The organism is Salipiger bermudensis HTCC2601 (assembly GCF_000153725.1).
Taxonomy (GTDB): Bacteria; Pseudomonadota; Alphaproteobacteria; order Rhodobacterales; family Rhodobacteraceae; genus Salipiger; species Salipiger bermudensis.
In genome coordinates, this window is the sequence record NZ_DS022276.1 from 2943984 (window position 1) to 3001654 (window position 57671).

Below are 57671 nucleotides of genomic sequence, written 5' to 3' on the forward strand. Positions count from 1 at the left end.
CGCGCCGAGGCACAATTCTGTCTGGGAAGATGCCAATGAGTGACCTGCGCAAGATCATCATCGACGGGAAAGAGCTGGAGGTCGATCCGGCCATGACGCTGATCCAGGCCTGTGAGCAGGCCGGGATCGAGATCCCGCGCTTCTGCTACCACGAGCGCCTGTCGATCGCTGGCAACTGCCGCATGTGCCTTGTCGAGGTGGTGGGCGGCCCGCCCAAGCCCGCGGCCTCCTGCGCCATGCAGGTGCGTGACCTGCGCCCCGGGCCCGAGGGCCAGCCGCCGGTGGTCAAGACCAACTCGCCGATGGTCAAGAAGGCGCGCGAGGGGGTGATGGAGTTCCTGCTCATCAACCACCCGCTCGATTGCCCGATCTGCGACCAGGGCGGCGAATGCGACCTGCAGGACCAGGCGATGGCCTATGGCGTCGACTTCTCGCGCTTCCGCGAGCCCAAGCGCGCCGTCGACGATCTCGATCTCGGCCCGCTGGTCGAGACCCACATGACCCGCTGCATCTCCTGCACCCGCTGCGTGCGCTTCACCACCGAGGTGGCGGGCATCGCGCAGATGGGCCAGACCGGCCGCGGCGAGGATGCGGAGATCACCAGCTACCTGAACCAGACGCTGGATTCGAACCTGCAAGGCAACATCATCGACTTGTGCCCGGTGGGCGCGCTGGTCTCCAAGCCCTACGCCTTTACCGCCCGCCCGTGGGAGCTGACCAAGACCGAGAGCATCGACGTGATGGATGCGCTCGGCTCCAACATCCGGGTCGACACCAAGGGCCGCGAAGTGATGCGCTTCCTGCCGCGCAACCATGACGGCGTGAACGAGGAGTGGATTTCGGACAAAACCCGCTTCGTCTGGGACGGCCTGCGCCGCCAGCGCCTCGACAAGCCCTATATCCGCGACAACGGCAAGCTGCGCCCGGCCACCTGGCCCGAGGCGCTGACCAAGGTCGCCGAGACGCTGAAGGGCGCCAAGAAGCCGGTCGGCCTGGTGGGCGATCTCGCCTCCGTCGAGTCGGCGTTCTCGCTCAAGACCCTGATCGAGGGGCAGGGCGGTTCGGTCGAGTGCCGCACCGATGGCGCCAAGCTGCCCGCCGGCAACCGCTCGGCCTATGTCGGCAACGCGCTGATCGAGGACCTCGATGTCGCAAGCGAGGTCATCCTCGTGGGCGCGAACCCGGCGCAGGAAGCGCCCGTGCTCAACGCGCGCATCCGCAAGGCCTGGCTGCACGGCGCCACCGTGAAGCTGATCGGCGAAGCGGTGGATCTGACCTATGATTACGAGCATCTCGGTGCCGATCGCGCCGCTCTCTCCGCCGCCGAGGCGGGCGAGGGTGCTGTGGTCATCGTCGGGCAGGGCGCGCTGCAGGAGGCCGATGGCGCCGCGGTGCTTTCCACCGCGATGAAGCTGGCCGAGGCCGCCTCTGCCAAGTTCATGGTGCTGCACACCGCCGCCGCCCGCGTCGGCGCGCTCGACGTGAACGCGGTGACCGAGGGCGGCATGGATGCCGCCATCGACGGGGCCGACGTGATCTGGAACCTCGGCGCCGACGAGCTCGAGATCGCCGAGGGGCCCTTTGTGATCTATCAGGGCAGCCACGGCGACCGTGGCGCGCACCGCGCCGACGTGATCCTGCCGGGCGCCGCCTACACGGAAGAGAACGGGCTCTTCGTCAACACCGAGGGCCGTCCACAGCTTGCCATGCGCGCCTGCTTCCCGCCGGGCGAAGCCAAGGAGAATTGGGCCATCCTGCGCGCCCTCTCGGCCGAGCTTGGCGCGACGCTGCCGTGGGACAGCCTGCCGCAGCTGCGCCAGAAGCTGGTCGCCGAGGTGCCGCACCTGGCGCAGATCGACGAGGTTCCGGGCAACACCTGGGCCAGCACCGAGCCGGGCTCGCTGGGCAAAGCGTCGTTCCGCTACGCGATCAAGGATTTCTACCTGAGCAACCCGATCGCGCGGTCGAGCGTGCTGATGGCCGAGCTGTCGGCCAACGCCAAGGCCCGCCGCGACCAGCCGCTCGCCGCCGAATGACCATGCGGGCGCGCCTCTCCCTCTCCTGCCTCGCGCTGACGGCGCTGGCCTCCTGCGCCGAGACGGCACAGGAGCCCGATGCGCCGTTCGTGCCGGTCTACGAGGGGGTGGAGACTCGGCTGCTCGACGGCGATCTGGTGAATTTCTTCGTGCAGATGCGCGGCGCCCGCGATGCGGCGGATGTCGAGGATTACGCCCGTTGCGCCGCGGCGCAGTACGCGCTGATCCGCGGCTACGGATTCGCGCGGCATCTGCGCACGAATGTCGCGCAAGAGGGTGGCCTCTGGCGCGGAGATGCTGTTTACACGATCTCGGCGGCGTTGCCCGCAGGGCTGAAGACGATCGACGCGGAAGTCGTCGCGTCAGCCTGCGCCGAGAACGAAATACCGATGGTGTGAGGGACACTTGATGGCAGACTTCTTCTCAACCCCACTCGGAACCTTCGTGATCATCCTGGCCCAGTGCCTGGCCGTGCTCGGCTTCGTGATGATCTCGCTGCTGTTCCTGGTCTACGGTGACCGCAAGATCTGGGCCGCTGTCCAGATGCGGCGCGGGCCGAACGTCGTGGGCACCTTCGGCATCCTGCAATCGGTGGCCGACGCGCTGAAATACGTGCTCAAGGAGGTGGTGATCCCCGCCGGTTCCGACAAGGCGGTGTTCATCCTCGCGCCGATGATCTCGTTCGTCATGTCGATGATCGCCTGGGCGGTGATCCCGTTCTCGGACGGCTGGGTGCTCTCGGACATCAACGTGGCCATCCTCTACGTCTTCGCGATCTCCTCGCTCGAGGTCTACGGCGTGATCATGGGCGGCTGGGCGTCGAACTCGAAATACCCGTTCCTCGGCTCGCTGCGCTCTGCCGCGCAGATGATCTCTTACGAGGTGTCGATCGGCCTGATCATCATCGGCGTGATCATCTCGACCGGCTCGATGAACTTCGGCAACATCGTGCAGGCGCAGGACACCGGCTGGGGCTTCTTCGGCTGGTACTGGCTGCCGCATTTCCCGATGGTCTTCCTGTTCTTCATCTCGGCGCTGGCCGAGACCAACCGCCCGCCCTTCGACCTGCCGGAAGCGGAATCCGAGCTCGTCGCCGGGTACCAGGTGGAATACTCGGCCACGCCGTTCCTGCTCTTCATGGCCGGCGAATACATCGCCATCTTCCTGATGTGCGCGCTGACCTCGCTGCTGTTCTTCGGCGGCTGGCTGTCGCCGATCCCGGGGCTGCCCGACGGCGCGCTGTGGATGGTCGGCAAGATGGCCTTCTTCTTCTTCATCTTCGCGATGGTGAAGGCGATCACGCCCCGCTATCGCTACGACCAGCTCATGCGTCTTGGCTGGAAGGTGTTCCTTCCGTTCAGCCTCGTGTGGGTGGTCTTCGTGTCCTTTGCCGCCAAGTTCGGCTGGTTCTGGGGCATCTTCGCCCGCTGGACCACGGGAGGTTAAGCTAGCTCATGACTCAGATCGATTACGGCCGCGCGGCCAAGTATTTCCTGCTCACCGACTTCATCAAGGGCTTCGCCCTCGGGCTGAAATACTTCTTCGCGCCCAAGCCCACGCTCAACTACCCGCACGAGAAGGGCCCGCTGTCGCCGCGCTTCCGCGGCGAGCACGCGCTGCGCCGCTATCCCAACGGCGAAGAGCGCTGCATCGCCTGCAAGCTGTGCGAGGCGATCTGCCCGGCCCAGGCCATCACCATCGATGCCGAGCCGCGCGATGACGGCAGCCGCCGCACCACGCGCTACGACATCGACATGACCAAGTGCATCTATTGCGGCTTCTGCCAGGAGGCCTGCCCGGTCGACGCCATCGTCGAGGGGCCGAACTTCGAGTTTGCCACCGACACCCGTGAAGAGCTGTTCTACGACAAGCAGAAGCTGCTCGAGAACGGCGAGCGCTGGGAAGCCGAGATCGCCCGCAACCTCGAACTGGACGCGCCCTACCGCTGAGCCGAGAGAGATCGCCATGACCGCCACCCGCACCGCCCTTTCCGCAAGCCGCTGCCGCCTCGCGCGGCGGTGTGGCGGTGCGCTTGACCAAGGATTGACGGCATGACCGAAAAGACCCCGTTCGAGCTGATGATGCAGCAGGCGCAGGAGATGGCGAAGGCCTTCAACCCCGCGCTCGAGAGCTTCTCGCCGCGCGAGTACGAAAAGCTCTGGCCGACCATGCCCAAGGATTTCATGGAGTTCTGGTTCGGCCGCGGCATGTCGAAGGAGGGTCTCGACAGCAAGACCCGGCTTCTGCTGACGCTGGCGGGGTTGACGATGCAGGGCGCGCAGGCCGATACGCCGGTCAGGATGACCGTGCGCCACCTGATCGAGGCCGGCGCCACCAAGGACGAGATCGCCGAGACCATCGCCCACATGTCGATGTTCGCCGGCATACCCGCCATGACCCGCGCCATGGAGCTTGCGCGCGAGGTGATGGAAGACAACAAGGATGACGAAGAATGACCGTGTTCGCCTTCTACCTGTTCGCGCTCTGCACCATCGTCGGCGGGCTGTTCACCGTGATCAGCCGAAACCCGGTGCACTCGGTGCTCTGGCTGATCCTGGCCTTCCTCAGCTCGGCCGGGCTGTTCGTACTGCTGGGGGCGGAGTTCGTGGCGATGCTGCTGATCATCGTCTACGTGGGCGCGGTGGCGGTGCTGTTCCTCTTCGTGGTGATGATGCTCGATGTCGATTTCGCCGAGCTTCGGGCCGGGATGGCGAAATACATGCCGCTGGCGCTGCTGATCGGCGTCATCCTCCTGATGCAGCTCGGCATGGCCTTCGGCGTGTGGGAGGTCTCCGAGATCGCCGCCTCGCAGCTCTCGGCCCCGACGCCGCTGGCCACCGAGACCCAGAACACCGCGGCGCTCGGCCTGCTGCTTTATGACCGTTATTTCCTGCTGTTCCAGCTCGCCGGCCTGATCCTGCTGGTGGCGATGATCGGGGCCATCGTGCTGACCCTGCGCCACCGCCAGGACGTCAAGCGCCAGAACGTGCTGGCGCAGATGTACCGCGATCCGAAGAAGGCGATGGAACTTCGGGATGTGAAACCGGGGCAGGGGCTCTAAGGCCGCCGCCCGGCTCGCCCGCCCGGGCGAGCGACCAGAACGGGGCCCGCGGGCCCGACGCAAGACAAATGCTCCGCAACAGGGGCGGAAGAGGGACAGCGATGAGCGTAGCCAGTTGGATAGCCATCTTTTTCGCGGGAATCTTCGTTCCCGTCGTCCTCGGGGTGCGCCAGTCGCGGCGCCGGAACGGAGAGCGCACATGATCGGAGTCGAGCATTACCTCACAGTGGCGGCGGTGCTGTTCGTCACCGGCATCTTCGGGATCTTCCTGAACCGGAAGAACGTCATCATCCTGCTGATGAGCATCGAGCTCATCCTGCTCTCGGTGAACATCAACTTCGTGGCCTTCTCGGCGCATCTCGGCGATCTCGCGGGGCAGGTCTTCACGCTCTTCGTGCTCACCGTGGCCGCAGCCGAGGCGGCGATCGGCCTTGCGATCCTCGTCTGCTTCTTCCGCAACCGCGGCTCGATCGCCGTGGAAGACGTCAACGTGATGAAAGGCTAAAGCGAGATGGAGACGATCATCCTCTTCGCGCCGCTCGTGGGCGCCATCATCGGTGGCTTCGGCTGGAAGATCATCGGCGAGACCGCCGCGATGTGGACCACCACCGGCCTGCTGTTCCTGGCCTGCCTGTTGTCGTGGATCGTGTTCCTGACGCTGGGCGAGGCGCACACGGTATCGCTGTTCCGCTTCATCGAGAGCGGCACGCTCTCGACCGAGTGGGCGATCCGCGTCGACCGGCTGACCGCGATCATGCTGATCGTGGTGACCACGGTTTCGGCGCTCGTGCACCTCTACAGCTTCGGCTACATGGCTCATGACCCTCAGTTCGAGCACACGCCCTACAAGGCGCGCTTCTTCGCCTATCTCTCGCTCTTTACCTTCGCGATGCTGTCGCTGGTGACCGCCGACAACCTCGTGCAGATGTTCTTCGGCTGGGAGGGCGTGGGCCTGGCGTCGTACCTGCTGATTGGCTTCTACTACAAGAAGCCCTCGGCCAACGCCGCCGCGATGAAGGCCTTCGTGGTCAACCGGGTCGGCGATTTCGGCTTTGCGCTCGGGATCTTCGGGCTGTTCTACCTGACCGACAGCATCCAGTTCGACATCATCTTCAACGAAGTGCCGAACATCGCCGAGACCCAGCTCCACTTCCTGTGGCGCGAGTGGAACGCGGCCAACCTGATCGCCTTCCTGCTGTTCATCGGCGCGATGGGCAAGTCGGCGCAACTGCTTCTCCACACCTGGCTGCCCGACGCGATGGAAGGCCCGACGCCGGTCTCGGCGCTGATCCACGCCGCCACCATGGTGACCGCGGGCGTGTTCCTCGTCTGCCGCATGTCGCCGCTGATGGAGTTCGCGCCGGAGGCCACCGCCTTCATCACCTTCCTCGGCGCGACCACGGCGTTCTTCGCCGCCACCGTCGGCCTCGTGCAGAACGACATCAAGCGCGTCATCGCCTACTCGACCTGTTCGCAGCTCGGCTACATGTTCGTGGCCGCCGGCGTCGGCGTCTACTCGGTGGCGATGTTCCACCTGCTGACCCACGCCTTCTTCAAGGCGATGCTGTTCCTCGGGGCGGGCTCGGTGATCCACGCCATGCATCACGAGCAGGACATGCGCAATTACGGCGCGCTCAAGAACAAGATCCCGATGACCTTCTGGGCGATGATGATCGGCACGCTGGCGATCACCGGCGTCGGCATCCCGCTCACCGGCTGGTTCGGCTTCGCGGGCTTCGTCTCCAAGGACGCGATCATCGAGAGCGCCTGGGCCGGCACCGCAGGGGGCTATGCCTTCTGGATGCTGGTCATCGCGGCGCTGTTCACCAGCTTCTACAGCTGGCGCCTGATCTTCCTGACCTTCTTCGGCAAGGCGCGGGGCGACAAGCACACCCACGAGCACGCACATGAAAGCCCCAAGGTGATGCTGATCCCGCTGGGCGTTCTCGCCATCGGCGCGGTGTTCTCGGGCATGGTGTTCTACAAGTCCTTCTTTGGCGACCATGACAAGGTGCTGAGCTTCTTCGGAATGCCCGCGCATCACGCCGAGGCCTCCGAAGGCGGCCATGGCAGCGAGACTGGCACCGAGACCGCGGAAGCCGGCCACGGCGAGGAGGCTGCGCCCGCAGCCGAAGAGGCCCCCGCGGAAGAGACCGCAGCCGCCGACGCGGCGCATGGCGAGGAGGGCGACACTGCCCACGCCGCCACCGGGCTCGACTACGGCGCGATCTACATGGCGCCGGACAACACGGTGATGGACGACGCGCACCACGCGCCGGTCTGGGTGAAGCTCTCGCCCTTCATCGCCATGGTGCTGGGCTTCGTGGTGGCCTACTGGTTCTACATCGTGAACCCGACGCTGCCGCGCAAACTCGCCGAGAACCAGCGTCCGCTGTACCTGTTCCTGCTGAACAAGTGGTATTTCGACGAGGCCTATGACTTCCTCTTCGTCCGCCCCGCCAAGGCGGTGGGCCTGTTCTTCTGGAAGCGCGGTGACGGCAACGTCATCGATGGCACCATCAACGGCGTCGCGATGGGGATCATCCCCTTCCTGACCAAGCTCGCGGGACGCGCGCAGTCCGGCTACATCTTCACCTACGCCTTCGCCATGGTGATCGGGATCGCGATCCTGGTGACCTGGATGTCGATCCTCGGAGGGGCCCACTAATGGATAACCTGCTGTCCATCGTCACCTTCCTGCCCGCGCTGGCGGCGCTGATCCTGGCGCTGTTCCTGCGCGGCGGGGATGCTGCCGCCGACCGCAACGCCAAGTGGCTGGCGATGATCGCCACCTCGGCGACCTTCGTGATCTCGCTGTTCATCCTGTTCCAGTTCGATGCCTCGAACACCGGCTTCCAGATGGTGGAAGAGGGGACTTGGATCATGGGGATGAACTACAAGATGGGCGTGGACGGTATCTCGGTGCTGTTCGTCATGCTCACCACCTTCATGATGCCGCTGACCATCCTCGCGAGCTGGGACGTCAAGCTGCGGGTGAAGGAATACATGATCGCCTTCCTGCTGCTCGAGACGCTGATGCTCGGCGTGTTCATGGCGCTCGACCTGGTGCTGTTCTACCTGTTCTTCGAGGCAGGCCTGATCCCGATGTTCCTGATCATCGGCATCTGGGGCGGCAAGAACCGCATCTATGCCAGCTTCAAGTTCTTCCTCTACACCTTCCTCGGCTCGGTCCTGATGCTGGTGGCGATGGTGGCGATGTATGCCGATGCCGGCACCACCGACATCCCGACGCTGCTGGCGCACGAGTTCGCCTTCGCCGATTTCGAGGTGCTGGGTATCCACATCGTCGGTGGCCTGCAGACCATGCTTTGGCTCGCCTTCTTCGCCAGCTTCGCGGTGAAGATGCCGATGTGGCCGGTGCACACCTGGCTGCCGGATGCGCACGTGCAGGCGCCCACCGCGGGCTCGGTCGTGCTGGCGGCGATCCTGCTGAAGATGGGCGGCTACGGCTTCCTGCGCTTCTCTCTGCCGATGTTCCCGGTGGGCTCCGAGGTCATGGCACCGCTGGTGTTCTGGATGTCGGCCATCGCCATCGTCTACACCTCGCTCGTCGCGCTGGTGCAGGAGGACATGAAGAAGCTCATCGCCTATTCGTCGGTCGCTCACATGGGCTACGTGACCATGGGCATCTTTGCCGCCAACCAGCAGGGCATCGACGGTGCCATCTTCCAGATGATCAGCCACGGCTTCATCTCGGGCGCGCTGTTCCTCTGCGTTGGCGTCATCTACGACCGGATGCACACCCGCGAGATCGACGCCTATGGCGGCCTGGTGAACCGGATGCCGGCCTACGCGCTGATCTTCATGCTCTTCACCATGGCCAATGTCGGCCTGCCGGGCACCTCTGGCTTCATCGGCGAATTCCTGACGCTGATGGGCATCTTCCAGGTCAACACCTGGGTCGCCGCCGTGGCCGCCTCGGGGGTGATCTTCTCGGCGGCCTACGCGCTCTGGCTCTACCGCCGCGTGGTGCTGGGAGACCTGATCAAGGAGAGCCTGCGCACCATCCAGGACATGACCTCGCGCGAGAAGTGGATCTTCGCGCCTCTGGTGGTCATGACGCTCTGGCTCGGGGTCTACCCGGCGGCGGCGCTGGACATCATCGGGCCCTCGGTCGAGGCGCTCGTGGGCAATTATGACACGGCCGTCGCGGCCGCCGATCTTGGCGGACCGACCGTGGCCGAAGCGAACCACTAAGGGGGCGGGGCATGATCTCGGCTGATCTCAACATCATCCTCCCGGAGATCGTTCTGGCGGTCTTTGCCATGCTGGCACTGATCGGCGCGGTCTATACCGGCAAGGACAAGCTCGCCCCGGTGCTGGTCTGGGCCAGCGCTGCGGTGATGCTGGTCATGGCGCTCTGGATCGGCACCACCGGCGGGCAGGACCAGACGGCGTTCTGGGGCATGTTCACCGACGATGCCTTCTCGCGCTTCGCCAAGGTGGCGATCCTGCTCTCGGCGGCGGTCGTGCTGCTGATGTCCGAAGGCTACATGTCGCGCCACGGGCTCCTGCGCTTCGAGTACCCGGTGCTGGTGCTGCTCTCGGTCGTGGGCATGATGGTCATGGTTTCGGCCGGTGACCTGATGACGCTCTACATGGGGCTCGAGCTGCAATCTCTGGCGCTCTACGTCGTGGCCTCGCTGCGCCGCGACAGCGAGCGTTCGACCGAGGCCGGCCTGAAATACTTCGTGCTCGGCGCGCTGAGCTCGGGCCTGCTGCTCTACGGCGCCTCGCTGGTTTACGGCTTCGCCGGCACCACGCTGTTCTCCGGCGTCATCGCGGCGGCCACCGAGGGGCACATGTCGATCGGCCTTCTGATCGGCCTGGTGCTGATGATCTCGGGCCTGGCGTTCAAGGTCTCGGCAGTGCCGTTCCACATGTGGACGCCTGACGTCTACGAAGGCTCGCCGACCCCGGTCACCGCGTTCTTTGCCACCGCGCCGAAGGTTGCCGCGATGGGTCTCTTCGCACGGCTGCTCTTCGACGCCTTCGGCGGCGCCATCGCCGACTGGAGCCAGGTCGTGGCGCTGCTGTCGCTGCTGTCGATGTTCCTCGGCGCCATCGCCGCCATCGGCCAGCGCAACATCAAGCGCCTGATGGCCTATTCCTCGATCACCCATATGGGCTTTGCCCTGATGGGACTGGCCGCGGGCACCGAGTTCGGCGTGCAGGCGATGCTGGTCTACATGGCAATCTACGTCACGATGAATGTCGGCACCTTCGCCTTCATCCTGTCGCTGAGCCGCGAGGGCCAGCCGGTGACCGATATCGGCGCGCTGGGGATGTATTCCAAGCGCGAACCGGGCAAGGCGCTGGCGATGCTTGTGCTGCTGTTCTCCCTCGCGGGCGTGCCGCCGCTGGTGGGCTTCTTCGGCAAGCTCTACGTGCTGCAGGCGGCCTATGGCGGCGGGCTGGCATGGCTGGCGGTGGCCGGTGTGATCGCCTCGGTGATCAGCGCCTTCTACTACCTGCGCATCGTCTACTTCATGTATTTCGGTGAAGAGCGCGAGGACGCGCTGGATACCGGCGGGTCCCCGGTGCTCTGGGGTTTCCTGATGGTCTCGGCCTTCCTGATGGTGGCGGGGGTTGTGAACCTCTTCGGCGTCGAGGGCGCCGCGGCCGCGGCGGCGGCGACGCTTGTCAACTGAGCCGCACCGCCAGATGCCTGCAAACGGTGACGCGCCTCTGGCGCGTCGCTTTTTTCGTGCCGCCTGCGGCGGGTTTGCCTCCGGCGGGGATATTTTGAGCCAGAAGAAACACAACGGGGCGCGGGCGTGAGCTGGCCCGCGGGATATGGCCGCCGGGTGCTGGCGGAGATCGACAGCACCAATGCCGAAGCCGCGCGGTTGGCGGGGACGCTGGCGGGGCCCGAATGGATCTGCGCCCTGCGCCAGACCGCCGGGCGCGGGCGGCGCGGGCGGGCCTGGGCCAACCCCGAGGGCAATTTCGCCGCCACGCTGGTGACCATGCCGCGAGAGGCGCCGCAGCTCGTGGCGCTGCGCAGCTTCGTGGCCTCTCTGGCGCTGTTCGATGCCTTCTCCGCGGCCACCGGCCGGGTCGACGGGCTGGCGCTGAAATGGCCCAACGACGTGCTGCTCAATGGCGGCAAGGTGGCGGGCATCCTGCTCGAGAGCCTCGGCCAGCGCCGCGGCGTGGCGCATCTGGCGATCGGCATCGGGGTCAACCTCGTGGCCGCACCCGGCGCCGACGAGGTCGAGCCCGGTGCGCTGCGTCCGGTGTCGCTCTTGTCGGAGACCGGGGTGCACGTGGAGCCCGAGGCGTTTCTCGAGCTGCTGGCCAGCGCCTATGCCGAGCACGAGGCCCGGTTCGTGACCTATGGCTTCGCGCCGCTGCGCGAGGCCTGGCTGGCGCGCGCCGCGCGGCTGGGCGAGGTGATCACGGCGCGCACCGGCACGGCCGAGATCACAGGCACCTTCGAGACCGTGGACGCCGGCGGAAATCTGGTGTTGAAGAGCAGCGCCGGGCGGCAGGCGATCGCCGCGGCGGACGTGTTTTTCTGAGGGAGGAGGCACTGATGCTTCTCGCCATCGACTGCGGCAACACCAACACGGTCTTCTCGATCTGGGACGGCGAGCGCTTCCTCGCCACCTGGCGGACCTCGACCGAGCATCAGCGCACCGCCGACCAGTATTATGTCTGGCTCTCGACCCTGATGGAGTTCCAGGGCATCGAGGCCGACATCACCGACATGATCATCTCGTCGACCGTGCCGCGGGTGGTGTTCAACCTGCGCGTCCTGGCCGACCGTTATTTCAACACGCGGCCCTACGTGGTCGGCAAGCCCGATTGCCGGCTGCCGGTGGATGTGCGCGTCGATGCGGGCACCGCGGTGGGGCCGGACCGTCTTGTAAACACGGTGGCGGGTTACGATCTATATGGCGGCGACCTGATCGTGGTGGACTTCGGCACCGCCACCACCTTCGACGTGGTGGCAGGCGACGGGGCTTACGTCGGCGGCGTGATCGCGCCGGGCGTGAACCTCAGCCTCGAGGCGCTGCACCAGGCCGCCGCCGCGTTGCCGCATGTGGACATCACCAAGCCGCAGCGCGTGGTGGGCACAAACACCGTGGCCTGCATGCAATCGGGCGTGTTCTGGGGCTATGTCGGCCTCGTCCGTGAAATTTGCGACCGCATCAAGGCCGAACGTGATCGGCCGATGAGGGTCATCTCAACAGGCGGGCTGGCGCCTCTTTTCCAGCAATCCGAGGACCTGTTCGACGAGTGGGTGGATGAACTCACCATGCATGGTCTGACCGTCATACACAGCTACAACAAGAGGCAGGAAACTGCATGAGTAACGAGCGTATCATCTACCTCCCGCTGGGGGGCGCCGGCGAGATCGGCATGAACTGCTATGTCTACGGATATGGCGAACCGGGCAAGGAGCGTCTGATCGTCGTCGATCTGGGCGTCGCCTTCCCCGACATGGACAGCAGCCCCGGCGTCGACATCATCTTCGCCGACATCGCCTGGCTGGAGCAGAACCGCGACCGCATCGAGGCGGTGTTCATCACCCACGCCCACGAGGACCATATCGGCGCCGTGGGCCATTGCTTCGAGCGGCTCGGCGTCCGGATCCACGCCCGCGCCTTCACCGCCAACCTGGCGCGCCAGAAGCTGGCCGAGTACGGCTATTCCGAGGACACGGTGCAGACCTGCTCGAAATGGCCCGAGACCGTCGAGGCGGGGCCGTTCAAGGTCGGCTTCCTGCCGATCTCGCACTCGATCCCGGAAAGCTCGGCGCTGGTCATCGACACGCCCGGCGGGCGGCTGATCCACTCGGGCGACTTCAAGCTCGACCCGACCCCGATCGTGGGCGAAGCTTTCGATCCCGAGCTCTTCGCCGAGGTCTCGGCGGGCGGCGTCAAGGCGCTGATCTGCGACTCGACCAACGTGTTCTCGCCCAACCCGGGCCGCTCGGAGGTCGAGGTCGGGCCGAATATCGAGGAACTGGTCGCCGGCGCGCCCAACATGGTGGTCGCCACCACCTTCGCCTCCAACGTGGCGCGGGTTAAGACGCTGGCCGAGGCGGGCTCCAAGGCGGGCCGCTCGATCTGCCTTCTGGGCCGCGCCATGCGGCGGATGATCGAGGCCGCCATCGAGACCGGCGTGCTGACCGATTTCCCGCCGGTGATCGGGCCCGAGGACGCGGTGCAGATCCCGCGCGAGAACGTCATGCTGATCGTCACCGGCAGCCAGGGCGAGCGCCGCGCCGCCAGCGCGCAGCTGTCGCGCGGCAAGTACAACGGCATCGAGCTGAAGGAGGGCGATATGTTCCTGTTCTCCTCCAAGACCATCCCGGGCAACGAGAAGGACGTGATCCGGATCATGAACAACCTGTCGGAGAAGGGCGTCGACGTGGTCGATGACAGCGCCGGCAAGTATCACGTCTCGGGCCATGCCAATGGGCCCGATCTCGAGCGGCTGCACGAGATCGTGTCGCCGCAGCTGGTGATCCCGATGCATGGCGAACACCGTCACCTGCGCGAGCACGTCAAGCTTGCCAAGGCCAAGGGCCGTGCCGGCGTGCTGGCGGTCAACGGCATGATGATGGACCTGAGCGGCAACGAGCCCACCGTGGCCGAGTGGATCGACGCGGGCCGCACCTATCTCGACGGCTCGGTGCAGATCGGTGCGCTTGACGGCATCGTGCGCGACCGCATCCGCATGGCGCTGAACGGCCATGTCATCGTGACGGTGATCCTCGACGAGGATGACGAGCCGCTGGGCGAGCCGTGGTGCGAGCTGAAGGGCCTGCCCGAGACCGGGCGATCCAACGCCTCGCTGGTCGAGGTGCTGGAAGAGGACCTGAGCCAGTTCCTTGGCCGTGCCGGCGAGAAGACCCTCACCGATGACGACAAGATCGAGGAGGGCATGCGCCGCATCGTGCGCAACACCGCCCAGAACGAGATCGGCAAGAAGCCGGAAGTCACCATCGTGGTCAGCCGCCTCTCCTGAGGCGGCCGACACCGTTGACGCGGTCGCTGCCTTGCGCCATGCCATCCGTCATGACGGATCATGACGCAGAGGCGGTGCTCGGCCGCATTCCCGGACGCCTGAAAGAGGCGCGGCAGGCCCGTGGCCTGTCGCTCGACGCGGTGGCGAAACTGTCGGGCGTGAGCCGCTCGATGGTCAGCCAGATCGAGCGCGGCGAAAGCAACCCGACGGTGGCGACGCTGTGGAACCTCACCCGCGCGTTGCAGGTGGATTTCGCCGGGCTGCTGGAGCTCGGCCAGCCCGAGCGCGGCATCGAGGTGATCCGCGCCGCACAGGCGCCGACGATCACCGGCCACGGGCAGGGCTGCCACATCACCATCCTCTCGGAGCCCGAGAAGGTGGGCATCTACGAGATCTACGACATCCGCTTCGATCCCGGCGGTGCGCTCGAGAGCGGGCCGCACGGGCAGGGCGCACGCGAGCATCTGACGGTGCTCGAGGGCGGTCTCAGCGTGGTTTCGGGCGAGGCGCAGGAGACACTCGCGCCGGGCGACACGGCGCGCTACGCTGCCGATGTCGCACATGCGATCCGCGCCGGCGAGCAGGGCGCCCGCTGCTTCCTGATCGTGGAGACGCCATGAGGGTGTGGTGTGTGACGTCATAGCGGATTTGAATCCGCGATAACGTATCTTTTATATTGACCTAAAATCCGTAATGTCGGAAAAGGGGCGCAATCCAACGGAAGGAGTGCCCTCATGTCCGATGCTTTTCTCAGCCACATGCGCGACACGCTCGCGGGGATCGAGGCCGAAGGCCTGATGAAGACCGAGCGGCTGATCACCTCGCCGCAGGGCACCCGCGTCGGCGTCGATGGGCGCGAGCTGATCAATCTCTGCGCCAACAACTACCTCGGGCTCGCCGATCACCCGGCGCTGGTCGAGGCGGCGACGGAAGCGATGCGCGATCACGGCTATGGGATGGCCTCGGTGCGCTTCATCTGCGGCACTCAGGATCTGCACCGCGAGCTCGAGCAGCGGCTGGCAGCCTTCCTCGGCACGCAGGACAGCATCCTCTTCGCCGCCTGCTTCGATGCCAACGGCGCGCTCTTCGAGCCGCTTCTGGGGCCGGAGGACGCGGTGATCTCGGATGCGCTGAACCACGCCTCGATCATCGACGGCATCCGGCTCTGCAAGGCCAAGCGCTACCGCTACGCCAATTCCGACATGGCGGATCTCGAGGCGCAGCTGAAGGCGGCGCGGGCGGATGGCGCGCGCCATATCATGATCGCCACCGACGGGGTGTTCTCGATGGATGGCTACCTTGCCAAGCTGCCCGAGATCCGTGCACTGGCCGATCAATACGACGCGCTGCTGATGGTCGACGATTGCCATGCGACCGGCTTCATGGGGCCGAAGGGCGAGGGCACGCCAGCCCATTGCGGGGTCAGCGCAGACCTCCTCACCGGGACGCTGGGCAAGGCGCTCGGCGGCGCGCTTGGCGGCTATATCGCCGGGCCGCAGCCGGTGATCGACCTGCTGCGCCAGCGCGCGCGGCCCTATCTCTTCTCCAATGCGCTGCCGCCGGCGGTGGTGGCCGCTGGGCTCAAGGCGCTCGATCTGGTCGAGCAGGGCGACGACCTGCGGGCGCAGCTCTTCGAGAATTCCCGCTACTGGCGCGACGGGCTGACCGAGATCGGGTTCGACCTTCTCGAGGGTGAGCACCCGATCATCCCGGTGATGCTGTATGATGCCCGCAAGGCGCAGGCGATGGCGCAGCGGCTCTACGAGCTTGGCGTCTACGTGTCGGGGTTCTTCTTCCCGGTGGTGCCCAAGGGCCGCGCCCGCATTCGCACCCAGATGAACGCCGCGCTGACCCGCGCGGATCTTGACGAGGCCCTCGCCGCCTTTGACCGGGCCGGCCGCGACACAGGGGTGCTGACATGACCAACCAGATGATCGCATTGGAGAAGTCGAAGCCGGAGCCGGGTCTCTGGCAGGTCGAGGCGCCGGTGCCCGAGATCGGCCCCGAGGATGTGCTGATCCGGATCAACAAGACCGGCATCTGCGGTACCGACATCCATATCTGGAACTGGGACGAGTGGGCGCAGCGCACCGTGCCGGTGCCGCTGATCACCGGCCACGAATTCGCCGGCGAGATCGTCGAGCTGGGCCGCGACGTGACCGGTCTCGAGATCGGCCAGCGCTGTTCGGGCGAGGGACACCTGATCGGGCGTCAGAGCCGCCAGAGCCGCGCCGGGCGCTTTCACCTCGATCCCGAGACCCGCGGCATCGGCGTCAACGAGCAGGGCGCCTTCGCCGAGTATCTGCGCCTGCCGGCCTTCAACGTGGTGCCGCTGCCCGATGCCGTCGACGACGAGATCGGCGCGATCCTCGATCCGCTGGGCAACGCGGTGCACACGGCGCTGAGCTATGATCTGGTGGGCGAGGACGTGCTGATCACCGGCGCCGGCCCCATCGGCATCATGGCCGCGGCGGTGGCACGGCACGTGGGCGCGCGGCACGTCGTCATCACCGACGTCAACCCGGCGCGGCTCGAGCTTGCGGCGCAGGTGACGGACGTGGTGCCGGTCAACGTGGCGCAGGAGGATCTGCGCGACGTGGCGGCGCGGCTGAAGATGAAGCAGGGCTTCGACGTCGGGCTCGAGATGTCGGGCAATCAGGCGGCGCTCGACCAGATGGTCGAAAGCCTCGTGATGGGCGGGCGCATCGCGCTGCTGGGCATTCCGCCGGGCAAGAGCCCGGTCGACTGGTCGCGCATCGTGTTCAAGGCGATCACGCTCAAGGGCATCTATGGCCGCGAGATCTTCGAGACCTGGTACAAGATGATCGCGATGCTGGAGAACGGGCTCGACGTGCGCCGGGTGATCACCCACCGCTTCGCGGCAACGGACTTTCGCGAGGGGTTCGAGATCATGCGCAGCGGGCTCTCGGGGAAGGTGGTGCTGGACTGGCGCTGAGGGCGTAAGATGTCCCGGGTTCCGGCGCCTGAGAGGGCGGGCGGCGCCTTGTGAAGCGGCCCTTGCCTGTCACTCCCCGCCGAGCTTCTTGAGCAGGCGGAGCAGCGTCTCCTTCTCGCGCTCGCGCAGGGGGGACAGCGTCTCGGCACTCACCGCGATGGCGGCATCCACCGCCGCGTCGATCAGCGCCACGCCGTCGGCGGTGAGCGAGACGAGATGGCGGCGGCGGTCCACCGGGTCGGCTTCGGTCTTCAGCAGGCCGCGCGCGATCAGCCGGTCGACCACGCCCTTGGTCGTCGCCCCGTCCATGGCCACCGAGCGGCCCAGCAGGTTCTGCGAGGTCGGACCGTCCTCGGCCAGCCGGTGCATCACCGAGAACTGCGTGGGCGTCAGTTTTCCCGGCACGCTTTCGGCGAAGATGTTCGAGTTGCGCTGGTAGGCCTTGCGGAGCAGGAACCCGATCTGTTCGTCGAGCACGTAGCCATGTTCGGCGCTGGTGCGGGCTTTCGGCGTGTCTTCCAAGAAATCGGACCTCCTGTCTGGCGCTCCATCCTTGCAAAAAGAGCGCCCCTTTGGCGATTATGCTGCAGTGCAGTATAGGCGCTTGTGGCTCAGACGGAAAGATAGGCGTCGCGGATCTCGGGATGTGCCTCCAACTCCTTGAAACTGCCGTCGAACTTCTTCTCTCCGCCTTCGATGATGATGGCTCGATCAGCCACCGCGCGGGCGAAATGCAGGTTCTGCTCGGAGATCATCACCGTCAGACCCTCGGCCTTGAGCTTCAGGATCGTCGCCGCCATCTGCTCGACGATCACCGGCGCGATGCCCTCGGAGGGCTCATCGAGCAGCAGCAGGGAGGGGTTGCCCATCAGCGTACGCGCAATGGTCAGCATCTGCTGCTCGCCGCCCGACATGTGCTTGCCGCGGTTGGCGCGGCGCTCGGAGAGGTTGGGAAAGATCTCGAAGAGTTGCTCGACGGTCCAGTGCGGCGCGTCCTGGCGCCTGGGCTGGCGCCCGACCTCGAGGTTCTCGATCACCGTCAGGTCGGTGAAGATCCGCCGGTCCTCGGGGACGTAGCCGATGCCGTCCTTGGCGACCCGGAAGGCCGGTTGGCCGATGAGGTTTTCGCCCTGAAACACCACCTGTCCCTGCTTCGGGCGGACAAGCTGCATCACCGATTTCATCGTGGTGGACTTGCCGGCGCCGTTGCGGCCCAGAAGTGCCACCACTTCGCCGCGCCGCACCTCGAAGCTCAGGTCGTTGAGAATGTGTGCCTTGCCGTAATAGCTGTGGATGCGCTCGACGCTAAGCATGGGACTCCTCCTTGAAGAGCGTCCCGCCGCCCAGATAGACCTCCTGGACCTGCGGGTTGTTGCGCACGGCGGTGGCGTCGCCATCGGCGATCAGCTCGCCGCGGTTCAGCACCATGATGTGATGGGAATGGGCGAAGACCACGTCCATGTCGTGCTCGGTAAACAGCACCGAGACGCCCTGGTCGCGGACGATGTCGGCGACGAGCTGCATCAGCTCGACGCGGGCGCTCGGGGCCATGCCGGCGGTAGGCTCGTCCATCAGCAGCAGGCGCGGCCGGTGGCAGAGCGCGATGGCCAGCTCGAGCCGCTTGAGATCGCCATAGGCGAGGATCGAGCAGGGTCGGTCGGCCTGATCCTGCATCGACACGGTCTCGAGGAACTCGAACGCCTCCTCGCGGTAGAGCTTCCACGCCCGGGACCCGAACGAGAAGATCTTGCGGTGATGGCTCATCAGCGCCATCTGCACGTTCTCGATCACCGTCATCGACTGGTAGGTGCCGGTGATCTGGAAGGTCCGTCCCACGCCCCGGCGCCAGATGTCGCGGGGCTTGTGGCCGGTGATCCGCTCGCCCTCGAAGAAGACCTCGCCTTCGGTGGGTTTGAGCTGCCCCATCAGCATGTTGAAGCAGGTCGACTTGCCGGCGCCGTTGGGGCCGATCAGCGCCTTCAGCTCGCCCTTGGCGACGCTAAAGGACACGCCGTTGACCGCGAGAAAGCCGTCATAGCTCTTCTTGAGGGTCTCGACTCTAAGGATCTCGGACATCAGACCGTCTCCTCATCGGTGTTGCGGATGCGGCGCCAGAGCGTGCGCAGGGTGCCGACGATGCCCTCGGGCATCACGATCACCACGGCGATGATCACCAGACCCAACAGCAGGCGCCAGTATTCGAGGCGGGTCAGCCAGTCCTCGACCACGGTCATGAAGCCTGCGCCGACGACCCCGCCGGCCAGCGTCTTCACACCGCCGAGGAAGACCACGATCAGCGCGTCGAAGCTCTTGGCGATCTCCAACTCGGTGGGAAAGACCGAGCCCTTGGCGAAGACGAAGATGCCGCCCGCCAGACCGGCCATGGCGCCGGCGAGGGCGAAGGCCACGAACTGCACGCGCTTGACGTCGATGCCGGTGGCCTCGGCCTGGCGCGGGCTGTCGCGCCCGGCGCGCAGGGCATAGCCGAAGGGCGAATGGATGACGTGGCGCAGGAACAGGATGCCGCCGACGCCGAGGATCAGGGCGAAATAGTAGTAGGTCTCGGTGCCCGAGAGCCACTCGGAGGGCCAGATGTTGACCAGCCCGTCATCGCCGCGCGTCACCGCGCGCCACTGGAAGGCAAGGCTCCAGACCAGCTGGCTGAAGGCCAGCGTCAGCATGGCGAAATAGACCCCGGTGAGGCGGATGCAGAACCAGCCGATGCCAAGCGCCAGCAGGCCTGCGGCCAGCGGCGCGAAGAGGAAGGCCAGCTCCATCGGCGTGTCGGTGTGGAACACCAAGAGCGCCGCGGCATAGGCGCCGCCGCCGAAGAAGGCGGCATGGCCGAAGCTCACCAGTCCGCCGGAGCCGAGGATGAAATGCAGCGAGGCGGCAAAGAGCGCGAAGATCACCATGTCGATGGTCAGGATCAGCATGAACTGGTCGACAAAGAGCGGCAGCAGCGCGAGGCCAAGCAGCAGCGCCGCGATCAGCGCCTGACCCATCGGGCCATAGGGGCGGATCGGGGTTTCCGGCGCGCCGACCTGCCCGTGCTCGCCGGCGACTTCCTCCCGGCCCAGAAGGCCGTAGGGGCGGATGATCAGCACCACGGCCATGACGACGAACATCAAGACCAGCGTCGATTGCGGCAGGTAGGTGACGCCGAAGACGTTCAGGACCGAGATCAGCACCGAGGCGATGAAGGCGCCGGGCAGGGAGCCCATGCCGCCGATCACCACCACCACGAAGACCGCGCCGATGATGTTGAAATCCATCAGCAGATCGGCGCCGCCCTTGGGCAGCTGCAGCGCGCCGCCCCAGCCGGCGAGCGCCGAGCCGAGGGCGAAGACGCCGGTGAAGAGCCAGGCCTGGTTGACGCCGAGCGCGCCGACCATCTCGCGGTCCTGCGTGGCGGCGCGCACCAGCACGCCGAGCCGGGTCTTGGTGATGAGATACCAGAGCGCGAAGAGGATGAAGGGGGTGATGGCGATCAGGATGATGTCGTACTTGGGCACCGGCTCGCCGAAGATGCGCCAGACGCCGCGCAGGCCCGGGGCGCGCGGCCCGAGCCGGTCCTCGGCGCCCCAGATCATCAGCGCGAGATCCTGGATCACGAGGATCACGCCGAAGGTGGCGACAAGCTGGAACAGCTCGGGCGCGCGGTAGATCGGGCGCAGCACCACCATCTCGACAAAGGCGCCGATCAGTCCGACCGCGATGCCGGTGAGCAGGATGGCGCCCCAGAAGCCCACCGCGCCGGGCAGGATCTCCATCAGGTAGATGCCGATGAAGGCGCCGAGCATGTAGAACGAGCCATGCGCGAAGTTGACGATCCGGGTGACGCCGAAGATCAGCGACAGCCCGGAGGCGACGAGGAACAGAGCCGCCGCATTGGCGAGCCCCGTCAGGAACTGGGCGAATAAGAAGGCCATGGTCCGGGTGGTGCTTTCCTGTCAGGCGTTCGGGCGCAGTGGGTCGCGGGCGCAGGACGGCTGCGCACTGCCCCGTGGTCGGGTGCGGATGAGGCAGGGGGGAGGGGCTCTGCCCCTCCTTGGGCCCGTAGGGCCAATTCACCCCCGGAGTATTTGTCGACGTAGAGAAGCAGGGGGCGCGGCACGGGCGGCGCCCCCCCGCTCGGTCACTCGGCCGGACGCATGGCGGTGATGTCCTCGTCGGAGGGCATGTAGGGGGCCGGGTCCTTGTATTCCCAGTCCACCATCACGCCCTTGCCATCTTCGAGCGCGGTGGTGCCGACCCAGGCGCCGAGCGTCGACTGGTTGTCGATCTCGCGGTAGGTCAGCTCGCCGATGGGGGTGTTCTCGACCGTGAGGCCCTCGAAGGCCGCGACCAGCGACTCGGTGTCGGTGGCACCGGCGGCCTCGATGCCGGCGGCGATCGACTGGGCGGTCATGTAGCCCACGAGGCTGCCGATCTTCGGGGTCTCGCCTGTGGCCTCGGTATAGGCGTCGACGAAGGTCTTGCCGGGGGTGCCGTCCTCGAAGCCATACCAGGGGAAGCCGGTGACGAACCAGCCCTCGGGGGCCTCGTCGCCGAGCGGCTCGAGATATTCCGGCTCGCCGGTGAGAAGGCCGTAGACATTGCGGCCGTCGAACAGGCCGCGGTCGCCGCCGTCGCGCACGAACTTGGCGAGGTCGGTGCCGAAGGTGACGTTGTAGATCGCGTCGGGCTTGGCGCGCTCGATGGCCTGCACCTCGGCGCCGGCATCGATCTTGAACAGCGCCGGCCACTGCTCGGCGACGAACTCGACCTCGGGCTTCAGGCGCTTGAGGTTGGCCTTGAAGGCCTCGACCGCGTCCTGCCCGTAGGCATAGTTCGGGGCGATCGTGGCATACTTGATTGCGTCGGTCTTTGCGGCCTCCTCGGCCAGCATCGCGGCCTGAACCCAGGTCGAGGCGCGCAGGCGGAAGGTGTAGGGGTTGCCCGACTTCCACACCAGGCTGTCAGCCAGCGGCTCGGAGGCGAGGTAGAGATAGCCCTTCTCGGCGGCGAAGCTCGACAGCGCGAGACCCACGTGGCTGAGGATGGTGCCGGTCAGCATCACCGCGCCGTCGCGGGTCATCAGCTCTTCGGCGATCTTCACCGCCTCGGCCGGGTCGCCCTGGTCGTCGCGGAAGATGAACTCGAGCTCCTGGCCCAGCACGCCGCCGGCCTCGTTGATCTCGGACAGCGCCAGCTCGATGCCCAGCTTGTAGGGCTCGGCGAAGGCGGCCATGCGCTTGTAGTGGTTGATCTCGCCGACCTTGATGGTCTCCTGCGCGAAGCCCGCGGCGGGCACCAGCGCCATGGCGGCGGCCGTGGCAAGCACGGTGCGTCTCAGAAAGTTCATGGGGATATACTCTCCTGTTGGTGGCGTTGCCCTAGCGGCAACTTTTGGTATCCCGGTCTTACGCCGGTTAATCGTGGTAGACAAACGCCGGCGAGGGATCGGCGGCGAGGTCCTCGGTGCGTTCCAGTTCCAGAAGTTCGTTGATGCGCTTGCGATAGACAAGGGGGCCCTTGTCGATGGCGATGCGGATCGGGCGGCGCGTCTGCGGGCGCATCTCCTCCTCCTGCACCGCCTCGAGGATCTCCTTGTCCTCGTCAAAGGCCTTGCGGAACATGGTGTCCATGCGCTCGGCCGCCTCCGCGTCGTCGGTGGCGGTGTTGCGCAGATGCATCCAGCGGTCGATGGTGTAGGTCTCGGTGACCGGCGTCATGAAATGCAGCGCGAAGATGCGCACGCCCTCGCCGCGATCCTCCTCGGCGCATTTCTTCTCGGTCTCGATGGAGCCGAAATCGATCACCGCCGTGCAAGGCGTGTAGAGGTAGTAGTAATGCCAGCGGTCGACATTGCCGGAAAAGCCGCCGAAGGCCTTGAAGAAGCCGATCGGTTCGGCGTCGCGAATCCAGCGCCACGCGACAATCGCCTCGCCCTCGGTCTGCACATGCACCGGCACGTTCTCGGACGCCGCGTTGCCCAGCGTGGTGGGGTGCACGAAGCTCACATGCGCCGGGTCGACGAGGTTCTCGGCCACGTTGAGGTAGTTCGACTTGAGATGCAGCGCGTCGCCGTGATGCGCGGCCCAGGCCGGGTCGGAGAACTCGGGCATGTCGAAGACCTGCGCTTCGTCGGCTTTTTCGGGGTCGCCCATCCAGATCCAGACGATGCCGTGCTTCTCGACGATCGGGTAGGAGATCACGTAGGCGGATTTCGGAAGGTTGGTCTGGCCGGGCACCCGGACGCAGGCGCCGGAGCAGTCGAAGGTCAGCCCATGATAGCCGCATTGCACGGTGTCGCCGATGCGCTTGCCCTTGGAGAGCGGCAGTAGGCGGTGCGGGCAGCGATCCTCGAGCGCCGCGACCGCGCCATCGGACTTGCGAAACATCACGACATTGTCGCCGAGGATGGTGAAGCGGCGCAGCTCGTCGTCGATTTCCGTCGACCAGCCAGCGACATACCAGGCGTTCTTCACGAAATTCGTCATCGTCTTGCTCCCTTGCAATCTCGCTCGGTTCGTCAGCGAAGTCCTGTTCCGTTCAGCGCAATCCGTCGGCGCCCTCGATCTCGTCCTGTCTCAGGCCGCCCACCCGGGGCAGCGGTCGTCCGGATTGTTGCAGCACCACCGCGACAACGATCTCGCGCGGGCGGGGCGCGTCGGGCAGGCGCAGGCGCATGGCGTCGAAATGGCTGCGCACGTAAGCGGCATCCTTGTGGCCAAGCGGCACGTCGAGGATCTCGCCGGCGCGGCCGATGGCCTTTGACGAGGGCACCAGCGCCTTGCCGCCGCCGATCACCGCGCGCAGCGGCGCGCCGAGCTTGGGGTGCAGCAGCGCCGCGGCGTGCTCCAGCTCGCCAAGCTCGCCCACCAGCGCGGCCTTGCCGTAGCCCTCGATGTCGTCCGGGGCGCAGCCGAGCGCGGCCAGCGCCTCGTTGCCCAAGCGCGTGCCGAGCTCTGCGCCGGTCTCGATCAGCTCCGAGAGGTCCTTGACATAGGTGCCGGCGAAAGGGTTCTCGATCACCGCGGCGGCGAGTGCCCGGCGGGCGGGCGGCGTCACCGCCTGGCCCATCTCGGAGCGGGTCTCCTCGACCAGCGTGATGATCTTGCGCAGCTTCAACGTAGACCGTCCTCGCCCTTGACCTGATCCTTGGTGAGACCGCCGATGCGGGCATGGATGCGGCCCGCGGTGGTCATCACCAGAACCAGCGCGATCTCGTTGGGGCGCGGCGCGTCGGGCACGCCGACCTCGACCGCATCGTAATGGGTGCGCACGTAGGAGGCATTGGTGTGGGTCACCGGCACGTCGAGGCGGGTGCCGGCGGCACCGACCTTCTTGGTCGAGGGCACGATGGCCATGCTCTCCGCGATGGCGTCGCGCATGGCGTAGCCGCCGGGCACGTGCCAGAGCGCGCCATGCTCGATCTCGCCATTGACGCCGACGATGGCCCCCTTGCCGTAGCCTTCCACCACGGAGGCATCGCCGCCGAGCGCGTCGATGCACATCTTGGCCATCTCGGCGCCGAGCGGTTCGAGATCTTTCATGAAGGGCAGGATGTCCTCGACATAGGCGCCGGCATAGGGATTCTCGATCACCGCTATGGCGGCGGCGCGCTTCTGCGGCGCCTCGGGGGCAGGGCCGCCCTCGTGGAAGATGGTTTCGACCTGGACCAGCGTCTTGCGGACCTTCACCTCAGGCATATTCAGGCTCCTCCTGGGAAATGGCATCGCCGATGGCCGTGCGCTGGCCTGCCACGGCAAGGCAGGCGGCGCGGATCAGGCCGCGGCGGATGTAGTCTTGTGCCAGCGCGTGCCCGGCGTCCAGCGCCTGTCGCGCCTCATCGGGGGCAAGCGGACCGACATTTGTGGTGACGTACCGCGCGCCGAGATCGCTGTCCGGGGCGAGGTCTCTGGCGGGCACGCGCGCGATGGCGGGGTGGCCGGGCAGATCGACGGCATTGGCAATCAGCGTGGCGGCCACATCGGCGGTGGCAGCATCGCGGGCCAGTACGGTGACCGCGTCGGCGATGCCCATCGACTGCGAGCGCCCGCGCCAGCCGCTGGTGGCGACACCGCCGATGCCGTCGCCGGGGCCGATGACGGCGCGGCCGCCGGGGGCACGGATGATCGGGTCTTCGCAGATCGCCAGCCGCAGCGGGCTCTGACCGGTCCAGAGCGCGATGTCGCCGCCGTTGTTCACATGCGCGCTGTCGAGCCCGTGGCCGGGCACCAGCATCGCGGCGAGCACGTGATCGGCCACCGAGCCAGCCACCGCCGCCATTGGCGTGACGAAGGTTTCGCTGAAGGGGGCGGCGGCTGACACCATGCGGTTTGCCACCGGGCCCATCGGCTGGGCGCCGCGTGGCGCGCGCAGGCGGGGCAGCTCCTGGCAGAGTGTGGGCAGCACCGGCTCGAACGCTTCGTGGGCGCGGCGCAGGGCGGATTTCGCGGCCTCGGGCACGCCCTTCGCGGTCACGATTAGGTCGATGGGGCCGTGGGTCAGCCGCATCCGCCCATCGCGGGCAAAGCGCACCACGGGGCCCTCGCGAAAGCTCATTTCAACGGCTCCTTGCCAACCGGCCAGGGCGCGCCGCTCTTGCGGCTCTCCGAGCGCTGGCCCGACAGGCGGTGATCGCTCTGCCGCGGATGCACGCCCTTGAGCGCATCCTCGAGCGGCATCACGTAATCCATGTGACCGCCAAGCGCCTGGTAGTCGGCGCGCGACATGGTGAACTCGATCGGAGCGACCAGCGCCGGGGTGGGCACGTAGCCGAAGGCGTTCTTCGGCATCTGCGTGACGTCCGACATGAAGGTGATGCCGCCGCCGGGCCACATCATCACCGGCGCGCCGCCGCAGGTGACGCGGGTGAGCCGCGACTGTACGGACCGGGTAAGCGAGACCGGGTTCTCGGTCACGCCAGAGCGCAATGAGCCGCCAGCGCCGGCCATGAACAGCACCGAGGCCATCGAGGGCTCGCAATTCTCCTCGATGCGTTGCACCGACGGCAACAGCCGCGCGGGCATCTCCTTCTGCACCGGCACGAGGTCGTCGTTGAGCTCGTAATAGGCGGCGTGCTCGCCGGTGGTCGAAACCATGAGGATCGACAGCCCCGGCCAGGCCTCGGGTTTGAATGTATCGAGGATCGCCAGCGGATCCGAGAGGTCGGTGCCGCCCCATCCGGTGCCGGGCTCGGCGACCTGAAAGTAGCGCCCGGGGGTCGAGCGGCGGCCCTTGATCTTGATGCCGGTGGGCTTCCAGCCGATGACCTTGCCGGCCTGGTGCTCGGACATGACGCCGGTGATGTGGTCGTCGACCACCACCACCTCGTCGACCAGCCCCTGCCATTGCGCCGCGAACATGCCGACGGTGGCCGAGCCGCAGCCGACGCGCATGCGCTCTTCCGCCTGGCCGTTGACGATCGGAGCCTGTCCGGCGGTGATCTCGAGATCGACGCCATTGTCGATGGTGAGTGCCACGCTCTCGCCGTTGCACAGCGCCAGCAGCGCAGAGCAGGTGGCGCGACCCTCTTTCTTGGATCCGCCGGTAAGGTGATTCACCCCGCCCAACGACAGCATCTGCGAGCCGTATTCCGAGGTCGTCACGTGGCCGATGACCTCGCCCTCGGCGCGCACCCAGGCGCATTCGGAGCCGAGGTGGCGATCGGTGTCGATCTTCACCTTGGCGCCGCAATAGGAAAAGATCCCCTCGGTCACCACGGTGATCATGTCGGCATCCGCCGCCGTTGATGCGACGATGAACGGTGCGGGCTTGTAATCGGGATAGGTGGTGCCCGAGCCCACGGCGGTGAGGAAGGCTTCGTCGCCCGAGACGATGTCGCCATCCCACTCGCGGTCGAGGAAGGGCACCAGCGCCACGTCCTCGCGGTTCTCCAGGATGGTCAGCGGGTCCAGACGCACCAATTCGCCGCCCTCGTTGGCGTAGCGGTCGCAGGCCCCGGCGCGGCCCTCGGCGATATAGCACATCACCGGGCAGGCATCGCAGCGAATCTTTTCGGGCTTGTCCGCTCGCTTGCGTTTTACCGGGGGCGTCTCAACGGTCACGTGCGGGCTCCTTGGCTGGCCATGTGGCGTCATTGCGTCGTAATTCGTTTGTATACGAACGCATGGCCCCGGCCACTCTGTCAAGCGGCATGGTGTGACGGCGCGGGGCGAGATGGACCTGTGTCGCGTTTTTCAGCATTCTGCCAGATGCGGGCGATGGGCGCGATGAAGGCGATTGACAGAAATCGGAAACCGCCCCTACGCTCGCTCTCAAATCGTTCGCACACGAATGAAGTGCGGCGGAAAAGGCGGCGCAGACCGACCAACCCAGCGACCAGCAAGGAGAAAGCCCAATGCCACTGCATCGCCCCGAATCGCTCGACGCTGCGCTCGAGCTTCTGCAGGGCGGCAGGGCGGTCGTCCTTGGCGGCGGCACCGACCTTTACCCGGCGCTGCGCGACGGCACACCGCCGCCGGAGATGGTGGACCTCACGCGAATCGACGGGCTGCGCGGCATCTCTCGCAGCGGGGATGGCTGGCGCATCGGCGGGGCAACCACGTGGACGCAGGTGGTGAAGGCCGAGCTGCCGCCGCTCTTCGACGGGCTCAAGGCCGCCGCGCGCGAGGTCGGCTCGGTGCAGATCCAGAACGCCGGGACCGTGGCCGGCAACCTCTGCAACGCCTCTCCGGCGGCCGATGGCGTGCCGGCGCTGCTGGCGCTCGATGCGCAGGTCGAACTGGCCGCGCCCTCGGGGATGCGGCGGATGCCGCTGAGCGACTTCATCACCGGCCCGCGCGCCACGAAGCTGGTGCCGGGCGAGATCCTCACCGCGCTCTTCATCCCAGAGGCCACGGGGCAGGGCGCCTTCCTCAAGCTCGGCGCGCGGCGCTACCTGGTGATCTCCATCGCCATGGTCTCTGCGGTGGTCGAGATGGAGGGCGACACCGTCAAGAGCGCGCGCCTCGCCGTGGGTGCCTGCTCCCCGGTGGCGCGGCGGCTTCCGACACTGGAGGCGACGCTCGCCGGCAAGAGCATAGCGCAGGCCGAGCAGGCCGCGCTGGACTACGGCTACCCCGAGCTCAGCCCCATCGACGACGTGCGTGCCGGCGCTGGCTACCGTCGGGAGGCCGTTGCCACGCTGGTGGCCCGTGCGCTTTCGCAGGCCGCTCTCACCGACAAGGAGGTGCCCCATGTCGCTTGATGCGCCGCAGGGCCATATCGGCTTCACCCTCAACGGGTCCGAGATCACCGTGCCCGCCGATCCCACCGCGCGTCTCTCGGAGGTGCTGCGCGAGAGTGCCGGGGCGCGTGACGTCAAGGTCGGCTGCAATGCCGGCGATTGCGGCGCCTGCACGGTGCTGCTCGACGGCGCGCCGGTCTGCGCCTGCATGATCGCCGCCGGGCAGGCGCAAGGTTGCGAGATCGAGACGCAGGCCGGGCTGGTGGCGGGCGACCGCGACGCCGAGCGTCTGGCGCAGAGCTTCCAGCGCCATCAGGCGGCGCAGTGCGGCATCTGCACCCCGGGCATGATGGTCTCGGCCGTCGCGCTGCTGCGCTCGGGCGAGGACCTGACCGAAGAGAGCGTCTCGGACGCATTGGGTGGTGTGCTCTGCCGCTGCACGGGGTATCGCAAGATCATCGCCGCCGTGCTCGACGCCTCGACGGCGGCCCCCCTGGCGGAAGGCGGCGTCGGCGCGCCCATTGCGCGGCTTGACGGCTGGCAGAAGGTCAATGGCAGCGAGCGCTTCGGCGATGACGTGGCGCCGGCGGATGCGCTCACCGTGCAGGTGATCCGGTCGCCGTTCCACCGGGCAAGCTTCAGCTTCGGCGATCTCGAGACCTTCCGCGAGGAGAACGCCCTCGAGCTGATCCTCACCTCCGCCGATATCCCCGGCGAGAACCGTTTCGGCGTAATCCCCGGCTTCGAGGACCAGCCGGTCTTTGCCGAAGGTGAGACCCGCTTCAAGGGCGAGGCGGTGGCCGCCGTGGTCGGCACGCCCGAGGCGCTGGCGGGGATGGAGCCGTTTCCCGTCGCATGGGAAGAGCTGGCGTCGGTGCTGACCCCGGAGGGGGCCGACACCGCCGTGCTGCTGCATGGGGACCGCGCCGACAACGTCATGTGCCGCGGCTATGTCGCGCGCGGCAATGCCGCCGAGGCGATGAGCAAGGCCGCGCATGTGGTTTCGGGCGAATTCTCCACCGGCTTCATCGAGCATGGCTATATCGAGCCCGAGGCCGCCTCGGCGCGGCGCGTGGGCGACCGCATCGAGGTGCAATGCTGCACGCAGGCGCCGTTCATGAACCGCGACGGCATCGCCGGGATCATGGGGCTGGCGCTGGAACAGGTGCGCATCCTGCCCACGGCCACGGGCGGCGGCTTCGGCTCCAAGCTCGACCTCACCGCGCAGCCCTACGTGGCGCTGGCGGCGTGGGTTCTGAACCGCCCGGTGCGCATCGCCTACACCCGCACCGAATCCATCGCGACCTCGACCAAGCGGCATCCGAGCCAGGTCCACATGGAGGTCGGCGCGGATGCGGAGGGTCGGATCAGCGCGGTGCGCTTCGACGGGGTGTTCAACACCGGCGCCTATGCCAGCTGGGGGCCGACGGTGGCCAACCGTGTGCCGATCCACGCCTCCGGCCCCTACAAGACCCCGAATTACGAGGCGAAAAGCGCCGGCATCCACACCAACACCGCCCCCGCAGGGGCCTTCCGCGGCTTCGGCGTGCCGCAATCGGCGGTGGCGCAGGAGCAGCTCTACGATCTGCTCGCCGAGAAGCTGGGCATGGACCGGCTCGACTTCCGGCGCCTCAACTGCCTCGGCAATGGCGATCCGACCGTGACCGGGCAGGTCTTCGAGGCCGGCATGGGCATCGACGCCTGCTTCGATGCGCTCAAGCCGCATTGGGACAAGGCGCTGGCCGAGGCCGAGACGTTCAACGCTTCGAACAAGGCCAGAAAGCGCGGCGTCGGCATCGCGGCGGGCTGGTATGGCTGCGGCAACACCTCGATCTCGAACCCCTCGACGATCCGCGCCGGCATCACGCCCGAAGGCACGCTCTGCCTGCACCAGGGCGCGGTCGATATCGGGCAGGGGGCCAACACCGTCATCACCCAGATCTTCGCCGAGGCGCTGGGCGTGCCGGTGGGCCAGATCACCATCCTCGGCCCCGACACAGACATTACGCCTGATGCCGGCAAGACGTCTGCCAGCCGCCAGACCTATATCTCGGGCAACGCCGCCCGCCTCTGCGGTGCCGCACTCCGGGCCAAGATCCTGCGTCAAGGCAATGTCTCCGAGGCAGCGACGATCACACTCGAGGATGGCGGCATCACGCTTTCGGACGCGGGCACAAAGGTGCGTGTCTTGCTCGAGCCCTCCGAGGGCTACGCCATAGAGGCAGTCGAGAGCTACGACCCGCCCACCACGCCGCTGGATGAGAACGGGCAGGGCGATCCCTACGCCGTCTTCGGCACCGCGGCCCAGATCTGCGAGCTCGAGGTCGACATGGCGCTGGGCACGGTCAAGCTCTTGCGCATCGTGGCGGCGCATGACGTTGGCCGCGCAATCAACCCGCTGCTGGTCGAGGGCCAGATCGAGGGCGGCGTGGCGCAGGGCATTGGCCTCGCGCTGATGGAAGAGTTCCTTCCCGGCCGCACCGAGAACCTGCACGACTATCTCATCCCCACCATCGGCGACGTGCCCCCGATCGAGAGCCTGATCATCGAGAGCGGCGATGCTCACGGCCCCTATGGCGCCAAGGGCCTCGGCGAGCACTGCCTGATCCCCACTGCGCCTGCGGTGCTCAATGCCATCGCGCACGCCACCGGCGCCCGCGTCCACCACCTTCCCGCCACGCCCGACACGGTGCGCGTGGCGATCCTCGCCTCAGGCAAGGGCGCGTGATGCTCGACCAAAAGACCCCGGCAGATGCCGCAGGAAAGGCCCCCGAGATGACCGACAAGACCCTCACCGGACGCTTCGCCGGGATTGACGTGGGCGGCACCTTCACCGACCTGGTGTTCTACGACAGCAAGGCGCGGGCGGTGAAGCTCGCCAAGGTGCCCACCACGCTCGACAACCAGTCGAAGGGGGTGCTTGCGGCGCTCGATGCGGCGGCGGTGGACGCCGCGGCGCTTGATCTCATCGTGCACGGCACCACCACCACCACCAACGCGGTACTCGAGCGTCAGCTCTGCAAGACCGGGCTGGTGACGACACTGGGCTTCCGCGACGTGCTCGAGCTTGGCCGCCGGACGCGCCCGCACGCCTATGGCATGACCGGCCAGTTCCGCCCGATCATTCCGCGCGACCTGCGGCTCGAGATCCCCGAGCGCATGCTGGCGGACGGCTCGGAATACGCGGCCCTCGACGAGGACGCGCTGCGCGCCGCGCTTGCGGAGCTGCTCGACAAGGGCTGCGAGGCGCTGGTGATCCACTTCCTGCATGCCTATGCCAACCCCGCCCACGAGATCCGCGGCGGCGAGATCGCCCGCGAGATCTGGCCCAACGGCAACATCACCCTCGGCCACGCGCTGATCTCGGAAAGCCGCGAGTTCGAACGCGGCGTGACCGCGGCGGTCAATGCCTCGGTGCAGCCGCTGTTGCGCCGCTATGTCGAGCGGCTGGCCGACCGGCTGTCGGAGCGCGGCTATGAGCGTGACCTCTTGGTGATGAACGGCAATGGTGGCATGGTCTCGGCCCGAGTGGTGGCCGAGGAGGCCGCCAAGACGGTGATGTCCGGTCCGGCGTCAGGTGTCATGGCCGCCGCCTATACCGGGCGGCGCGCCGGCATCCCCGATCTTCTGACCTATGACATGGGCGGCACCTCCACGGATGTGGCGATGATCCGCGGTGCCGATCCGGCGGTCTCGCACGAGATCGAGATCGAGTATGCCATGCCGATCCACGTGCCGATGGTCGACGTGCGCACCGTGGGGGCGGGTGGCGGCTCCATCGCGCGGGTTGACGCGGCGGGGCTCTTGCAGGTGGGGCCCGACAGCGCCGGCTCGGTGCCGGGGCCGATCTGCTACGGCAAGGGCGGCCTCGAGCCCACCATCTCGGATGCCAACATGGCGCTGGGCCGGATGGATCCGGGCAAGCTCAACACCATCTCCGGCGATGTCTCGCTCGAAACCATCCGCGCCGCCTTCCAGTCACGGCTCGGCGATGCGCTGGGGCTGGACGCCACCGAGGCGGCAGCGGCGGTGCTGCGCATCGCCACGGCCAAGATGGCCGACGCGGTGCGCATGGTGTCGATTTCGCTCGGCGAGGACCCGCGCGACTTCGCGCTCTTCGCCTTTGGTGGGGCCGGACCGCTGCACGCCTGCGCCATCGCGCGCGAGCTCGGCGTGCCGCGGGTGCTGGTACCGGCGCGGCCCGGCATCACCAACGCGCTGGGCTGCGTGGTGGCCGACCTGCGCCACGATTACGTGGCCACGGTGAACCAGCCGCTGGATGCCTGTGACATGGAGGAGGTGCACGCGCTCTTCGCCCGCCAGGTCGAGGAGGGCCGCGCCGCCATCGGGCGCGAGCGGGTCGAGATCGCCGAGGAGAAGATCTCCTTCTCGGTCGAGATGCGCTTCATCGGCCAGACCCACCTGCTGCGCGTGCCTCTGCCCTCGGCGACGCCCACGCGCGAGGCACTTCAGGCGCTGTTCGAGGAGGCCTATTTCAAGCGCTTCCAGGTCAAGCTGCCGGAAATCCGCCCGGCGCTGGTCAACGTCAACACCTCTGTCATCGGCCGCCGCCCCGAGATCGACCTCTCGGCGCTGATCGACCCCGCGGGCCGCAAGGCGACGCTGGACGAGGCCCGCACCGGCACCCGCCCGGTGTTCTTCGACGCCTGGATCGACACCCCGATCTACTGGCGCGACCACCTGCCGGCGGAAGCCACGCTTTCGGGGCCGGCCATCGTCGAGCAGATGGACTGCACCCTGGTGCTCGAGCCCGGCGACGTGGCCACGCAGGATACCGATGGCAATCTCATCGTGACCGTGGGGCCACGCACATGACCGGCGGCATCAAGAGCTCCGGCGCCGGAGTGTGGGTTTCACACCCCGCACCCTGGGCTCCGCCCACGTCAGGGCGAAACCGTCCCCCGGACGCTTTCCGGGACGCCCATCCGCCCCCCGTGGAGTATTTGCAACGTAAAGAAGCCGGGAGCGGCGCCCCTGTCTTCTCTTCGTCAAAAATACTCCCGCCGGAGGCATCCTCCCTTCCCGCCCTTGCTGTCTTCGGAGGTCTGACATGACGCTCGATCCCATCACCCTCACGGTCATCCAGTCCGGCCTGCAGCAGGTCTGCGACGAGATGGATCTGTCCTTCTCCCGCGCCGCCTTCTCGCCTGTGATCGCCGAAGCCAACGACCGCTCGGACGGGATCTATTCCGCCGAGGATGGCAGCCTGATCGCACAAGGCTCCCAGGGCCTGCCGGTCTTCGTCGGCGTGATGCAGTATTCCACCGCGACGCTGATCAGGATGATCGAAGAGGGCAAGGTGATCGCGCCGAAGCCCGGCGACATCTACATCGTCAACGATCCCTATCTCGGCGGCACCCACCTGATGGACGTGCGTTTTGCAATGCCGGTCTGGCGCAATGGCGAGATCTTCTGCTGGCTGTCCAACACCGGTCACTGGCCCGATACCGGCGGCGCGGTGCCCGGCGGGTTCTCGGCCTCGGCCACGGCGGTCGAGCAGGAGGGGCTGCGGTTGCCACCCGTGCGCCTGTTCAAGAACGGCGAGCTCGACCCCGAGATTTACGCCATCATCTGCTCCAACATTCGAGTCGCGGACCAGCGCATCGGCGACGTCAAGGCGCAGGCGGCGGCGCTCTACGTGGGTGAGGCGCGGCTCACCCGGCTGCTCGACCGCTACGGAGACGACACCGTGCGCGAGGCCATCCGCGAGCTGCGCAGCCGCGCCGCCGAGCAGATGCGGGCGCAGATCGCGCAGATCCCGCCCGGCACCTACCGCTCCACCGCCTATATCGACAGCGATGGCGTGGTGAACGAACCGCTCGAGATCAAGCTCGCGGTGACCGCCGATGGCGAAGGGCTGAGCTTCGATTTCGCGGGCTCCAGCCCGCCCTGCCAAGGGCCGATGAACTCGGTCATCGCCACCACGCTGAGCTCGGTCTACCTTGCCATGCGGCACATCTTTCCCGATGTGCCGATCAGCGCCGGCGCTTTCGAGCCGCTCACCGTCAAGCGCCCCGAGGGCACCTTCCTCGACGCGCAATACCCGCGCCCGGTCTCGGGCTGCGCGGCGGAGGTCAGCCAGCGCATCGCCGAGGCGGTGTTCGCGGCTCTGGTCGAGGCGCTGCCGGGCAAGGTGAGCGCGGCCCCCGCGGGCTCCTCGGGCAATTTCGCGCTGGGCGGCGAGGTGCCCGAGACCGGGCAGAGCTACGTCATGTACCAGATCTCGGGCGGCGGCTATGGCGGCTACGCGGGCGGCGACGGCATCTCCAACGGCTGCTCGACCATCGGCATCTCCAAGGCCCCCCCGGTGGAGATCATGGAGCAGCAATTCCCGGTGCTCTACCACCGCTATGCCCTGCGCGAGGGCTCGGGCGGGGCGGGCGCGCAGCGCGGCGGGTTCGGGCTCGACTACGAGGTCGAGATCCTCAAGGGGCAGGCGCGGGCGAGCTTTGTTATGGATCATGGTCGCTTCGGCCCGCAGGGGGCGCTCGGCGGCGGCGACGGCGCGGTCAACGAGGTGGCGGTGACGCGCGGCGGCGAGACCTTCACGCCGGCGCACCTGTCGAAGGCGCAGGACATCTCGCTGGTGGCGGGCGACCGGGTGCGGGTGAAGACCCCCGGCGGTGGCGGCTATGGCGATCCGGCGACTCGTGACCGGACACTGGTCGACGAGGACGTGCGGCTCGGGCGGTACTCGGCGGAAGAGGCGAAGCGGCTCTTTGGGTGAGCGCTTCCCCGGCGCGGAACAAGGCTGAAGGCTGCCGCGCCATCGTCATGCTGGAAGCATGCCTCTGGCATGGCCCGCCCCCCGGGCTGGCGATTTGTCTGGTCTGGGCGCTGAGTTGCGAGGTCCTTCGGATTTGGTCGGGATAAATCGAGAGGATCAAATCGAAAGATCGCCATCCCACGGACCGGCGATGGCGCGGCAGGCTCCGCGTCGTGGTGAGACGATGGGAACGTTCGAAAAAAACCGCCGGTCAGACCGGCGGGTTTCTACGTTCTTGTGATCGTGCCACCCGCGCCAGCGCGCGGGTGGCACGATCAGATATCAAGCGGCGGCGAGATCGCGCAGCACGTAGTGGAGTACGCCGCCGTGCTCGACATATTCCTTCTCGATCGCCGTATCGATGCGGCACTTGAGGGTGATCTCCTTGGTGGAGCCATCCGCATAGGTGATCGAGCAGGGCACCTCGGCCAGCGGGGTGATGGTGTCGAGCCCAGTGATCGAGACGGTCTCCTCGCCGGTCAGTTCCAGCGTCTTGCGGGTATCGCCGCCGGTGAACTCGAACGGGATCACGCCCATGCCCACGAGGTTCGAGCGGTGGATGCGCTCGAAGCTCTCGGCGATCACCGCCTTGACGCCCAGCAGCGCCGTGCCCTTGGCGGCCCAGTCGCGCGAGGACCCGGCGCCGTATTGCTCGCCACCGAAGATCACCAGCGGAGTGCCCTGCTCCTGATGTGCCATCGAGGCATCGTAGATCGAGGTCTGCTCGCCGTCGGGGCCCTTGGTGTAGCCGCCCTCGACGCCGTCCAGCATCTCGTTCTTGATGCGGATGTTGGCAAAGGTGCCGCGCATCATCACCTCGTGGTTGCCGCGCCGCGAGCCGTAGGAGTTGAACTCGCGCACGGGCACCTGACGCTCGATCAGGTACTGGCCGGCCGGGGTGCTTTCCTTGAACGAGCCGGCGGGCGAGATGTGGTCGGTGGTGATCATGTCACCCAGCAGGGCCAGCACCTTGGCGCCCTCGATATTGGTGATCTCGCCCGGCTCCTTGGACATGCCCTGGAAGTAGGGCGGGTTCTGCACGTAGGTCGAGCTCGCCGGCCAGTCATAGGTCTCGCCGCCGTTCACCTCCACGGACTGCCACTTCTCGTCGCCCTTGAACACGTCGGCATATTTCGACTGGAACGACTCGCGGGTCACGGTCTTCTCGACCAGCTCGGCGATCTCGGCATTCGAGGGCCAGATGTCCTTGAGATAGACATCGTTGCCATCCTTGTCGGTGCCGATCGGATCGGTGGCGATGTTGACGTTCATGTCGCCCACCAGCGCATAGGCCACCACCAGCGGCGGCGAAGCGAGGTAGTTTGCACGCACGTCGGGCGAGATCCGGCCCTCGAAGTTGCGGTTGCCCGACAGCACCGAGGTGGCGATCAGGTCATAGTCGTTGATCGCCTTCGAGATCGGCTCATCGAGCGGGCCGGAGTTGCCGATGCAGGTGGTGCAGCCATAGCCCACGAGGTTGAAGCCCACCGCGTCGAGATCCTCCTGCAGGCCGGCGGCCTCGAGATAGTCGGAGACGACCTTGGAGCCCGGGGCCAGCGAGGTCTTGACCCACGGCTTGCGGTTCAGGCCGAGCTCGCGCGCCTTGCGGGCGACGAGGCCGGCGCCGATCATCACGTAGGGGTTCGAGGTGTTGGTGCAGGACGTGATCGAGGCGATCACGATCGAGCCGTCATGCAGCTGGTAGGCGCCGTCGTCGGTCTTGTACCAGCCCTTCCTGTGGTGGCCCTGATCGCCGGGGATGTCCGCCGGCTCCGGTGCGCCGCCCTCGGCTTCCCAGCGGGCTTCCGAGCTCTCGGAGGCATCCTTGCCGGCGCGCTGGTCCTCGACGAACTTGGCAAAGGCCGGGGCCGCGCCGTCAAGCGCGATGTAATCCTGCGGGCGTTTGGGCCCGGAGATCGCGGGCACGATGGTGCCCATGTCGAGCTCGAGCGTATCGGTGTAGACCGGATCGTAATCGGGGGTGCGCCAGAAACCGTTCTCCTTGGCATAGGCCTCGACCAGCGCGATGCGGTCCTTCTCGCGGCCGGTCTGCTCGAGATAGCGGATGGTCTCGGCGTCGATCGGGAAGAAGCCGCAGGTGGCGCCGTATTCGGGGGCCATGTTGGCGATCGTGGCGCGCTGCGCCAGCGGCAGGTTGTCGAGGCCGGAGCCGTAGAACTCCACGAACTTGCCGACCACGCCCTTCTCGCGCAGCATCTCGACGACCTTGAGCACGAGGTCGGTGCCGGTGGTGCCTTCCATCATCTCGCCGGTGAGCTTGAAGCCCACCACCTCGGGGATCAGCATCGAGATCGGCTGGCCGAGCATCGCGGCCTCGGCCTCGATGCCGCCCACGCCCCAGCCCAGCACGGCGGCGCCGTTGACCATGGTGGTGTGGCTGTCGGTGCCCACCAGCGTATCGGGATAGGCGACCTCCTGGCCGTCCTGATCCTCGTCGGTCCAGACCGTCTGGGCGAGGTATTCGAGGTTCACCTGGTGGCAAATGCCGGTGCCCGGGGGCACGACGCGGAAGTTGTTGAACGCCGACTGGCCCCACTTGAGGAACTCGTAGCGCTCGATGTTGCGCTCGTATTCGCGATCCACGTTCATCTGGAAGGCGCGCGGGTTGCCGAACTCGTCGATCATCACAGAGTGGTCGATCACCAGATCGACCGGGTTCAGCGGGTTGATCTTCTGGGCGTCGCCGCCAAGCGCCTTGATGCCGTCGCGCATCGCGGCAAGGTCGACCACCGCCGGCACGCCGGTGAAGTCCTGCATCAATACGCGGGCAGGGCGATAGGCGAGCTCGCGGTTGCCCTTGCCGCCGTCCTTGGCCCAGTCGGAGAACGCCTTGATGTCATCCACCGAGACGGTCTTGCCATCCTCGAAGCGGAGCATGTTCTCGAGCACGACCTTCAGCGCCGCGGGCAGCTTGGAGAAATCGCCGAGCCCGGCCGCCTCGGCGGCGGGGATGGAATAATAGGCATAGCTCTTGCCGTTCACCTCAAGCGTCTTGCGCGTCTTGGATGTGTCGTGTCCGACCGTGATAGGCATGTCTGGCTCCCTTGCATGAAGGCTGGAGAAAAGCGTGTGCTTCTCAAATAACTGGCGCATGAACATCTAGTCTTCAAGGGCTTTGCGCCAAATTGTATACCGTAGAATACCAAATGTTTTGCATTCGTGCCACGGCTGGCGCGCTTCACCTGCTCTCGCAAAACCTTGATTGGTTATTTCAAGCGCGTTTGGATACCCCGGATCGGGGGAAAAACAGGGAAAAGACCACCGATGCTTCGACAAAGCCGATGGAGCCACTGGATCGCCGCTGCCTGTCTTGCCGTTTCGGCGACGGTGGCCGGCGCGGACGAGCATCCCGTGGTGGTCGAACTGTTCACCTCGCAGGGCTGTGCCTCGTGCCCGGCGGCGGATGCGATCCTGGCCGAGCTCGGCGAGCAGGAGAACGTGATCCCGCTGGCGCTGCATGTCGATTACTGGGACTACATCGGCTGGAAGGACAATTTCGCCGATCCGGTCTTCACCAAGCGGCAGAAGGGCTATGCCCGGTCCGCCGGTCGGCGGTCGATCTACACGCCCCAGATGATGGTGGGCGGGGTCTACGACGTGGTCGGCTCACGCCCGATGAAGGTTGTCGACGCGATCCGCCACGCCAGCGAGAAGCCGGCGCAGGCGCGGGTCAGTCTGAGCCGCGACGGCGACACGCTTCAGATCACCGCTCAGCCGCTGTCGGCGCTGCCGGAAACCGTGGTGCAAATGGTGCGCTATTCCCCGCGCGAACGCGTCGACATCCTGGATGGCGAAAACGCCGGGCGTGAAATCACCTATACCCATGTGGCGCATGGCTGGCAGGTGTTGGGCGTCTGGAACGGCGATGCCGATCTCGAGATGAACGTCGCGCTTGAGGGATCCGACCCGGTGGTCGTGATGCTTCAGGAGAAGGATTACGGCGCCATTCTCGCCGCCGCGCGCTTGCGCTGACGCTTGGCCTGCCGTTTCGGTTTCCAGCGTCGGTGAATCCAGAACCACTGACCGGGATCCGCCTCGATCCGCGCCTCGAGCCGGCGGGTCGCCGCGCGCATCATCTCGACCGGATCACCATGCGGGATCGGCGCCTCGAACACCGCCTCGAAGGACACGCCGTCGGGCTGCCGGATGCCGAAGAACGGCACGAAGAGCGCGTCGGTCTTGACCGCGATCTCCGCGCTCGAGGTCAGGGTGGGGGCGGGCTGGCCGAGGAAGTCGATCGGCGTGCCGTCGCTGCTGTAGACATCGAAGAGCAGCACGCCCATGCCGCCGCCGCGGATGTGCTTCAACAGGCCCATGGTCCCGCGCCGGCCCTGTTCGAAGACCGGGTCCGACAGCGCGTGCATGTTGGCGGCGTAATGCTCGTTGAAGAACGGGTTGGCCATTGGACGGTAGAGCCCGCCGATGCGCCAGCCACGCGCCACCAACGCCGCGCGCGGGGCTTCGAAATTGCCGTAATGGCCGGTGACGAAAAGCACGGGGCGGCCCTCGGCGCGGGCGCGCTCTATCTCGGGCAGGCCGTCTCCGGAGACCGGGGCATCCTTCATGCGCTCGAGCAGGCCGGCGACGTCGTAATTCTCGATCATCGTGCGGCCGGCATTCTCGGTCACCTCGTCGGCGATGCGCTGGCGCTCGGGCTCGGGCAGGTCGGGCCAGACATGGGCGAGGTTGTCGAGCACGCGGGTCCGGTAGCCGGCGAGCGGCGCGATGACCCGGCGCACGGCCCAGCCCATGATCCGCAGACGGCTGCGCAGGGGCAGGGTGAGCGCCAGCGCGATCAGGCCGCGCAGGGCGCGGTCCGCCATCCAATCGGCCCAGCCGCCGCGCGGTGTGTCCTTGCTCTTGCCCAAGCGTCCGCTCCTGTCGTTGCGGGCGAAGAGATAGGCCGGGCGGCCGCGCGGCACAAGCGCCAGGTCCCGGAAGGGGGCTGCGCGCGGAGGCCTTGCGCCGGGTTGGGCCATCGTGTTTCACCGCCGACGCTCAGTCGTCGTCGCCGTCGGGATCGCGCAGCTCGATCTCTCCGGTATTGACGAGGTCGCGGATCGCCGAGACCACCTCGTTCATCGCGGCCTCGCCCTTCTTGGCGTTGACGCTCATCCCGGCGGCATCCTCGCGCAGCGAGCCCGACATGCGCTTGGACACGTTCTCGAGGATGAACTCGACCGCCTTGAGATCGTCCTCGCTGCTAGAGGCGGCGATGGCCATGGTCAGCACATCGCCGGGCACGTCGCGCGTGATCTTGGGCACATCCTCGGGCTTCAACCGCTCGGGGATGTTGGCGAAGGTGAAGATCGCCTTGCGCACCGCCTCGGCGAAGTCCTTGTCGGTCTCTTCCAGCCCTTCGAGCACCTCGTCGCGCTTGGCGCTGGCGGCATAGTTGAGGATCGCGCCGACCCGTTCGTTGGGCTTTTTCTCGAAGGCGCGGGGCGGTTCGGCATCGAGCTGGGCGGCGATGCTGAGGCCGATGCGATCGACCGCCTCGGGGCTGACGCCGGCGGTCATCGAGATGGCGTAGCTGATGCGCCGGGCACGATCACCGGGCAAACGGGCGAGCACCTTGGCGGCCTTCGCGGTCTCGATCTTGGACATCATGACTGCCGCGACCTCGGTCGATTCGCCCAGAACCAGCGTCTCGAGCCGCTCTTCTTCGAGCCCGTTGATCCGTTCCCACGGGTCGCCGGTCTGGCGCACCCCGGCCTCCTTGCGCAGGCGCGCGGCGGTGCGGTGGCTGATGCGCCCGTCGAGCGCCGAGAGCGCGCCGGCCATGTCGCCGGGGAAGGACATGCCGATCTGTTCGAGCTCGTTGGTGAATTCCTCGATCACGCTGTTCAGCGTTTCCCGGTCGATATAGCGCATGCGGCCGAGCTGCGCCGTGAGCTCGGCCTGGAGATCGTCCGGCAGGGCGGAGAGCGGAATGTCGGCACCCTCGTTGAGCAGGAACTGCACCACGATGGCGGCCTTGGCGCGCCGGGTCAGCGGACCGCGACCGGAGGAGGGGCCGGGAAGGGCGGCGAGAGAGGAAGCGTGGGACATGGACACCGCTTGGGATGGGACATCCGAAGAGGTAGCGCGTCGGGGTTAACGAAGCCTCATCAAATGACGGCTTGCGGGCCGCGACGAAAAAAGGCGACCCGTTGGGCCGCCTCGATCCAGCTCCGTGAGCGATGTGTCAGCCGGAGATGACCTTGCAGGTGCCGGTGGCGGCGTCAAACACCGTGCCGGCGGCGCAGCTCACCTTGGCCTCGCTATGGCCGGTGCAGGCTGCGGTGGCGGCGAAGGGGGCCACGGCGAGGGCAGCGGCGGTCAGTAGGGTCTTGATCGTCATCTTGCGTCCTCCTGTTGGAATACGGGAAGGCTAGCACGGGTTGACGTGGCGGCAAAAAGAAACCGCGCGGATGTCGGTTTCACATCGCCGTGACGGGGAGAGCTTCGGCAAAACGCCGGCTGTCGCCGGCGATGCACCACCGTGGTGGTGCGCCTCCGGCCGGGCACGCTGCACGTCCGGCCGGAGGCTATGGGCAAGGCGCGGCTTATTCGCCGAAGACGCGCTTGAAGATCGTGTCCACGTGCTTGGTGTGGTAGCCCATGTCGAACTTCTCGTTGATGCCGTCGACACCGAGGGCGGCCACGACCTCTTCGTCCGCCAGCAGCAGCTCGCGGAAATCGAGGCGCTCTTCCCAGACCTTGAGCGCGTTGCGCTGGACCATGGAATAAGCATCCTCGCGGCTCACGCCGGCCTGGGTCAGCGCCAGCAGCACGCGCTGCGACATCACCAGCCCGGGGAACTTGTTCATGTTGTCGAGCATGTTCTGCGGGTAGATGATCATCTTGTCGACCACGCCCGCGAGGCGGTTCAGCGCGAAGTCGAGGGTGATGGTGGCGTCAGGACCGATGCCGCGCTCGACCGAGCTGTGCGAGATGTCGCGCTCGTGCCACAGCGCCACGTTCTCCATCGCCGGGATCACCGTCATCCGCACGAGGCGGGCGAGGCCGGTGAGGTTCTCGGTCAGCACCGGGTTCTTCTTGTGCGGCATCGCCGAGGAGCCCTTCTGGCCCATCGAGAAGAACTCGGCGCCTTCCAGCACCTCGGTGCGCTGCATGTGGCGGATCTCGATGGCGATGTTCTCGATCGAGGAGGCGATCACGCCAAGCGTGGCGAAGAACATGGCGTGACGGTCACGCGGGATCACCTGGGTCGAGATCGGCTCGGCGCGCAGGCCGAGCTTTTCACAGACATGCTCCTCCACCGCCGGGTCGATGTTGGCGAAGGTGCCGACGGCGCCAGAGATCGCGCCGGTTGCGATCTCCCACTTGGCCTTCTCGAGACGGTTCTTGTTGCGGTCCATCTCGGCGTAGAACCGCGCGAAGGTCAGGCCCATGGTGGTCGGCTCGGCGTGGATGCCGTGGCTGCGGCCGACGCGGACCGTCATCTTGTGCTCGAGCGCACGCTTCTTCAGCGCCGCGAGCACCTTGTCGACGCCCTCGAGCAGGATGTCTGCGGCGCGGACCAGCTGCACGTTGAGGCAGGTGTCGAGCACGTCGGAGCTGGTCATGCCCTGGTGCACGAAGCGCGCCTCGTCGGAGCCCACATGCTCGGCGAGGTGGGTCAGGAAGGCGATGACGTCATGCTTGGTGACGGCTTCGATCTCGTCGATGCGGGCGACGTCGAACTCGACATCCTTGGCTTTCCAGACGGCGTCAGCGTTTTCCTGCGGGATCACGCCAAGCTTGGCCTGCGCGTCGCAGGCATGGGCCTCGATCTCGTACCAGATGCGGAACTTGGTGGCGGGCTCCCAGATCGCGGTCATCTCGGGGCGGGCATAACGGGGGATCATCGGCTGTCCTCGGGGTTGCGTGCGGATTGCGCGCGTCATAGGGCGTGAGGGGCTGGGCGGCAAGGGTCGGCTGCCTTTGCGGCAGGCGGGGCGCGCAAGAGGGCGCTGTCCGATGGTCGCCCGAGCCGCGACGCCGGGGCAAGAGGGGGCGCTGCCCCCGCCGCAGCGGAGCTGCGACTCCCCCGGAGTATTTTGGACGTAGAGAAGGACAAGGCGATGCGCGGGTTGGAGGGGTTTCTCGGGACATGGCAGCTTGAGCGGGAGATCTCGCACGGCGATGGCAGCTCTGCGCGGTTCGAAGGGGTGGCCGAATGGCGGCCCGAGGGCGAGGGCGCGGTCTATGTCGAGCGTGGCGAGCTCATGATGGGGCAGGGGCGCTTCGCGGCCGAGCGGCGCTATCTCTGGGACCGCGACCTGCGGGTGTTCTTCGATGACGGGCGGTTCTTTCACCAGGTCCCCGAGGAGGGGGGCGCTGCGGCGCATTGGTGCGATCCCGACCAGTACGACGTGCATTACGATTTCAGCCGCTGGCCGGAGTGGCAGGCGCGCTGGCAGGTGCGGGGGCCCCGCAAGGACTATGTCATGGTCTCGCGCTACCTGCCGGTGGGGCCGTCAAAGCAGTGAGATTTCCGTGGCTTGTGCCCGGGTATACGTTTGTATCCCGCTAAGGCGCTGAAACGGCTGGTGAAATTTTCTTTACTTCGGGCGGGGGCCTTGTAGGTTTCGGCAGATGACTGCCCGAGGACGCCCCATGCCCCCGATCGAGGACCACCCGCTGCGCTACCAGCTCGCCAACGAGCTGCACGCCCGCCCGTTTCCCGCGCTGCAGGCGCCGGCGCGGGCGGTCTACCTTGCCATCAAGAAGGCGCAGGACGCGGCCTCGCGCGACCGCTCGGAGGATCTCGATCACCTGCTCGACCTGCTCGACCGCTACGGCACCCAGCATCCGCAGCCCGGAGCGACGCATTTCACCGCCGCCATCGGCAAGCACGTGCTGAAATGGGAGCAGCATACCGAGTTCGTCACCTACACGGTGTTTCTCAACGGGCTTGGCGAGCGGCCCTACGATCCGGCAGATTTCGAGGTGTTTCCGGATGACTGGCTGCGCGATGCGCCGGGCGTGCGGGTGACCTCGGCGATGCTGCGGATCTGCGAGCGCCCCGAGGACGAGGATCGGATCAACGATATGACGCGGGACTGGATGGTGGCCGACAGCCTCGCGGTGAGCCGGGTGATCGACGATGCCGTCGTGGTGGCGGGCGACTTCCGCATCGACGAGGGCGGCCATCTGCGCTTTGCGGTGTTCCCGCGCAGCGATGTCGGGGTGCGCAGGGTCGGGCGCATCGTGCAGCGGCTCTGCGAGATCGAGACCTACAAGGCGCTGTCAATGCTGGGGTTCACCCGGGTGCGGGCAATCCAGCCGCGGATGACCGAGATCGACGAGGAGCTGACCCGGCTGATGACCGCCATGACCCATAGCGACGCGCCCGAGGAAGAGACGCTGCAGGCATTGCTAAGGGTGTCCTCCGAGCTCGAGACCCTGTCGGCGCAGACCGCGTTCCGGCTCTCGGCGACCGGTGCCTATGAAGCGCTGGTGACGCAGCGCATCGCCGTGCTGCGGGAGGAGCGCTTCGAGGGGCGTCAGACCTTCCGCGAGTTCATGGCGCGGCGCTTCGATCCGGCCATGCGCACTGTGAAGAGCGCCGAGAAACGGCTCGAGGCGATGTCGGCGCGGGCGATGCGGGCAGGCGATCTGCTGCGCACGCGGGTCGAGGTCAAACGCTCGGCACAGAATCAGGACCTGCTCGAGAGCATGGACCGGCGCGCCGGGTTGCAGCTGCGGCTGCAGCACACGGTCGAGGGGCTTTCGGTCGTGGCGATCAGCTATTACGCGGTGTCGCTGGTGGCCTACCTGCTTTACCCGCTTGCGGGGATGGCGGGGCTCAGCAAGGGCATGATGACAGCGCTGGTGGTGCCGCCGGTGGTGCTGGCGGTCTGGCTCGGGCTCAGGCGCATCCGCGCCAAGGTCGAGGGCGGCGAGGCTCACGAATAGCGGTAGCCGAGATCCGCCTCGCGCCCGAGATCGAGCTGGCTTTGCAGGAAGGTGAGATCCTCCGGCGAGAGCAGGTCCGGCGTCGAGGGGCGCTCTTCGACCGAGGGCAGGAAACGCGAGCCGAGGCGCTTGACCACCGGGCGATAGGTTTGCGGCGCGGGCGGCAGAGTAAGCCGTTTCTCCAGCGTTTTCAAAAAGCCCTGGGGATCTCCTTGCACGGTTTCCAGCCGGCAGAAGATGACCGAGCAGCCGCGGTTGAGAAAGCCCAGCAGCCCCTCGAGCTTGGCGCGGCGCAGGGCGAAGAGATTGGCGAAGGGCGCCCCTGTCAGCGGATGGCGGTCGAGTTGCAGCGCCTCGCCGCTGCCGCCATGCGCCTGCACCTGCGGGAAGTAGCGCGGCCGGTCGGCGATGGTGGCCCACTCGGCGCGCAGGAACGCGGCGAAGGGCAGGCGCTGCATCGCGGGCGGGCAGTGCCAGGGTTTCGAGTGCATCGACAGCGCCCATTCGGCGGCGTGGCGGATGACGCAGATCACCGCGAGATCGGCGGGGATCGCGGTCATGTGCGGGAAGCCGTGCTTCCAGCCGAAATCGTCGCTCGGGGCCAGCGCGGTGTTCCGCCCGATCAGGCGCTTGACGTAATTGGTGCCAGAGGACCGCTCGCCGAAGACCTGGTAGCGGGTGATCTTCGCTCCGGTCAGGGCAAAATGCAGGCCGGTCTCGGGGAAGTCGTCGGGGATCATGCGGACGGGCCTCGCGTGATATGCCCGCAACGCTGGCGGGCCGGGCTGGCAATGGCGATTCTCTTTAGAGTGACATGCCGATAGGCTATTGCCGGGGCAGCTGGCAAGAAAGGGATGGGGCGGATGCAATCGGTCGTGGCGGCGGTGACGATGGTGCGGGACGACGCGTTCTTCCTGAAGGCGTGGCTGCGCCATTACGGCGAGATGCTGGGGCGCGAGAACTGCTACATCGTCAACCACGGGCGCGGCGAGGAGGTCGCGACGCTGGCCGAGGGCTGCAACGTGATCGGCATCCCGGGCGATCCGCATCCGAATTTCGACATGAAGCGCTGGCGGCTGCTGAACGGTGTCGTGGCGGGGCTGCGCAGCTATTACAAACATGTCATCGTGGGCGATGTGGACGAGCTGGTCGTGCTCGACCCAGAGGAGGGGCGCGGGCTGGTGGACTATCTTGCCGAGCAGCCGCTGCGGCGGGTGCTGACGCCTCTGGGGCTCGAGGTGATCCATCGCATCGATCTTGAAGAGCAGGCGATCGAGGGGCAGATCCTCGGGCCGCGCCGTCACGTGCGGCTGGCGCCGCATTACTCCAAGCCCTGCGTGCTCTCGCTCGGCACCAAGATTGCGCGCGGCGGGCATTTCACCCAGGCCTCGAAGCTTTTTACGCCGGATCCGCTGTACCTTTTCCACCTGAAGTTCTGCGACTTCGGCACCTATGTCGAGGCGATGGACCGGCGCAACGCCGTCACCGAAGAGATCGGCGTGGGCGTGAAGGAGGCCGCGATCGGGCGCCACTGGTTCGCAGAGGCGCGGGGCGAGGACCGCGCGCTCTTCGAGGGCTTTGCGGCGTTGCCGATGCAGGAGGGGTTCGACCTCGCCTGGGTGCGCAAGCGCATGAAGCGGAGTTGGAAGGCGCGGGGCGAGACCGGCTACTGGCAGTTCGACCGGCCCGAGTATGACCAGCAATACCTGCTGCCCGAGCGGTTCAGCGGGCTGTTCTGAGCAAGCGGTGCGGGAGGTGGGGCGTTGGCGGTATGCCTGCCTCCTGGCAGAAACACCGATGACCGCCGCAAGCGGCGGTCAGGGCGCGTGGGCTTTTCCGATGCGTGAGGGGGGCGCGATCGGTCGGCGCGTCACGATGGGATCAGGTCACAGGGATCAGTTCAGGCCGTTCGAGGACACGAAGGCGATCGAGGCGAGATCGATATTGGCGGTGCTCGAAGCGGCGACGATCAGCGAACGAGAGTTCTGATCGATCATCCCGAGGCCCGCGTCGAAGACGCTTGCCGGGGTGTAGACCAGCGCGCCGGCGGCGAGGGCACCGGCCAGAAGGCCCCCGGAGTTGCGCTTGTCGGTGCTGGCGCGGCGCGCCATCAGGAAGCGGAACAGGTGGATGCCGAGCATCACCGCGGAAACCGCGAGCAGGGCGGCCAGCATGAAGAACACGTAGTCGTGGTATTCGGCGGGCAGATTGCCCTGAAGCAGGCTGTTCTCGATATGGCCGCGGTTGCGGGCGACCGAGATCACCAGGTAGGCCCAGCCGAAGCCCATGATCAGCGACATGATCGGACGTGCGGGGGAAGAGAAGGACTTCTTCACCTCGCCATGGCGCGAGAATTCGGGGTCAATGCGGCTGACCCGTGCTTTGAAGTCCTGCTGCGTCATCTTGCGAAACGTGTAGTTTCTCATGATCCGTTCCTTGACCCTTCGACCCTTCAGATCGTCTTTTTGGGAGAAGGCTGATCCCCATGGGGGCCTTTCCTATCCTTAAGGGTAGGCTAGGAAGCAATCATGGCGGATTTGTGCGCCGATTACGGCTGCAACGGGATTTGAAAACGGAAATTTCTCGAAGTTTTTCGGTATCTTTGGGGGAATTAGGCGGAACGTGACAACTTTATGGCGATTAGATGCGCTTCCTGACACTTTTCCCACTCTGAAGTCTTTCTGGGGGTCTCTGAGGGGGAAACTTGATTCTCAAGAGTCCCCCTCAGGTTGTTCATCTGTCGTCAGGCTGACATTGCATCGAGGATCCGCGCCCAGCTGCGAATGCCCTTGTGATAGCTTTCGAGATCGTACTTCTCGTTGGGCGAGTGGATCTGGTCGTCATCCTTGCCCCAGCCTACCAGCATGGCGTCCATGTCGAGGATGGTCTTGAAGTAGCCGGCGATCGGGATCGAGCCGCCGCAGCCCGCATAGGCCGCCGGGTCGGGCCACTCGTCGGACAGCGCCTTGCGCGCCGCCTCGAAGCCCGGATGCTCGGTCGACATCTGCGAGGCGGGCGAGCAGCTGTGGTCGGTCCAGGCGATCTTGCAGTCGGCGGGCAGTTGCGCCTCGACCCAGGCACGGAAGTTCTTGCGGATTGCCTGCGGGTCCTGTGTGCCGACGAGGCGGAAGCTGATCTTGGCATGGGCCTCGGAGGGCAGCACGGTCTTGAAGCCGTCGCCGGTATAGCCCGACCAGATGCCGTTGATCTCGGCGGTGGGGCGGGCCCAGATCATCTCGAGCGGGGTGACGCTGTTTTCACCCGCGGGGACCGACAGCCCGACATCGCCGAGGAAGCCCTTGGCATCGAAGCCCAAGCCCTCCCACTGGGCCTTGAGCTCGTCCGACAGCTCCGGCACGCCTTCATAAAGCTCGGGCACCTGGATCACGCCGTTCTCATCGAAGAGCCCGCCGAGGATCTTGGTCAGAACGCGGGCGGGGTTCATGGCGATGCCGCCATACATGCCCGAGTGCAGATCCTTGTCGGGGCCGGTAATGGTCAGCTCCTCGCCGAGCAGGCCGCGGAGCATGGTCATGATCGCCGGGGTCTTCGACTGAAACAGGCCGGTGTCGCAGATCAGCGCGATCTCGGCTTTCAGCTCCTCCGCGTTCTCCTTCATGAACGGCACCAGCGAGGGCGAGCCGCTCTCTTCCTCGCCCTCGAGGAAGAAGGTGATCTTGCAGGGCAGCGCGCCGTGCTCGGCCTTCCACGCCCGACAGGCCTCGATGAAGGTCATCAGCTGGCCCTTGTCGTCCGAGCTGCCGCGGCCGCGGATCACCTTGCCCTTGGGCGTCTCCTCGATGGCCGGGTCGAACGGGTCGCGGTCCCACAGGTTCAGCGGATCGACCGGCTGCACATCATAATGGCCGTAGAACAGTACGTGCGGGCCGGGGCCATCGACATGGCCCACCACCATCGGGTGGCCCGGCGTGGCGCGTTTCTCGGCGCTGACGCCAAGCGACTGCAGATCCGCCACCAGCCAGTCGGCGGCCTTGTCGCACTCGGCCTTGTAGGCTGGGTCGGTCGAGATCGACTGGATGCGGAGAAGCTCGAGCAGACGATCGGTTGCGGCGGGGAGATCGCTGTCGATGCGGGCGAGAACGGCGTCGAGGGACATGCCATGTGCTCCTGTGGCTGTGGGGAGATTGGGTTCGCCGCGACCCTACCAGCGCCGTGGGCACTGTCCAGAGCAGGCGCTCAGACCGCCACCACCGCGAGCCCGGCCAGCACCATCCCGGCACCGAGCGCCTGCCGCAGGCTCAGCCCTTCGCCGATCCAGCTGGCATAGCCGAGCACCAGCAGCGTCTCGGCGGCGATGATGGCGAGATAGACCACCGAGAGCTCGGCTCGACGCATCAGCAGGATCTCTGCCGCGAAGGCAGCCAGGAACCCCGCGATCGCGAGGGCGAGGCCGGTCGCCATGTGGCCCTGCGCCGAGAGCTTCATGCCGACGGTGGCCAGCGCGTAGCCAGCCGCGGTGCCAAGCACCAGCGTGGGCGCGGAAAGGGCCGGGAGGGACAGGCTCCACATGAAATGACCTTTGAAAATCCACTATCAAATCGGGTGTGGCACCACCGGGGTGGCGTCCACGGGTGTTTTCAATGTCATCACGATGCACGCGCCAGAGTTGTCTGGCGAGTACGATAAACCTTACCCTTCGTCAGGGAGGCCGGGACAGTTGAGCAATGCCCCGACCGGCAGCGCTCAGCGCTTTCCGGCGCCGCGGCCACCGGATGCCTCGCGCGACCCGCTGCCGTCGCTGCCGCTGCCAGCCCCGGCGGCGGTGCCGCTGGTCTTGCCATGGGCGTTGCGGCTCATGACGCCGCGCATCTCGTCTTCGCCGGGCGTGTCGGTGCTCTTGGCCTGATTGCTGTCGTGGTTCTTCTCCCTGACTTCGCTCAGGTCGTCGGTCCACGGGTTGGCGTGGCCAGCGGCAAGGGTGCTGGCGCTGCCGGTCAGGGCGATGACGGCAAGGGCCAGTGTCGCGAACTGCTTCATGCTGCTCTCTCCTCTCATTGTCTCGGATGGCACCTGCGGTGCAATTCTTAACATATCATTTTTTGAATGTAATGTCGCCGTGGCATGATGTCCCGACGCGTGCCGGCAGCGCTCACGCTTGCGGGAGGGCAGGGGAACGCGCTTGAATTGCTGTATTCGGACGGTATCTATGCGCCAGATCCCGATGCGCCCCGAGAGACGGCGCCGGAACACGATCCGAAAGTCTTGATGCAAATCAAGGCCGCGACTCTTAGTCTCTTTCTAAACCGTGGACAGGATGCACTGTGAGCGTTATCCATTCACGAACGTGAATGCGGGTAGAACCGCCGACGAGACGCCGCGCAGCCAGCAACGACGTGGCCAAAGCGAAGGAGGAGATACCGGTGGATTACGCCGCGAAGCTCGACGAAGCCCTGAACCGACTGCACGACGAAGGCCGCTACCGCACCTTCATCGACATCGAGCGCAAGAAGGGCCAGTTCCCGCACGCCACATGGCGCAAGGCCGATGGCTCGGAGCAACCGATCACCGTGTGGTGCGGCAACGACTATCTCGGCATGGGCCAGCACCCGGCGGTGCTGGGCGCGATGCACGAGGCGATCGACGCCACCGGCGCAGGCTCGGGCGGCACGCGCAACATCTCGGGCACCACGGTTTATCACAAGCGGCTCGAGGCCGAGCTGGCGGATCTGCACGGCAAGGAAGCGGCGCTGGTCTTCTCCTCCGCCTATATCGCCAATGACGCCACGCTCTCGACCCTGCCTAAGCTGTTCCCCGGACTGATCATCTATTCCGACGAGCTGAACCATGCCTCGATGATCGAGGGCATCAAGCGCAACGGCGGCGCCAAGCGGATCTTCCGTCACAATGATGTCGATCACCTGCGCGAACTGATCGCCGCCGACGACCCGCGTGCGCCGAAGCTCATCGCGTTTGAATCGGTCTACTCGATGGATGGCGATTTCGGCCCCATCGCCGAGATCTGCGATCTGGCAGAGGAGGTCGGCGCGCTGACCTATCTCGACGAGGTGCACGCCGTCGGCATGTACGGCCCGCGCGGCGGCGGCGTGGCCGAGCGCGACCGGCTGGCGCATCGCATCGACATCATCAACGGCACGCTGGGGAAGGCCTTCGGCGTGTTCGGCGGCTACATCGCGGCGAGCGAAAAGATGTGCGACGCTGTGCGCTCCTACGCGCCGGGCTTCATCTTCACGACCTCGATCCCGCCGGCGGTGGCGGCCGGTGCGGCGGCCTCGATCGCTCATCTCAAGCAGGACCTGGGGCTGCGTGACAGGCACCAGACCCAGGCGCGGATCCTCAAGACCCGGCTCAAGGGCATGGGGCTGCCGATCATCGACCACGGCAGCCACATCGTTCCGGTGATCGTCGGTGACCCTGTGCACACCAAGCAGCTCTCGGACATGCTGCTCGATGGCTACGGCATCTACGTCCAGCCGATCAACTTCCCCACTGTGCCGCGCGGCACCGAGCGTCTGCGCTTCACGCCCTCGCCAGTGCACGGCCCCGACGAGATGGACAAACTGGTGCACGCGCTTGATGCGCTGTGGTCGCATTGCGCCCTGAACCGTCAGGAACTCAGCGCCTGATCCGATCACGCTCCGGTCCCGGAGCGCTGAGTGTCTTGCCAACCCTCCCGTCCGCATGGACCGGGAGGGTTTATCTATCTTTTTACCAATTCGGTGCAGGATCACATCGCGCCGGACGAGAATCCAGCCGATGGGATTCGTGAACAGATAGAGGAACTTCGGCGCGGCCCGCTTCGTTGGGCCAAGTGCACGATGTACGGGCGGGCTTGCGCAGAACGACGCTCATAGCCTGCCGAATCTCTGTAAAAGCAGTTGTGATGTGCTAACGTGGCCCTAATAAAACGCGCGACGCGAATCGCGAAAGCGTGATTGGGCAGGCGAGCTGGGACAGCACCATTTTTAGGTTGAACGCATGATCGGGCGGAAATCCTCACGTAGGCCGGACGAGGTCGTCGAAGATGATGGCCCGCGCGGATTTGATGATTTTGCACTGCGGCTTGGCGATGTCATGCGCGGTGAACGCGCGACCATGGGCAAATCGCTGCTCGACGTCCAGCGCGAGCTGAGGATCAAGGCAAGCTACATCGCCGCGATCGAGAACTGCGATCCCTCCGCCTTCGATACCCCGGGCTTCATCGCCGGCTACGTGCGCTCCTATGCGCGCTATCTCGGCATGGATCCGGACGAGTGCTTCCAGGAATTCTGCGCCGAGAGCGGATTCTCCGTCGCGCACGGCATGTCCGAGAACGCCTCGACCATCCGCAAGCCGAACTACACCAAGTCCGAAGCGCCGCGCCCCGCAGCGCGCGATCCCTTCGCCGAGCCGCGGATGCCCTTCGTGCCCGCCGGCGACAGCCTGCTGTCGCGGATCGAGCCCGGGGCGGTGGCCTCGATGCTGGTGCTGGTCGCGCTGATCGGCGGCATCGGCTATGGCGGCTGGGCGGTCCTGCGCGAGGTGCAGCGTGTGCAGCTTGCCCCGGTCGACCAGACCCCGGTGGTGCTGAGCGAGCTCGACCCGCTCGATGGCGCTGTCGCGCCGGTCGCGGAAGAGGGCACCACCGATGATGTGGTGGCGCAGGCCGATGGCGTTGGCGCCTTCTCGCCCCCGGGCGCCGAGGCGCTCGACCGTCTCTATCGCCCGCAAGCGCTCGACGTGCCGGTGCTGGTGGCCCGCGACGCGCCGATTTCCTCGCTCGATCCGGCCACGGTCGGCGTCTTCGCGCAGCGCGGCACCGTGCCGCCGGCGCCGGTTGCCGCCCCCGATGGTTCCGAGCGTCAGCTTGCGCAGCTGCAGCCGGTGGCGCCGCAGCTCGGCACCGGCGATCAGATGACGCTGGTCGCAGTGCGCCCGGCCTGGGTGCGCGTGCGCGGCGACGATGGCAGCGTGCTGTTCGAACGCGTGATGGATGCCGGAGAGACCTGGGCGGTGCCGGCAGGGCAGACCGATCCCAAGCTCAACGTGGGCGAGTCCGGCGCGGTCTATTTCGCGGTGAACGGCCAGACCTACGGCCCGGCCGGTCCCACCGGCACGGTGACCCGCGACCTGTCGCTTCAACCCGAGCTGATCGCCGCCGCCTACACCCCGGCCGACGCCACGCGCGACACCGATCTGCAGCGCGTGATGGACGACCTGACCCAGTTCGCAGCGGCGCAGCCGCAGGGCGAGCCCGGCCAGCCCAAGGTGCTCGAGGACAGCGCCCCCGGCGTGACGATGATCGCCGTACGCACCGCTTGGGTGCGGGTCCGCGCTGCCGACGGTTCGGTGATCTACGAGGCGACCATGCGCGCGGGCGACACGTTCGAGCTGCCCAGCACCGAGGATCCGGCGACCCTGCGGGTGGGCGAATCCGGCGCGGTCTATTTCGCCGTCAACGGCCAGACCTACGGCCCGGCCGGCGACACCGGCGCGGTGACCTCGAACCTTGCGCTCTCGGTCGACAACCTGACCTCGAGCTACCAGGTCGCCGACATCGCGCGTGACGCCGATCTCGAGCGGGTGGTCGCCGAGCTCAACAGCGGCGTAACCGTCACCGACTGATCCGCGCCTCGGTTTCCGTCCGGTTCCCGGCCCGGGTGTCACGCAATCGTCTCTGGTCTCGTGGCGCTCGCGGCATTAGGTATGGCCGCACGCGAACCACCTGTCTCGAGGAGCCTTGCGGCATGAGCCACAATCCGATCCGTCCCTGGCGCAACATCGAGCGGCGCAAGTCGCGCCGGATCATGGTCGGCAACGTGCCGGTGGGCGGCGACGCCCCGATCTCGGTCCAGACCATGACCAACACGATCACCACCGACGTGAAGGCGACGGTGGAGCAGGTCCAGCGCGCCGCCGAGGCCGGGGCCGATATCGTGCGCGTCTCGGTCCCCGACGAGGACAGTGCGAAAGCTCTGAAGGAGATCGTGCGCGAAAGCCCGGTGCCGATCGTCGCCGACATCCATTTCCACTACAAGCGCGGCATCGAGGCCGCCGAGGCCGGCGCCGCCTGCCTGCGCATCAATCCCGGCAACATCGGCAGCGAGGCCCGCGTGCGCGAGGTCATTGCCGCTGCCCGCGATCATGGCTGCTCGATGCGCATCGGGGTGAATGGCGGCTCGCTCGAGAAACACCTGCTGGAGAAATACGGCGAGCCATGCCCCGAGGCGATGGTCGAGAGCGCGCTCGATCACATCCGCATCCTCGAGGACAACGATTTCCACGAGTTCAAGATCTCGGTGAAGGCTTCGGACGTGTTCCTGTCCTCCGCCGCCTACATGGGGCTTGCCGACGTGACCGACAAGCCGATCCACCTCGGCATCACCGAGGCGGGCGGCCTGACCTCGGGCACGATCAAGAGCGCCATCGGCCTCGGCCAGTTGCTCTGGATGGGCATCGGCGACACGCTGCGCGTCTCGCTGTCCGCCGATCCGGTGGAGGAGATCAAGGTCGGCTACGAGATCCTCAAGTCTCTCGGCCTGCGCCATCGCGGCGTCAACATTATCTCCTGCCCGTCCTGCGCCCGTCAGGGCTTTGACGTGATCAAGACCGTCGAGGCGCTGGAAGAGCGGCTCGAGCACATCAAGACGCCGATGTCGCTGTCGATCATCGGCTGCGTGGTGAACGGCCCCGGCGAGGCGCTGATGACCGATGTGGGCTTTACCGGCGGCGGCGCCGGCAGCGGCATGGTCTATCTCGCGGGGAAGGCCAGCCACAAGATGAGCAACGACCAGATGATCGACCACATCGTCGAGGAGGTCGAGAAGAAGGCGGCGCAGATCGAGGCAGAGGCCGACGCCGCCACTGAAGCCGCGGAATAACGCCGTCGGGCCCAGGAGTTGCGGGCGTGGCCCAGAGCCGGGCCGCGGCTCCCTGCCGATCCCGTCAGAACAAGACGCTCCTCGCGCAGCGCCGGCCCCGCGCCATGTTGTCATTCGCTCAGGGCCGTGCGTCGATGATCCGCGACGCGACGCCAAGCACCACGCCCTCGCGGCCCTCGAGCGTCTCGGCCAGGGCCTCGGCCACCGAGGCCACGCTCTCGTCGCGCGGGCGGCGGATGTCGAAGAGAGGTTCGCGCGACAGGATCGCCACCACCTCGGACTTGCCGTAATCGCCTTCGGTCACCTGCACCGCCAGCCGCGTCGGGTCCTCGGTCAGCGACGAGATCGGCCACAGCACGCGGATCTTGCGAATGCCGTTCTCGACCACGCCGAGTGCGTCGACCGAGGTTTCTTCGGCATTCATGTTGGGCAGGATGTGGAAGACCTTGCCGGTGTTGTCGACCACCATCACCCAGAGCGAGGCGTCGGCCACGTCGGCGGGCAGCTGGATCTCGGCCACCGGGTTCTCGCCTGTGCGGTAGACACCGGTGAGCACCGGCTTGCCGGTGCCGCCGTCGCCGAGCCAGATCGACACCGGCCCGGCGGGCGTGTTGGGCATCACCGAGCGGATGGCGCAGAGATCCTCGTTCAGGGTGCGGGTTTCGATACGCAGCTTGCGGTCGCCGATGGCCGGGCTCAGGTCGGCGCGCATCGCCTCGGCCACCGCTTCGTCCGAGATGTCGCCGGTGATGGTGACGGTTTCGAACAGCGCATAGGTCACGCCATCGCCGTCGAGCTGCTCGAGCGGGCCGCAATCGGCGTGGCCGGCGAGCACCCGGTCGAGCGCGGAGGCCTGCAGCCGCTCGGGCCCTGCCAGCAGTTCGGCGCTGACCGCGAGCGCGCTGTCGCGCCCCGAGATGGCATCGCGGAGCGCGTCGCGCGCCGGTGTGCTGGGGGCGAGGCCGGTGAGCCGGGCGGTGTTGCCGCTGACCTCGAGGTCCCAGCTCTCGAGTGGCGAGAGGCTGGTGAGCAAGGTCGCGACCTCCTCGGTCCAGCCCTCGAAGGGCAGGCCTGTGGCGAGCGTCAACGCGCCCTCGGGCGCGGCACCGCCCGCGGCCTCGCCGAAGGCGGCGCTCAGCGTCTGCGCCGCCGCCTCGTCGGGGGCGTTGCCGCTCAGGTGCGGGGTGGCGCCGTTCTTGCCGGCGCTCAGCCGGTAGGGTTCGGCATGGGGCAGGGGCGGCGGGAACAGCGCATCAAACGCGCCGCCCTGCCACAGCGAGACGCCGCCGGCGGCCACCGCCACCAAGAGCCCGGCTGCGATCATCCCGCCGCGGCCGCCCGTCTTCTCTTTCTGCTTTCCGGCCGCCTTGCCCGAGAACGGCTTCAGCCAGCTGTCGAGCTTCTCCAGCGCCTCGGTCGCATCGCGCGGACGGTTGCGCAGATCGGGGGCGGCGAGCCATTCGATCAGATCTTTCAGCGGCGATTCCAGCCCCGAGGTGTCGAGCGGACGCGCCTTGAAGCGCACCACCTCGCCGGGATTGGTGCCCACCTCCGGCACTTCGCGCCGCTTCACTGCCAGCAGAGAGGCGCCGAGCGCATAGAGGTCGGCGCGGAAATCCGCGTCACCGTCGAGCTGCTCGGGGGCGGCGTATTCGTATTTACCCGCGAACTGCTTGCCGACGATGGTGCGCGCGCCGGCGGCGGTGTCCTTGGCGATGCCGAAGTCGATGATCGTCGCCTGCTCGGGCTCGCCGGCGCGCAGGATGATGTTGTCGGGTGAGAGATCCCGATGGACGATGCCCTGCGCATGGGTCGCCACCAGCCCCTCGAGCACGCGGTGCGCCACGATCAGCAGCTCGCGATCCTCGAGCCGGCGCTGCTCCATCAGGTCGCTGAGCGATATGCCGTCGACGTAATCCATCACGAGGAAGACGTGGCCGTCATCCGAGCGTGAGCAGTCGGAATAGCGCACCACCGCGTCGTTGAGGATGCTGCGCATCTGCTCTTCGCGCTTCATCAGCTCGACATATTCGGACTGGCCCGAGAACTGCGCGTTGAGCGCCTTGATCGCCACGTTGCGCTCGGAAATCTGGTTTCGGGCGAGGTAGACCTCGCCGGTTCCGCCGCGCCCGAGCACGCCAAGCACCTCGTATGTATTGTTGAGCACCTGGCCCTTGGAAAAGATGTCCGTCGCGAGCGGGTCCTTGAGCACGATCTGTTCCTCGTGGCCGGCGAGCGCCAAAGCGGTCGATTTGAAAGCGAAATTAGGTTAGTCTGAAAGCATAATACGAGACCGATTATTTCATTACCGGCTCTGCCGGACAATATTTTTCGCCGGAGATACTCAAAGATGGCCACTCGCGGCTCGCAGGAAACGATCAAGCGCAAGGAGCTTGTCGGCAAGCTCAACCCCACCTGCCTCAAGGCATTTTCCGAGGCTGCACAGGCCGCGAAACGGCGCGGCAACCCTTATGTGGAACTTGTCCACTTCGTCACGGCGCTCGCGGACACCGAGTATTCGGATGTTGCGATTCTCTTTGATACCGCCGGGGTCGACCGGCACCGTTTCGACGGCGACATCCTCAAGGCGACAGACGCGCTGCCGCATGGCGCGAGCGCGGTCGAGGAGTTCTCCGACCACATCTTCCGCGCCATCCAGGAGGCCTGGAGCCTCGCCTCGCTCGATTACGGCGATGACACGGTGCGCTCGGCCTACTTGCTGATCGCGGCGCTGAAGGTGCCGGTGCTCGAGGGGCTGCTCTACAAGATCAGTCTCGAGTTCGACAAGATCGACCCCAACGCCGTGGCCGACCAGCTCGACACGCTGCTGGTCGACAGCATCGAGCGCCCGGCCACCGCGCCGGAGGAGGCGCCCAAGGCCAA

At 66.7% G+C, this 57671-nt stretch carries 48 protein-coding genes and 2 pseudogenes (1 of these 50 only partly in view); 29 read left to right on the forward strand and 21 right to left on the reverse strand.

Annotation, left to right across the window (positions count from 1 at the left end; all coding sequences use genetic code 11):
* Positions 1-35: 35 nt before the first annotated feature.
* The 16 genes from nuoG to tdh all read left to right on the forward strand — a co-directional run bounded on the left by nuoG (position 36) and on the right by tdh (position 17056).
* Positions 36-2036 carry an NADH-quinone oxidoreductase subunit NuoG gene (nuoG, locus tag R2601_RS13855; protein WP_007799393.1) on the forward strand — a complete coding sequence of 667 codons (2001 nt, stop codon included), beginning with the start codon at positions 36-38 and terminating at the stop codon, positions 2034-2036.
* 2 nt (positions 2037-2038) lie between these two features.
* Entirely contained in the window at positions 2039-2434 is a 396-nt protein-coding gene (locus R2601_RS13860) for a YNQ4 family lipoprotein (protein ID WP_040544734.1), read from the forward strand.
* 10 nt (positions 2435-2444) lie between these two features.
* Positions 2445-3482 carry an NADH-quinone oxidoreductase subunit NuoH gene (gene nuoH / locus R2601_RS13865; protein ID WP_007799395.1) on the forward strand — a complete coding sequence of 346 codons (1038 nt, stop codon included), beginning with the start codon at positions 2445-2447 and terminating at the stop codon, positions 3480-3482.
* Positions 3483-3490: 8 nt separating this feature from the next.
* Complete coding sequence (gene nuoI / locus R2601_RS13870; protein WP_007799396.1) at positions 3491-3985, forward strand: NADH-quinone oxidoreductase subunit NuoI; 495 nt, start codon at positions 3491-3493, stop codon at positions 3983-3985.
* A 102-nt stretch (positions 3986-4087) separates the two neighbouring features.
* Positions 4088-4492 (forward strand): carboxymuconolactone decarboxylase family protein, encoded by a 405-nt coding sequence (locus R2601_RS13875; RefSeq protein ID WP_007799398.1) that lies wholly within the window; start codon positions 4088-4090, stop codon positions 4490-4492.
* Complete coding sequence (locus R2601_RS13880; protein ID WP_007799400.1) at positions 4489-5097, forward strand: NADH-quinone oxidoreductase subunit J; 609 nt, start codon at positions 4489-4491, stop codon at positions 5095-5097. The genes R2601_RS13875 and R2601_RS13880 overlap by 4 nt, the downstream gene beginning before the upstream one ends.
* 199 nt (positions 5098-5296) lie before the next feature.
* Entirely contained in the window at positions 5297-5602 is a 306-nt protein-coding gene (nuoK, locus tag R2601_RS13885) for an NADH-quinone oxidoreductase subunit NuoK (protein ID WP_007799404.1), read from the forward strand.
* Between the two features lie 6 nt (positions 5603-5608).
* Positions 5609-7765, forward strand: a complete 2157-nt coding sequence (gene nuoL / locus R2601_RS13890) for an NADH-quinone oxidoreductase subunit L (RefSeq protein WP_007799407.1) — start codon at positions 5609-5611, stop codon at positions 7763-7765.
* A complete protein-coding gene (locus tag R2601_RS13895) occupies positions 7765-9315 on the forward strand; it encodes an NADH-quinone oxidoreductase subunit M (RefSeq protein ID WP_007799410.1) in 1551 nt (516 codons plus the stop codon). The genes nuoL and R2601_RS13895 overlap by 1 nt, the downstream gene beginning before the upstream one ends.
* Before the next feature lie 11 nt (positions 9316-9326).
* Positions 9327-10769 carry an NADH-quinone oxidoreductase subunit NuoN gene (gene nuoN / locus R2601_RS13900; protein ID WP_007799411.1) on the forward strand — a complete coding sequence of 481 codons (1443 nt, stop codon included), beginning with the start codon at positions 9327-9329 and terminating at the stop codon, positions 10767-10769.
* A 126-nt stretch (positions 10770-10895) separates the two neighbouring features.
* Entirely contained in the window at positions 10896-11642 is a 747-nt protein-coding gene (locus R2601_RS13905; protein ID WP_007799413.1) for a biotin--[acetyl-CoA-carboxylase] ligase, read from the forward strand.
* A gap of 14 nt (positions 11643-11656) precedes the next feature.
* A complete protein-coding gene (locus tag R2601_RS13910; protein WP_007799414.1) occupies positions 11657-12436 on the forward strand; it encodes a type III pantothenate kinase in 780 nt (259 codons plus the stop codon).
* Positions 12433-14100, forward strand: a complete 1668-nt coding sequence (locus R2601_RS13915) for a ribonuclease J (protein WP_007799417.1) — start codon at positions 12433-12435, stop codon at positions 14098-14100. Before R2601_RS13910 ends, R2601_RS13915 begins: the two co-directional genes overlap by 4 nt.
* A 50-nt stretch (positions 14101-14150) precedes the next feature.
* On the forward strand, positions 14151-14720 hold the full coding sequence (locus R2601_RS13920) for a helix-turn-helix domain-containing protein (protein ID WP_007799419.1): 570 nt from the start codon (positions 14151-14153) through the stop codon (positions 14718-14720).
* A 114-nt stretch (positions 14721-14834) separates the two neighbouring features.
* Positions 14835-16022 carry a glycine C-acetyltransferase gene (locus R2601_RS13925; RefSeq protein WP_007799421.1) on the forward strand — a complete coding sequence of 396 codons (1188 nt, stop codon included), beginning with the start codon at positions 14835-14837 and terminating at the stop codon, positions 16020-16022.
* Positions 16019-17056, forward strand: a complete 1038-nt coding sequence (gene tdh / locus R2601_RS13930) for an L-threonine 3-dehydrogenase (protein WP_007799423.1) — start codon at positions 16019-16021, stop codon at positions 17054-17056. The genes R2601_RS13925 and tdh overlap by 4 nt, the downstream gene beginning before the upstream one ends.
* A gap of 69 nt (positions 17057-17125) precedes the next feature.
* On the opposite strand, the gene R2601_RS13935 is transcribed toward tdh, so the two are convergent.
* The 10 genes from R2601_RS13935 to R2601_RS13980 form a co-directional block, all read right to left on the reverse strand.
* A complete protein-coding gene (locus tag R2601_RS13935; protein ID WP_007799425.1) occupies positions 17126-17578 on the reverse strand; it encodes a MarR family winged helix-turn-helix transcriptional regulator in 453 nt (150 codons plus the stop codon).
* Between the two features lie 89 nt (positions 17579-17667).
* Complete coding sequence (locus R2601_RS13940; RefSeq protein ID WP_007799427.1) at positions 17668-18369, reverse strand: ABC transporter ATP-binding protein; 702 nt, start codon at positions 18367-18369, stop codon at positions 17668-17670.
* The gene (locus R2601_RS13945) at positions 18362-19132 is read right to left on the reverse strand and encodes an ABC transporter ATP-binding protein (protein ID WP_007799429.1); all 771 of its coding nucleotides are present in this window, start codon (positions 19130-19132) and stop codon (positions 18362-18364) included. Before R2601_RS13945 ends, R2601_RS13940 begins: the two co-directional genes overlap by 8 nt.
* Positions 19132-20988 carry an ABC transporter permease gene (locus R2601_RS13950; RefSeq protein WP_007799432.1) on the reverse strand — a complete coding sequence of 619 codons (1857 nt, stop codon included), beginning with the start codon at positions 20986-20988 and terminating at the stop codon, positions 19132-19134. Before R2601_RS13950 ends, R2601_RS13945 begins: the two co-directional genes overlap by 1 nt.
* 206 nt (positions 20989-21194) lie before the next feature.
* Entirely contained in the window at positions 21195-22403 is a 1209-nt protein-coding gene (locus R2601_RS13955) for an ABC transporter substrate-binding protein (protein ID WP_007799435.1), read from the reverse strand.
* A gap of 67 nt (positions 22404-22470) precedes the next feature.
* Positions 22471-23541: an aromatic ring-hydroxylating dioxygenase subunit alpha gene (locus R2601_RS13960; RefSeq protein WP_007799437.1), complete on the reverse strand. Its 1071-nt coding sequence runs from the start codon at positions 23539-23541 to the stop codon at positions 22471-22473.
* A gap of 52 nt (positions 23542-23593) precedes the next feature.
* Positions 23594-24172 (reverse strand): amino acid synthesis family protein, encoded by a 579-nt coding sequence (locus R2601_RS13965; RefSeq protein WP_007799439.1) that lies wholly within the window; start codon positions 24170-24172, stop codon positions 23594-23596.
* Entirely contained in the window at positions 24169-24753 is a 585-nt protein-coding gene (locus tag R2601_RS13970) for an amino acid synthesis family protein (RefSeq protein ID WP_007799441.1), read from the reverse strand. Before R2601_RS13970 ends, R2601_RS13965 begins: the two co-directional genes overlap by 4 nt.
* A complete protein-coding gene (locus R2601_RS13975) occupies positions 24746-25609 on the reverse strand; it encodes a UPF0280 family protein (protein WP_007799443.1) in 864 nt (287 codons plus the stop codon). Before R2601_RS13975 ends, R2601_RS13970 begins: the two co-directional genes overlap by 8 nt.
* A complete protein-coding gene (locus tag R2601_RS13980) occupies positions 25606-27036 on the reverse strand; it encodes a hypothetical protein (protein WP_007799444.1) in 1431 nt (476 codons plus the stop codon). Before R2601_RS13980 ends, R2601_RS13975 begins: the two co-directional genes overlap by 4 nt.
* Before the next feature lie 371 nt (positions 27037-27407).
* Here R2601_RS13980 and R2601_RS13985 point away from each other — a divergent pair, with 371 nt between their 5' ends.
* The 4 genes from R2601_RS13985 to R2601_RS14000 all read left to right on the forward strand — a co-directional run bounded on the left by R2601_RS13985 (position 27408) and on the right by R2601_RS14000 (position 34983).
* Entirely contained in the window at positions 27408-28256 is an 849-nt protein-coding gene (locus R2601_RS13985; protein ID WP_007799445.1) for an FAD binding domain-containing protein, read from the forward strand.
* Positions 28246-30963 (forward strand): molybdopterin-dependent oxidoreductase, encoded by a 2718-nt coding sequence (locus tag R2601_RS13990; protein WP_007799446.1) that lies wholly within the window; start codon positions 28246-28248, stop codon positions 30961-30963. The genes R2601_RS13985 and R2601_RS13990 overlap by 11 nt, the downstream gene beginning before the upstream one ends.
* A gap of 47 nt (positions 30964-31010) precedes the next feature.
* The gene (locus R2601_RS13995; protein WP_040545382.1) at positions 31011-33071 is read left to right on the forward strand and encodes a hydantoinase/oxoprolinase family protein; all 2061 of its coding nucleotides are present in this window, start codon (positions 31011-31013) and stop codon (positions 33069-33071) included.
* A 235-nt stretch (positions 33072-33306) separates the two neighbouring features.
* Positions 33307-34983, forward strand: a complete 1677-nt coding sequence (locus tag R2601_RS14000; RefSeq protein ID WP_007799448.1) for a hydantoinase B/oxoprolinase family protein — start codon at positions 33307-33309, stop codon at positions 34981-34983.
* Between the two features lie 321 nt (positions 34984-35304).
* Here R2601_RS14000 and acnA read toward each other — a convergent pair whose 3' ends face one another.
* Complete coding sequence (acnA, locus tag R2601_RS14005) at positions 35305-38076, reverse strand: aconitate hydratase AcnA (protein WP_007799449.1); 2772 nt, start codon at positions 38074-38076, stop codon at positions 35305-35307.
* A 231-nt stretch (positions 38077-38307) separates the two neighbouring features.
* On the opposite strand from acnA, the gene R2601_RS14010 reads away from it, so the two are divergent.
* Positions 38308-39015 carry a DUF1223 domain-containing protein gene (locus tag R2601_RS14010; protein ID WP_007799450.1) on the forward strand — a complete coding sequence of 236 codons (708 nt, stop codon included), beginning with the start codon at positions 38308-38310 and terminating at the stop codon, positions 39013-39015.
* Here the strand turns inward: R2601_RS14010 and R2601_RS14015 are convergent.
* The 4 genes from R2601_RS14015 to purB form a co-directional block, all read right to left on the reverse strand.
* Positions 38979-39866 carry a lysophospholipid acyltransferase family protein gene (locus R2601_RS14015; RefSeq protein ID WP_050768455.1) on the reverse strand — a complete coding sequence of 296 codons (888 nt, stop codon included), beginning with the start codon at positions 39864-39866 and terminating at the stop codon, positions 38979-38981. The genes R2601_RS14010 and R2601_RS14015 overlap by 37 nt on opposite strands.
* A gap of 175 nt (positions 39867-40041) precedes the next feature.
* A complete protein-coding gene (locus R2601_RS14020; protein ID WP_007799452.1) occupies positions 40042-41094 on the reverse strand; it encodes a flagellar motor switch protein FliG in 1053 nt (350 codons plus the stop codon).
* A 136-nt stretch (positions 41095-41230) separates the two neighbouring features.
* Positions 41231-41386 (reverse strand): hypothetical protein, encoded by a 156-nt coding sequence (locus tag R2601_RS14025; RefSeq protein ID WP_007799453.1) that lies wholly within the window; start codon positions 41384-41386, stop codon positions 41231-41233.
* 205 nt (positions 41387-41591) lie between these two features.
* Positions 41592-42896, reverse strand: coding sequence for an adenylosuccinate lyase (gene purB / locus R2601_RS14030; protein ID WP_007799455.1), 1305 nt, complete (start codon positions 42894-42896; stop codon positions 41592-41594).
* Between the two features lie 216 nt (positions 42897-43112).
* On the opposite strand from purB, the gene R2601_RS14035 reads away from it, so the two are divergent.
* Entirely contained in the window at positions 43113-43520 is a 408-nt protein-coding gene (locus tag R2601_RS14035) for a DUF6314 family protein (RefSeq protein ID WP_007799457.1), read from the forward strand.
* A 127-nt stretch (positions 43521-43647) separates the two neighbouring features.
* Positions 43648-44949 carry a DUF3422 family protein gene (locus R2601_RS14040; RefSeq protein WP_007799458.1) on the forward strand — a complete coding sequence of 434 codons (1302 nt, stop codon included), beginning with the start codon at positions 43648-43650 and terminating at the stop codon, positions 44947-44949.
* Here R2601_RS14040 and R2601_RS14045 read toward each other — a convergent pair.
* On the reverse strand, positions 44940-45689 hold the full coding sequence (locus R2601_RS14045) for a hypothetical protein (protein ID WP_007799460.1): 750 nt from the start codon (positions 45687-45689) through the stop codon (positions 44940-44942). The two genes, R2601_RS14040 and R2601_RS14045, sit on opposite strands and share 10 nt — an antisense overlap.
* A gap of 123 nt (positions 45690-45812) precedes the next feature.
* On the opposite strand from R2601_RS14045, the gene R2601_RS14050 reads away from it, so the two are divergent.
* Complete coding sequence (locus tag R2601_RS14050; RefSeq protein ID WP_007799462.1) at positions 45813-46688, forward strand: glycosyltransferase family protein; 876 nt, start codon at positions 45813-45815, stop codon at positions 46686-46688.
* Positions 46689-46844: 156 nt separating this feature from the next.
* Here R2601_RS14050 and R2601_RS14055 read toward each other — a convergent pair whose 3' ends face one another.
* The 4 genes from R2601_RS14055 to R2601_RS14070 all read right to left on the reverse strand — a co-directional run bounded on the left by R2601_RS14055 (position 46845) and on the right by R2601_RS14070 (position 49947).
* Complete coding sequence (locus tag R2601_RS14055; RefSeq protein WP_007799465.1) at positions 46845-47375, reverse strand: hypothetical protein; 531 nt, start codon at positions 47373-47375, stop codon at positions 46845-46847.
* Positions 47376-47692: 317 nt separating this feature from the next.
* The gene (locus tag R2601_RS14060; protein WP_007799467.1) at positions 47693-49066 is read right to left on the reverse strand and encodes a M20/M25/M40 family metallo-hydrolase; all 1374 of its coding nucleotides are present in this window, start codon (positions 49064-49066) and stop codon (positions 47693-47695) included.
* A gap of 80 nt (positions 49067-49146) precedes the next feature.
* Positions 49147-49479, reverse strand: a complete 333-nt coding sequence (locus tag R2601_RS14065; protein WP_007799469.1) for a hypothetical protein — start codon at positions 49477-49479, stop codon at positions 49147-49149.
* 174 nt (positions 49480-49653) lie between these two features.
* On the reverse strand, positions 49654-49947 hold the full coding sequence (locus R2601_RS14070; RefSeq protein WP_007799471.1) for a hypothetical protein: 294 nt from the start codon (positions 49945-49947) through the stop codon (positions 49654-49656).
* 383 nt (positions 49948-50330) lie between these two features.
* Between R2601_RS14070 and hemA the strand changes: the two genes are divergently transcribed.
* From hemA to ispG, 3 genes are all read left to right on the forward strand, one after another.
* Positions 50331-51554 (forward strand): 5-aminolevulinate synthase, encoded by a 1224-nt coding sequence (gene hemA, locus R2601_RS14075; RefSeq protein WP_007799472.1) that lies wholly within the window; start codon positions 50331-50333, stop codon positions 51552-51554.
* A 352-nt stretch (positions 51555-51906) separates the two neighbouring features.
* Positions 51907-53532 carry a helix-turn-helix domain-containing protein gene (locus R2601_RS14080; RefSeq protein WP_007799475.1) on the forward strand — a complete coding sequence of 542 codons (1626 nt, stop codon included), beginning with the start codon at positions 51907-51909 and terminating at the stop codon, positions 53530-53532.
* A gap of 122 nt (positions 53533-53654) precedes the next feature.
* The gene (gene ispG, locus R2601_RS14085) at positions 53655-54788 is read left to right on the forward strand and encodes a flavodoxin-dependent (E)-4-hydroxy-3-methylbut-2-enyl-diphosphate synthase (protein WP_007799477.1); all 1134 of its coding nucleotides are present in this window, start codon (positions 53655-53657) and stop codon (positions 54786-54788) included.
* Positions 54789-54906: 118 nt separating this feature from the next.
* Here the strand turns inward: ispG and R2601_RS14090 are convergent, their stop codons facing one another.
* Entirely contained in the window at positions 54907-57000 is a 2094-nt protein-coding gene (locus R2601_RS14090; protein ID WP_195903857.1) for a serine/threonine protein kinase, read from the reverse strand.
* Positions 57001-57128: 128 nt separating this feature from the next.
* Between R2601_RS14090 and R2601_RS27720 the strand changes: the two are divergent.
* Together R2601_RS27720 and tssH are read left to right on the forward strand one after the other, a co-directional pair.
* Positions 57129-57266: pseudogene (locus R2601_RS27720) on the forward strand (hypothetical protein); the annotation flags it as partial.
* A pseudogene (tssH, locus tag R2601_RS14095) lies at positions 57205-57671 on the forward strand (type VI secretion system ATPase TssH); its annotated part runs 2212 nt beyond the window's last position; the annotation flags it as partial. The pseudogenes R2601_RS27720 and tssH, both read left to right, overlap by 62 nt.

What these genes read in the sequence shown, in the direction of transcription:
- purB (WP_007799455.1), bottom strand. Translation starts at nt 42,896, where the DNA reads ATGATCCCCCGTTATGCCCGCCCCGAGATGACCGCGATCTGGGAGCCC.
- R2601_RS13960 (WP_007799437.1), bottom strand. Translation starts at nt 23,541, where the DNA reads ATGACGAATTTCGTGAAGAACGCCTGGTATGTCGCTGGCTGGTCGACG.
- R2601_RS14035 (WP_007799457.1), top strand. Translation starts at nt 43,113, where the DNA reads ATGCGCGGGTTGGAGGGGTTTCTCGGGACATGGCAGCTTGAGCGGGAG.
- R2601_RS13925 (WP_007799421.1), top strand. Translation starts at nt 14,835, where the DNA reads ATGTCCGATGCTTTTCTCAGCCACATGCGCGACACGCTCGCGGGGATC.
- R2601_RS13880 (WP_007799400.1), top strand. Translation starts at nt 4,489, where the DNA reads ATGACCGTGTTCGCCTTCTACCTGTTCGCGCTCTGCACCATCGTCGGC.
- R2601_RS13990 (WP_007799446.1), top strand. Translation starts at nt 28,246, where the DNA reads ATGTCGCTTGATGCGCCGCAGGGCCATATCGGCTTCACCCTCAACGGG.
- nuoH (WP_007799395.1), top strand. Translation starts at nt 2,445, where the DNA reads ATGGCAGACTTCTTCTCAACCCCACTCGGAACCTTCGTGATCATCCTG.
- nuoG (WP_007799393.1), top strand. Translation starts at nt 36, where the DNA reads ATGAGTGACCTGCGCAAGATCATCATCGACGGGAAAGAGCTGGAGGTC.
- R2601_RS13995 (WP_040545382.1), top strand. Translation starts at nt 31,011, where the DNA reads ATGACCGACAAGACCCTCACCGGACGCTTCGCCGGGATTGACGTGGGC.
- R2601_RS13875 (WP_007799398.1), top strand. Translation starts at nt 4,088, where the DNA reads ATGACCGAAAAGACCCCGTTCGAGCTGATGATGCAGCAGGCGCAGGAG.
- R2601_RS13985 (WP_007799445.1), top strand. Translation starts at nt 27,408, where the DNA reads ATGCCACTGCATCGCCCCGAATCGCTCGACGCTGCGCTCGAGCTTCTG.
- R2601_RS13980 (WP_007799444.1), bottom strand. Translation starts at nt 27,036, where the DNA reads ATGTGCTATATCGCCGAGGGCCGCGCCGGGGCCTGCGACCGCTACGCC.
- nuoI (WP_007799396.1), top strand. Translation starts at nt 3,491, where the DNA reads ATGACTCAGATCGATTACGGCCGCGCGGCCAAGTATTTCCTGCTCACC.
- R2601_RS13955 (WP_007799435.1), bottom strand. Translation starts at nt 22,403, where the DNA reads ATGAACTTTCTGAGACGCACCGTGCTTGCCACGGCCGCCGCCATGGCG.
- R2601_RS14045 (WP_007799460.1), bottom strand. Translation starts at nt 45,689, where the DNA reads ATGATCCCCGACGACTTCCCCGAGACCGGCCTGCATTTTGCCCTGACC.
- R2601_RS14000 (WP_007799448.1), top strand. Translation starts at nt 33,307, where the DNA reads ATGACGCTCGATCCCATCACCCTCACGGTCATCCAGTCCGGCCTGCAG.
- acnA (WP_007799449.1), bottom strand. Translation starts at nt 38,076, where the DNA reads ATGCCTATCACGGTCGGACACGACACATCCAAGACGCGCAAGACGCTT.
- R2601_RS13860 (WP_040544734.1), top strand. Translation starts at nt 2,039, where the DNA reads ATGCGGGCGCGCCTCTCCCTCTCCTGCCTCGCGCTGACGGCGCTGGCC.
- tdh (WP_007799423.1), top strand. Translation starts at nt 16,019, where the DNA reads ATGACCAACCAGATGATCGCATTGGAGAAGTCGAAGCCGGAGCCGGGT.
- R2601_RS14020 (WP_007799452.1), bottom strand. Translation starts at nt 41,094, where the DNA reads ATGTCCCACGCTTCCTCTCTCGCCGCCCTTCCCGGCCCCTCCTCCGGT.
- R2601_RS13920 (WP_007799419.1), top strand. Translation starts at nt 14,151, where the DNA reads ATGACGGATCATGACGCAGAGGCGGTGCTCGGCCGCATTCCCGGACGC.
- R2601_RS13970 (WP_007799441.1), bottom strand. Translation starts at nt 24,753, where the DNA reads ATGCCTGAGGTGAAGGTCCGCAAGACGCTGGTCCAGGTCGAAACCATC.
- R2601_RS13895 (WP_007799410.1), top strand. Translation starts at nt 7,765, where the DNA reads ATGGATAACCTGCTGTCCATCGTCACCTTCCTGCCCGCGCTGGCGGCG.
- nuoL (WP_007799407.1), top strand. Translation starts at nt 5,609, where the DNA reads ATGGAGACGATCATCCTCTTCGCGCCGCTCGTGGGCGCCATCATCGGT.
- R2601_RS14070 (WP_007799471.1), bottom strand. Translation starts at nt 49,947, where the DNA reads ATGAAGCAGTTCGCGACACTGGCCCTTGCCGTCATCGCCCTGACCGGC.
- nuoK (WP_007799404.1), top strand. Translation starts at nt 5,297, where the DNA reads ATGATCGGAGTCGAGCATTACCTCACAGTGGCGGCGGTGCTGTTCGTC.
- R2601_RS14025 (WP_007799453.1), bottom strand. Translation starts at nt 41,386, where the DNA reads ATGACGATCAAGACCCTACTGACCGCCGCTGCCCTCGCCGTGGCCCCC.
- R2601_RS14080 (WP_007799475.1), top strand. Translation starts at nt 51,907, where the DNA reads ATGATCGGGCGGAAATCCTCACGTAGGCCGGACGAGGTCGTCGAAGAT.
- R2601_RS14055 (WP_007799465.1), bottom strand. Translation starts at nt 47,375, where the DNA reads ATGAGAAACTACACGTTTCGCAAGATGACGCAGCAGGACTTCAAAGCA.
- R2601_RS13940 (WP_007799427.1), bottom strand. Translation starts at nt 18,369, where the DNA reads ATGCTTAGCGTCGAGCGCATCCACAGCTATTACGGCAAGGCACACATT.
- R2601_RS14015 (WP_050768455.1), bottom strand. Translation starts at nt 39,866, where the DNA reads ATGGCGGACCGCGCCCTGCGCGGCCTGATCGCGCTGGCGCTCACCCTG.
- nuoN (WP_007799411.1), top strand. Translation starts at nt 9,327, where the DNA reads ATGATCTCGGCTGATCTCAACATCATCCTCCCGGAGATCGTTCTGGCG.
- R2601_RS13975 (WP_007799443.1), bottom strand. Translation starts at nt 25,609, where the DNA reads ATGAGCTTTCGCGAGGGCCCCGTGGTGCGCTTTGCCCGCGATGGGCGG.
- R2601_RS14065 (WP_007799469.1), bottom strand. Translation starts at nt 49,479, where the DNA reads ATGTGGAGCCTGTCCCTCCCGGCCCTTTCCGCGCCCACGCTGGTGCTT.
- R2601_RS14040 (WP_007799458.1), top strand. Translation starts at nt 43,648, where the DNA reads ATGCCCCCGATCGAGGACCACCCGCTGCGCTACCAGCTCGCCAACGAG.
- R2601_RS14060 (WP_007799467.1), bottom strand. Translation starts at nt 49,066, where the DNA reads ATGTCCCTCGACGCCGTTCTCGCCCGCATCGACAGCGATCTCCCCGCC.
- R2601_RS13950 (WP_007799432.1), bottom strand. Translation starts at nt 20,988, where the DNA reads ATGGCCTTCTTATTCGCCCAGTTCCTGACGGGGCTCGCCAATGCGGCG.
- R2601_RS14050 (WP_007799462.1), top strand. Translation starts at nt 45,813, where the DNA reads ATGCAATCGGTCGTGGCGGCGGTGACGATGGTGCGGGACGACGCGTTC.
- R2601_RS13945 (WP_007799429.1), bottom strand. Translation starts at nt 19,132, where the DNA reads ATGTCCGAGATCCTTAGAGTCGAGACCCTCAAGAAGAGCTATGACGGC.
- R2601_RS13910 (WP_007799414.1), top strand. Translation starts at nt 11,657, where the DNA reads ATGCTTCTCGCCATCGACTGCGGCAACACCAACACGGTCTTCTCGATC.
- R2601_RS13915 (WP_007799417.1), top strand. Translation starts at nt 12,433, where the DNA reads ATGAGTAACGAGCGTATCATCTACCTCCCGCTGGGGGGCGCCGGCGAG.
- R2601_RS14010 (WP_007799450.1), top strand. Translation starts at nt 38,308, where the DNA reads ATGCTTCGACAAAGCCGATGGAGCCACTGGATCGCCGCTGCCTGTCTT.
- ispG (WP_007799477.1), top strand. Translation starts at nt 53,655, where the DNA reads ATGAGCCACAATCCGATCCGTCCCTGGCGCAACATCGAGCGGCGCAAG.